The sequence below is a fragment of the Roseomonas sp. CECT 9278 genome (genome assembly GCF_918698155.1).
In the GTDB taxonomy this organism is placed as follows: domain Bacteria; phylum Pseudomonadota; class Alphaproteobacteria; order Acetobacterales; family Acetobacteraceae; genus Neoroseomonas.
In genome coordinates, this window is the sequence record NZ_CAKKLX010000015.1 from 1 (window position 1) to 54438 (window position 54438).

A 54438-nucleotide genomic window follows, 5' to 3' on the forward strand; every position below is an offset into this window, starting at 1 on the left:
CCCGATGCCGGCGCGGCCGGCGCCGCATCCCAGCCGCCCGACGCCGGCGCGGCCGGCGCTGCTGCCCAGCCACCGGGTGCCGGCGCGGGGTCCCAGCCGCCGCCGCCGCGCGGCGGTTCGGCCGCAGGCAGGCCGCCACCCCAGCCACCGGGCTGGGCGCCCGCCTGTTCGACCTTCACCTCGATCTCGTAGGTGCCCAGGCGCAGGCGGTCGCCATCCTCGAGCATCTTCACCTGGTCGCGCCCGACCGGCGTGTCGGAATGGTTCACGAAGGTGCCGTTGGTCGACAGGTCGCGCACCTGCCAGCCGCCGCCGCGGAATTCCAGCACGCAATGGTGCTTGGACAGCAGGCGGTCGGGGTCGGGCAGTACCCATCCGGCATCGGCGCCGCGGCCGATGATGTAGTCGCCGCCGGGCACGCGGCGCTGTTCGGGCACCACGCTGTCGGGGCAGCGCAGGACGGTCAGGGTCAGTTCCATCGGCAGGTTCCTGCGCAGGCGGGCCGCGCTTGCGCCGCGGGGTTCGCCGCGATGCGGCGGCAGGGGTCGCGAAGGGGGCTCATCGGGCCGAGTATAGCGACAGCGGGCGGGTTGCGGGACGACGCCTGCATGACGGCGCGCAGCGGCACGTCACCGGGCATGCGCGCCGATCCCTGCCGCCACCGCCGCCCGACGCCGTCCGACATCCAACCCTTCCTCCGCCCGTGGCGCAGCATAGACGTGTCCGCCGCCACCCTGGAACAGGGTGCAACGATCCACAATGGCGCGCGGGGTCCCCGCGGCAAGGCGGCGCCACATGATGCCGCGGCACTGCGGCGCCCGGGGCCTGCCGCGCCAGGGCGGCGCCAGCCGCAAGCGGCGGCATCGCCCGTGCCGCCCGCCACCCGCCCCCCCCGGCGCGGCCGCCGCGACCTTGCGCCAGCGCAAGGCGTGAAATGATTCACAGCGCGAAGCTCGGGCCATGACCGAGATCACCGCCCTGCCCGCCGAGACCCTGCTGCGCCACGCCGCGGCGCCCTTGCCGCGCTACACCAGCTACCCCACGGCACCGCATTTCGCGCCGCTCGACGCCGCCACCTACGACACCTGGCTGCGCCAGGCGGGGCCGGAGGATGCGCTGTCGCTCTATGCCCATGTGCCGTTCTGCCACGCGCTGTGCTGGTATTGCGGCTGCCATACCGCGGTCACGCGGTCGGCCGCGCGGATCGCGCGCTACACCGATGGGCTCGCGCGCGAGGCCGCGATGGTGGCCGAACGGCTGCCCCGCCATGGCGGCGTCGCCGCGCTGCACCTGGGCGGCGGCACGCCCACGGCGCTCGGTGCCGCGGGGCTGGTGCGGCTGGCGGCGGTGCTGCGCGGCGCCTTCGCCTTCCGCCCGGGGGCGGAGGTCGCGGCCGAACTGGATCCGCGCACGCTCGGCGCCGACCTGCTCGATGCGCTCGGCGCCATCGGGCTGACGCGCGCGAGCCTCGGCGTGCAGGACATCACGCCGGCGGTGCAGGCGCGGATCGGGCGCGTGCAGCCCGTGGCGATGGTCCTGGCGGCGGTGCGCGGCCTGCGCGCGCTGGGCGTCGGCGGCATCAACATCGACCTGATCTACGGCCTGCCCGGGCAGCAGGTGGCGGAGATCGAGGCCTCGGCCCGCTTCGCCGCCGATTGCGGGGCCGATCGCGTCGCGGTCTTCGGCTACGCGCATGTGCCCTGGATGAAGCCGCACCAGAAGGCGATCCGTGCCGAGGAACTGCCCGACGCCCCGCTGCGCCTGCGCCAGGCCGAGGCCGCCGCGCGCGTGCTGACCGGCGCGGGGTATGTCGCGGTGGGACTCGATCATTTCGCGCTGCGCGACGATGCGCTGGCGCGCGCGGCGGCATCGGGCAGGCTGCGGCGCAACTTCCAGGGCTACACCACCGACACCGCGCCCTTCCTGGTCGGACTCGGCGCCTCGGCGATCGGCGCCATGCCGGGCGGCTACGCGCAGAACGAAGCGGAGGAGCGCCGCTGGCTCGCCGCCATCGAGGCCGGGCGGCTGCCGGTCGCGCGTGGCCTGGCGCTCAGCGCCGACGATCGCATCCGCGGTTCGCTGATCGAACGCGTGATGTGCGACGGCGCCATCGCCACGGCCGCGATTCCGGCGGAGGTGATGGCGGATGCCGCGCCGCGCATCGGCGCGCTGGTCGCCCAGGGGCTGGTGGCGCAGGAGGGCGGGCGAATCGCCATGACGCAGGCCGGCCGGCCCTTCCTGCGGCACCTGGCGGCCTGCTTCGATGCCTACCTCGCGCCCGTGCCCGCGCGGCACAGCGCGGCGGTGTAGCGTGGCGCGCCCATAGACCGTCTGCGAATCCCGGCCCCGACCCGCCCCGTCGCCCGGCGCGGCTTCAAACGGTCTCTGGGCGTCGCCGCCACGGCGAGGCATCGGATGACCGCGCTTGGCGAGCCATCGCGGCGCACGGCGCGCCAGGGCCATCGCAGCCCTGCGCGCTGCGTCGCCGCTGATGTCGTGCGCTCCGCGGCGTCTTCACGCGGCCCGATGAGGCCACCCGGTCGGGACCGGCGCCGGGACGACCGCGCGCCGGCGCGGATCGTTCGCGTGGGCATGCGGGCTCGCGCAATCGCGGGCTGGCGGCGGCGCTCAGGCGGCGCCGGGGCAGAGGCGGTCCAGCGCCGCCGTCAGGTCGGCCGGATCGTAGGGCTTGGGCAGCACCGGGATGTGCTTGAGGTGCGGCGGGAGGCCAGCCGCCCCATAGCCGGTCGCGACCAGGAACGGGATGCCGCGCGCCGCCAGCGCATCCGCCACCGGGACCGAATTCTCGCCGCCCAGGTTGAGGTCGAGCACCGCGGCGTCGGGCGGGTCGGCCTTGAGCATCTCGAGCGCCTGGGACACCGTGCGCGCCGGGCCGATCACGACGAAGCCGGCATCGACCAGCGCGTCCTCGACCAGCATGGCGACAAGGGCTTCGTCCTCGACGACCAGGATGCGGCGTTCCGTCGCGGCCATTGTCATGCGGTCGTCATTCCCCGGTCCCGATGCGTCGCGAAGTCCGCCGCGTGCGTGTTCGACGATTCTAGCATGTGGGCGCGCCGATGGCAGACAAACCCGCCAGTCGTTACGCCCCTCGTCATCACGCTCGCGTGGCCGCCGCCACGGCGCCGAGTGCCAGGATGCCGCCCGCCGCCATCAGCGCGATGGCGGTACGTGGTCCGAAGCCATCAGCCAGCGCGCCGATCATGAGCACGCCCACCGGCCCCATGCCGATGCAGGTGGTGGTGAGGCCGAGGACGCGGCTGCGCGCCTCGATCGGCGCCTGCATCATGACCAGCCCGGTCTGCAGGCTGGCAAAGGCAGCGGTGCCCAGGCCGCCGACGAACAGCAGCAGCGCGGCCATGGGCAGGCTGGGCGCCAGCGCCGCGCCGGCCAGCACGACCAGGAAGCCGGCCGAGCCCAGCAGCAGCGTGAGCCGCCCCGGCGGCGCCCCGCGCCGGAACGCCAGGCCAAGCCCGGCGAGCAGCGCGCCGAAGGGCTCGGCCGCGGCGAGGATGCCGATCTCGACGGGATTCGCCTGGAAGGCGATGGCGCCGAAGGCCGGCAGGATCGCGGTGTAGGAAAAGCCGAAGACGTTCATCGCGATGGTGACGCCGAGCACCAGGCGCAGGATCGGGTGCGCCAGCGCGATCCGCGTCGCCTCCAGCACATCCGCGACCAGGCGCCGCGGCTGGAGCTGGCGCCGTTCCTGGCGATGCACCACGCCCGACACCAGGCCGAGCGCCACCACATAGAGCGTCGCCGCGATGACATAGGCGGCGGTGACGCCGACGGTCTGGAAGAAGATGCCGCCCGCCAGCGGCCCAACCATGCGCGTGGTGCTGTTCGTCACGGTGTCCAGCGCCACCGCCTGGACGATGCGCGCGGGCCCGGCGGCTTCGGCCACCATGCGCCGGCGCGTCGCGAGTTCGTTGGTCCAGGCGAGCCCGCCCAGCAGCCCGTTCAGGAACAGGTGCCACAGCGCGAGATGCCCGCTCGCGGCCAGCGCCGCGATGGTGATGGCACCGATGGCGGTCGCCGCCTGGCCGGCCATGAGCAGGCGCTTGCGGTCGATGCTCTCGGCCACCGCGCCGGCCAGCGCACCGGCCGTGAGCATCGGCAGCGCGCGCGACATCAGCACCAGCGAGACGGCGAAGGCGGACCCGGTCAGCTGGAAGGCGAACAGCCCGCTGACCAGCATCTCGACCCAGCGCATCGAGTTGGTCAGGCCGCCGGCGGCCCAGAGCCTGACGAAGGTTGCGTCCGCGAGCAGGTCGCGGACCGCGCTTCGCTCCGGGCCGGGCGTGGTCAATACCCGGAATCGTCCAGCCGCAGCAGCGGGAAGGCGCTGTGCACATGCGGCATGTTGGTGGGCGCCGACGGTGCGACGAAGCCCGGGCCGAGCTCCGCCACCGAGGTCGCACCGAGCAGGCCGAGCGCGGAGCGGAATTCGTTCTCCAGGATCTCCAGCAGCCGCACCACGCCGGCCGCGCCATCGGCGGCCAGTGCGTAGCAGTACAGCCGCCCGATGCCGACGCATTCGGCGCCGAGGCACAGCGCCTTCACGATGTCGGTCCCGCGCGAGAAGCCGCCATCGACCCAGACCTTCGCGCGACCACCCACGGCCTGCACGACCTCGGGCAGCACCTCGATCGACCCGCGCCCGGCATCGAGCTGGCGGCCGCCATGGTTGGAGACGTACACCACCTCGACGCCGTGCTGGCAGGCGATCAGCGCGTCCTCGCCGGTGCCGATGCCCTTGAGCACCAGCTTCAGGTCGGGATGGCCGTCCTTGATGCGCTTCACGTCGTCCCAGTTGAGCATCGCCTGGTAGCGCTGCGCGTCGCCGGTGGCGGTGGCGCGCCAGGGCTTGGCGAAGCGGCGCACGATGTCGCGTTCGCGTCGCGAATATATCGCGGTGTCCACGGTGAGGCAGAAGGCATCGTAGCCATTGTCGGTCGCGCGCTTGATGCTGTCCTCGATCGAGGCCGCGTCGCCGCGGACATAGAGCTGGTAGATCTTCATCCCCGTCGCGGCCTTCGCGACCTGCTCCAGCCCCGGCTTCGAGACGGAGGAGAGCATGATCGGGATGCCGAAGGCCGAGGCCCCCTCGCCCGCCGTCACCGCGCCGTTGTGGCCGACCGCCATGAATTCCAGCCCGCCGACCGGCGCCAGCATCACCGGCAGGCGAATGGCCTTGCCGAACAGGGTCGAGGTGCTGTCGATGTTGGACACGTCGCGCAGCACGCGCGGACGCAGCGCCAGCGCGTCGATCCCCATGCGGTTGCGCCGCATGGTGGCCTCGGTCTCGGTGGCGCCGACCAGGTAGTCCCACATGTTGGCGTCGAGGCGGTTCTTCGCCGCCTTCACGAATTCATGCAGCGCCAGGTACTTGGTCTGCGTCTCGGCGAGGGCTTCGGGTTCGATCGGCATGGGGCTGTCTCGTGCGATGTCAGAGGAAGTCGCGGGTCCAGGCGGCGTAGTCGGCTTCGCGCGTGACCTGCTTCATCAGCGCGGGCGGGGCGACGCCCTTGAGCTCGGCCGGCGGCGTGCCGTCGCGCAGCGCCTTCAGCGTGGCGTGGATGGCCGCGACCGCGGCGGCGAAGGGCTGGTGGCCCTGCAGCGCCACGCGCACGCCATGGGCGGCGAGGCGCGCGCGATCGGCCAGGGCGGGCGGCGTGCCGCCCAGGATGATCGGCATGCCGCCGGATGCGCCCTGAAGTGCGGCGAGCTGCTCCCAGTCATTCACGCCGGTGAAGAACAGCGCATCGGTGCCGCAGGTGGCATAGGCCCTCGTGCGGCGCACGGCCTCGTCCAGGTTCACCAGGTTCAGCGCGCTGGTCCGCGCGATCACCGTGAGGCCGGCATCCTCGCGCGCCGCCACCGCCGCGCGCATCTTGCCCAGGCCCGCTTCGAGCGACAGCAGGCCGGGTTCACCCGTGCCGTGGCCGCGCGGCAGGTCGGTGTCCTCGATGGTCAGCGCGGCGATGCCGGCGGTCTCGAGTTCCTGCACCGTGCGCATGACGTTCAGCGCATTGCCGTAGCCGTGGTCGGCATCGACCATCAGCGGAGGCGCACCGCCGCGGCAGATGCGCCGCGCCTGGTCGGCGAATTCGGACAGCGTCAGCACGATCAGGTCGGGCGCGCCCAGCACGGTCAGGGACGCCACGGACCCCGCGAACATCGCCGCCTCGAACCCCAGCTCGGACGCGATGCGCCCGGCGATCGGGTCGTGCACCGAGGCCGGATGGATGCAGGCGCCGCCCGCCAGGATCGCGCGAAAGGACGCGCGGCGGGCTGCCGTGCTCGGTGGACGTTCCATCCCGGGGTTCCTTGGCCTTGTCCGCCGCACTGTGCAACCGGGCGCGACAACGGTCTAGGCTGCGCCCCGACATGCGAGGGATGCACGGATGAGCGACGTGGTGGCCGAGCGCCTGGTGGCGCGCAAGGACGAGATCCTGGATCGGCTGCTGGCGCTGCTGCGGATGCCGTCGGTCAGCACCGACCCGGCCTATGTGGCGGGCATGAAGGCGACGCGCGACCTGCTGATGGCGCGCATGACGGAAGGCGGCGTGCAGGATGTGCGGCTGTTGGATGGCGGCGGCCACCCGGCCATCACCGGCAGCTGGAACGGCGCGCCCGGCAGGCCGACCCTGCTGATCTACGGCCATTACGACGTGCAGCCGCCCGACCCGCTGGAATTGTGGACGACGCCGCCCTTCGAACCCACCATCCGCGACGGGCGGATCTATGCGCGCGGCGCCTCGGACGTGAAGGGTTCGACGCTGATCGCGGTCGAGACGGTGATCGAATTCATCCAGGCCGGTGGCTGCCCGGTGAACATCCGCTTCTTCCTGGAAGGCGAGGAGGAGACCGGCAGCCCATCCATCCGCACGCTGATCGAACGGCATCGTGATGCTCTTGTGGCCGATGCGGTGCTCTCGGCCGATGGCGGGCGGGCGAGCACGGTGTTGCCGACCATCAATGTCGGGTCGCGCGGGCTGACGGCGCTGCGCTTCAGCGTGCGCACGGCGGCGAAGGATCTGCATTCAGGCCGCTTCGGCGCCGCCGTGCGCAACGCCAACCATGAACTGGCCCGCCTGATCGCGGGGTTCCATGACGAGGCCGGGCGCATCGCCGTGCCGGGCCTGATGGACGACCTCGACCCGATCGGCCCACGCGAACGCGCCGACGCCGCGGCGCTGGCGGTCGACGAGGCGGAATTCTACGGCGCCATCGGCGCGCGTGCCTGGGGTGATCCCGACCGGACCGTGCAGGAACGCCTGACGCTGCTGCCGAGCATCGAGGTCAACGGCATGTGGGGTGGCTATACCGGTGCCGGCAACAAGACCGTGCTGCCCTGCGAGGCGCATGCGAAGGTCACGATACGGCTCGGCCCGGGGCAGGATCCGGCACGGGTGCAGAAGGTGCTGCGCGACCACCTGGTGGCGCGTGCGGCGCCCGGCGTGCGGATCGCCTTCGAGGAGAGCGGGCCTGGCTCGCCGGCCTTCACGCTGCGCGACGGCCACCCCCTGCTGGCGGCGGCCGAGGACGTGCTGCGCGGCATGACCAACCAGGCGCCGGTGCGCGCGCGCATCGGCGGCACGCTGCCGATCACCGCGATCTTCCAGGAGATGCTCGGCCTGGACACGCTGATGTTCGGCTTCGCCATGCCCGACGAGGACATCCACGCGCCGAACGAGTTCTTCCGGCTGTCCTCGCTGGAGGAAGGCCTGCGCGCCTGGCCCGCTCTGCTGAGCGAGATCGGCAAGGTCGCGCCCGCCGCGCTGCGCAGTCAGGCGGCCAGCGCCTGCGTGAAGACGTCGCAGTAGCGCGCCGATGTCACTTCGAACACCGCGCGGCGGAGCGCCGCGTGGCGTTCCTGGCGTTCCTCCAGCGGCATGTCCAGCGCGGCGTGCATGGCCTCGGCGATGTCGTCGGGGTCGTAGGGGTTGACCAGCAGCGCGTCGGGCAGTTCCTCCGCCGCGCCGGCGAAGCGCGACAGGATCAGCACGCCCGGATCGGCCGGGTCCTGCGCGGCGATGAATTCCTTCGCCACCAGGTTCATCCCGTCGCGCAGCGGCGTCACCAGGGCGATGCGCGCGATGCGGAACAGCCCCGCCAGCTTCGTGCGCGCCACCGTCTGCGTCATGTAGCGCAGCGGCACCCAGTCGAAGCCGGAGAAGCGGCCATTGATGTCGCCGGCCAGGCGGTCGAGTTCGCGCCGCAGCGCCTGGTATTCCGCCACGTCCTCGCGCGATCGCGCGGCGATCTGCAGCATGGAGACGCGCCGCTGGTGCTGCGGGAAACGCGCGAGCAGCCGCGCGAAGCCCTCGAAGCGATTGGGCAGGCCCTTGGAATAGTCGAGCCGCTCCGCGCTGATGGCGAGCGCACGGCCGACCAGGCTTTCGCGCACGCGCTGGATATACGCGGTGCCGGCGGCGCGCGTGGCGATCCGCGCGAAGCCCGACGCGTCGATGCCGATCGGGTCGGCAATGGCGCGCACGCGGCGGCCATCCTCGGTGACCACTTCGTCGTCCTCCACGGCGAAGCCGCTGAAGCGGCGCGCACAGTCGAGGAAGTCCGCCAGATGCGTGCGCGTCTGGAAGCCGACCACGTCATACGCGCACATCGCATGCAGCAACGCCCGCGCCGGCGGCAGGGCCTCCAGCACCGAGGGCGGCACGAAGGGGATGTGCAGGAAGAAGCCGATGCGCCCCCGGAAGCCCGCGGCGCGCAGCGCGGCGCCGAGCGGGATCAGGTGGTAGTCATGCACCCAGACCGTGTCGTCGGGCTTGAGCAGCGGCAGCAGCGCGGCGGCGAAGGCGTCGTTCACGGCGCGGTAGCCCGCGAAATCCTCGCGCGTGTAGCGCATCAGGCCGAGCCGGAAATGCAGCAGCGGCCACAGCGAGGAATTGGCGAAGCCGACATAGAAGCGGTCGTAGTCCTCGGCGCCGAGGTCGATGGTGGCATAGGTCACCCCATCGCCCTCGGCGACCGCGGGCGTCGTCGAACTCTCCGGCGTGACCTTGCCCGACCAGCCGAACCAGAGCGTGCCAGGGGCGAGGAAGGATTGCAGCGCGACCGCCAGCCCGCCCGCGCTCGCCGCGCCCTTGGCCCGCGGGCCCGGCACGCGGTTCGAGACGATCACGAGGCGCGCCACAGGCCTTCCTCCCAGCTGCGGGACAGGCGCATGGCGGACAGGATCAGACCGACCTGCGAATAGGTCTGCGGAAAGTTCCCCCACAGCGCGCCGGTCGCGGGGTGCACATCCTCGGCCAACAGGCCGACATGGTTGCGCCAGGCCAGCGCGCGGTCGAACAGGAGGCGCGCCTCCGCCCGCCGGCCGATGCGCGCCAGCGTGTCGATGTACCAGAAGGTGCAGACCAGGAAGCCGACCTCGGGCGTGCCGAAATCATCGGCGTGGTCGTAGCGCAGCACGATGCCGTCGCGGACCAGGCGCTGTTCCAGAACCTCGACCGTACGCAGGAACAACGGGTCGGTGGCGCGGATCAGGCCGACCTCCGCCAACAGGAAGGTCGATGCATCCGCGACCGGTTCGCCGCCCAGCACGCCCGAGATCCACCCGCCGCCATGCGCCGTCGCGGCATCGAGGATGCGCGCGCGCAGCGCGGCGGCGCGCGTTTCCCAGTCCTGCGCCTCGGCATCGAGGCCGAAGCGCGCGGCGATGGCGCCGAGGCGGTCGAGCGCCGCCCAGCACATCGCCGCCGAATGCGTATGCGCCGCGGCGCGGCCGCGATATTCCCACAGCCCGGCATCGGGTTCGAAGGCCGCGGCTTCGGCATGGCGCCCGATCTCAGCCAGCTGCCGATACAGCGCGACGTCGCCGGGGCGCGCGAGGCGCTGGTCCCAGAACATCTGCGTCGCCGTCATCACGATGGCGCCGTAACTGTCGTTCTGCCGCTGGCTGACCGCGGCATTGCCGATGCGCACCGGCCCGTCGCCGCGGAAGCCGGGCAGCGCGGTGGCGATGCGCTCCGCCACTTCGGTGCCTGGCGCGATGGGGAACAGCGGCGGGATGGGGCCGTTCGACCCATCCGGCACGGCATCCATGATGAAGCGCAGGAAGTCTTCCATGGTGCGCGTCGCGTTCAGCCGGTTCAGCGCTCCCACGGTGAAGAAGGAGTCGCGCAGCCAGCAGAAGCGGTAGTCCCAGGTGCGCCCGCTGCCAGGCGCCTCGGGGATGGAGGTGGTGAGCGCGGCGACGATGCCGCCCGTATCCTCGAACGAACAGAGCTTCAGCGTGATGGCGGCGCGGATCACCGCCTCCTGCCAGTCGAAGGGCAGGTTCAGGCCGCGCACCCAGTCGAGCCAATAGGCCTCGGTCTCGGCGATGGCGTTGCGCGCGACCGTATCCGCACTCTCCGGCAGGCTCTCATCCGCGCCGAGCACCAGGCTGACCGGGCGGCCGAGAGCGAATTCGGCTTCGTGCGCGATGTAGGTGAGCGGCGCGTCGGTGGTCAGGCGCAGCACGGTGTCGGCGCCGAAATACCGGATGTGGTTGCTGCCGATGCTGTGCCTGCCGGGTTCCGCCCCATGGTCGAAGGACGGGCGGATGCGGATCGCGATACGCGGGCGCCCCGCCACGGGTTCGATACGGCGCACCAGCATCGGTGGGCGATACATCCGCCCGAAGCGGCGGAAGCGCGGCGCGAGGTCGATCACGCGCACCACGCCGCCGGCCGAATCCGTCAGCAGCGTTTCGACCACCGCGGTGTTGCGCAGGTAGCGTTGCCGGCTGTCGACCTGGTCGCGCAGCACGATGTCCATGAAGCCACGCTCGGGTGCCACGCCGCCCAGCAGGGCGTTGAAAACGGGCTCGGCATCCAGGCGCGGGAAGCAGAACCATTCGTGCCGCGCCTGCGGCGAGATCAGCGCCGCGACCGCGCAATTGCCGATGACGGCGAGGTCAAGCGCCTGCATGGGCGGCCTCCAGCCAGGCGCGGACCTCGGTTGGTCCGCCCTGGAAATCGCGCCCGACATGCAGCCCCAGGCCGCCGAGGTCGCGTGCTGCCGCCATGCCGTCCTCATCCGTCACGTCGTCGCCGACGAAGACCGGCCGGCGGCCACGAAACGGTGCGGCCTGCATCAGCGCGTGCACCGCGCGCGCCTTGGTCGCGGCGCGTGGTCGGATCTCGAAGGCCATCTGGGCGGGCAGCAGGGCAAAGGCGTCGTCATGGCCGCGCAGCAACGCCAGCAGCGCATCGCGGGTTGCGTCACGCCATTGCGGCGCGGCGCGGTAGTGCAGCGCGAGGCCGTGCGGCTTGATCTCGAGGATGACGTCGCGCCAGCCGGCGAGCTGCGGCGCCAGGCGCGCCGGCCAATCCGATGGCAGCGCGGGAACTGCATCCGCGCCGGCGACGCGGCCATCGGCGTCGCGCAGCTCGGCGCCATGTCCGAAGCCGCCGGGCAGCGCGAGTGGCGCCAGCAGCGTGTCGGCCACCACGCGCGCGCGCCCCGTGACGACGGCCAGTGCACCATCCAGGCGGTGCGAAAGTCCTTGGAGTGTCGTCACCAGCCCGGGTGGAACAACGACCGCGTCAGGCCTGGGCGCGATATCGAGGAGCGTGCCGTCGAGATCGAGGAACAGCGCCCAATCGCCCTCGATCGCGGGGATACCGGAGGAGGTCATCCACCTGATGTGGGAGCGCGGATGGTTAATTACAGGCTTGTCATTTCCCGGTGACTGACGCAGGCCGATGGCGCGCCCGGGAAGATTTGAACTCCCAACCCTCAGATCCGAAGTCTGATGCTCTGTCCAGTTGAGCTACGGGCGCTTGGGATCCGATGATGGTGGTGGCGCGCCCGAAGAGATTCGAACTCCTGACCCCCAGATTCGTAGTCTGGTGCTCTATCCAGCTGAGCTACGGGCGCCCTGGCCACCATCGCGGCGAGGCCGGGGAGATAGCGGAGGCGGCCGCAGCGCGCAACCCCTCCGTCACAACGAATTCGCGCGTCAGGCCGCGAGCTTGTCCAGTTCGCGCACCACCGCCTCGCCCATCACGGAGGTACCGACGCGCGCCATGCCTGGCTGCATGATGTCGGCCGTGCGCAGGCCACCCGAAAGCACCTTGCCGACCGCGGCCTCGACCAGCGCGGCGTCGTCCTCCATGCCGAAGGACCAGCGCAGCAGCATCGCGAAGGACAGGATCTGCGCGAGCGGATTCGCGATGCCCTTGCCGGCGATGTCGGGTGCGGAACCGTGGATCGGTTCGTACAGCGCGTGGCGCTTGCCGGTGACCGGGTCCACCGCGCCGAGCGTGGCCGAGGGCAGCATGCCGAGCGAGCCCGTCAGCGCCGCCGCCAGGTCCGACAGCACGTCGCCAAACAGGTTGCTGCCCAGGATCACGTCGAACTGCTTGGGCCGCGCACAGAGCTGCATGGCGCAGTTGTCGGCGTACATGTTCTCGAGCTCGACATCGGCGTATTCGGCCTTGTGGACCTCGCTGACCACGGCGCGCCACAGGCGGCCGGACTGCATGACGTTCGCCTTCTCGACGCTGGTCACCTTCTTGCGGCGGCCACGCGCCAGGTCGAAGGCCACGCGCGCGACGCGGGCGATCTCGTCCTCATGGTACACATCGGTGTCGAAGCCGCGGCGCTTGCCGTCGGGCAGGATCTCGATGCCGCGGGGTTCGCCGAAATAGACGCCGCCGGTCGATTCGCGGACGACCATGATGTCCACGCCGCGCACGATGTCGGCCTTGAGCGAGGACGCATCCGCCAGCGGGTCGAGCACCACCGCCGGACGCAGGTTGGCGAACAGGCCGAGGTCCTTGCGCAGCCGCAGCACGCCCAGTTCGGGGCGCTGTTCGAAGGGCAGGCCATCCCACTTCGGGCCGCCCACCGAGCCGAACAGCACGGCATCGACGGCCTTGGCGCGCGCCACCGTCTCGTCGGAGCAGGGCATGCCCTCGGCATCGATGGCGGAGCCACCGACCAGGCGTTCCTCGATGTCGAACGACACGGCGCGGCGACGGTCCATCCAGTCGATGACGCGACGGACTTCGCGCATCACCTCGGGGCCGATCCCGTCGCCGGGCAGGATGAGGAGCTTCTTGTTGGACGGCATGGTGGTGGACGTCTCCTGCAGTGTCGGGAGACGCCCCGGGCGGGCCTGCCTCCCGCGGGAATCAGGTCAGGCGTAGAGCCAGGGCTGGGCGGCCTTCTGCTTCGCCTCGAAGCTGTCGATGGCGGGTGCGTGCTGCATGGTCTGGCCGATATCGTCCAGGCCATTGAGCATCAGGTGGCGGCGCAGCGGGTCGATCTTGAACGGGATTTCCTCCCCGTTCGGGCGCACCACCACTTCGCGTTCCAGGTCCACCGTGATGCGGGCATTGGCACCAAGCTTCGCGTCCTCCATCAACTGCGCGCAGACTTCCTTCGGAAGCCGAACCGGCAGGACGCCGTTCTTGAAGCAGTTGTTGTGGAAGATGTCGGCGAAGTCGGGCGCGATGACGCAGCGGATGCCGAAGTCGAGCAGCGCCCAGGGCGCGTGCTCGCGCGAGGAGCCGCAGCCGAAATTCTCGAATGCGACCAGGACTTCCGCGCGGCGATACGGCTCCTGGTTCAGCACGAAGTCGGGGTTCTCGCTGCCGTCTTCCTTGTAGCGGAAATTGGCGAACAGGTTCTTGCCGAAGCCCGAGCGGCTGATCGACTTGAGGAAGCGCGCGGGGATGATCTGGTCGGTGTCGACATTCGCGCGGGGCAGCGGCGCGGCGATGCCGGTGAGCGTCGTGAAGGCCTGCATCACAGGGTTTCCTTCGGCTGGTAGTCGCGCACGTCGGCTAGATGCCCGGCCACCGCGGCGGCCGCGGCCATGGCGGGGCTCAGCAGGTGCGTGCGCCCGCCAGGTCCCTGTCGGCCTTCGAAGTTCCGGTTCGACGTGCTGGCCGAACGCTGGCCCGGCGTCAGCTTGTCCGGGTTCATCCCGAGGCACATGGAGCACCCCGCCTCGCGCCATTCGAAGCCGGCTTCCTTCAGGATGCGGTCCAGCCCTTCGGCCTCCGCGGCCTTCTTCACGAGACCCGAGCCGGGGACGACCATGGCGCGCACGCCATCAGCCACGCGGCGGCCCTTGGCAATGGCGGCGGCGGCGCGGATGTCCTCGATGCGGGAGTTGGTGCAGGAGCCGATGAAGACGACATCGACCTTGAGGTCGGTCAGCTTCTGGCCGGGCGTCAGGCCCATGTAGTCGACCATGCGCTGGGTCTGCGCGCGCTTCGCCTCATCCGCGACGTCGGCCGGGTTCGGCACGATGCCGGTGATGGGCAGCACGGCCTCGGGGTTGGTGCCCCAGGTGACCTGCGGGGCGATCTCGTGCGCGGTCAGCTTGAGCTCGGTGTCGAAATGCGCGCCCGCATCGGTCGGCAGCGTCTTCCACCATTCCATCGCGCGGGCGAGCGCCGCGCCCTTCGGCCCGTTCGGCGTACGCGCGATGTAGTCGTAGGTGGTCTGATCCGGCGCCACCATGCCGGCGCGGGCCCCGCCCTCGATGGTCATGTTGCAGACCGTCATGCGCCCGGCCATGTCGAGCGCGCGGATCGCGTCGCCGGCATATTCGATGACATGCCCGGTGCCGCCCGCGGTGCCGATGCGCCCGATGATGGCCAGCACGATGTCCTTGCCGGAACACCCGAAGGCCAGGTTGCCATCGACGCTGATGCGCATGTTCTTCGCCGGCTTCTGCAGCAGCGTCTGCGTGGCGAGCACGTGCTCGACCTCGCTGGTGCCGATGCCGAAGGCGAGCGCGCCCATCGCGCCATGCGTGCTGGTATGGCTGTCGCCGCAGACGATGGTCATGCCCGGCAGGGAGCGCCCCAGCTCCGGCCCGATCACATGCACGATGCCCTGGCGTTCATCCAGCAGCGGGATCAGCGGCATGCCGAATTCGGCGGCGTTCTTCTCGAGCGTCGCGACCTGCAGCGCGCTCTCGGGATCGACGATGCCGGTGTAGCGCGATGAGTCCGTCGCGATGTTGTGGTCGATCACGCCCAGCGTCGCATCCGGGCGGCGGATGCCGCGCCCGGCCGCGCGCAGCCCGTCGAAGGCCTGCGGCGTGGTGACCTCATGCGTCAGGTGAAGGTCGATGTAGAGCAGCGCCGTGCCGTCCGGGAGCGTATCCACCACATGGGCGTCCCAGATCTTGTCGAACAAGGTGCGCGGCTTCTGCGCTGACATCGCTTTCTCCCGGTACGTCGAGGGGTGCTGCGACCGGCAGCACCCCGGCAGTGACTTCAGGCCTCGGTCGCGGCGGCCGGCGCGGCGGCGGCCGCGGCGGTCGGCTTCATGCCGAGCTTCTCGGCGATGCGCGCCGACTTGCCGGTGCGGCCGCGCAGGTAATAGAGCTTCGCGCGACGCACCTTGCCGCGGCGGACGACGATGATCTCGACCACGTTCGGGGAATGCAGCGGGAACACGCGCTCCACGCCCTCGCCGTAGGAGAGCTTGCGGACGGTGAAGTTGCTCTGCAGGCCCTTGTTGGAGCGCGCGATCACCACGCCCTCATAGGCCTGGACGCGGATGCGCTCGCCTTCCTGCACGCGCACCATGACGCGCACGGTGTCGCCCGGCGCGAAATCCGGCGTGGCGCGGGCGGCGGTGAGGCGGGAGAGCTGCTCGGCCTCGAACTGCTGGAGCAGGTTCATGACGGTATCCTTTCGTGGGCTTCGTTTAGGCGGCGGCGGGGTGGCCGTCCATGCCCCCCGCGCCGCGCTGTTTCGCTTGATGCCGGGCCCAGAGGTCGGGTCGGCGTTCCTCAGTGATGCGTTCGCTCTCGGCGCGCCGCCAGCGCGCGATCTCGGCGTGGTGGCCCGACAGCAACACGGGCGGGATGCCACGCCCGTTCCATTCGGCAGGGCGCGTGTAGTGCGGGTATTCCAGCAACCCGTCGGTGCCGTGGCTTTCCTCGGCCGCGCTGTCGGCCGCGCCCATCACGCCGGGCAGCAGCCGCACGCAGGCATCGAGCAGCACCAGCGCCGCCGTCTCCCCGCCGCTCAGCACGTAGTCGCCGATCGAGACCTCGACCATGCCGCGCGCGTCGATCACGCGCTGGTCGATCCCTTCGAAGCGGCCGCAGAGCAGCACGCAGCCGGGGCCTTCCGCCAGCGCGCGCACGGTGGCCTGGTCGAGCAGTCGCCCGCGCGGCGTCAGGCAGATCAGCGGGCGCGCGTCGCCCTCGGCCATGACGCCCGCGACCGCCGCATCCAGCACATCCGCGCGCAGCACCATGCCAGCACCGCCGCCGGCCGGCGTGTCGTCCACGCTGCGATGACGGTCGGTGGCGAAGGCGCGGATGTCAGTGGCCTCGAGCGACCACCGCCCATCCTGCAGCGCGCGCCCCGCCAGCGACAAGCCGAGCGGGCCGGGGAACATCTCCGGATACAGCGTGAGGACCGAGGCCCGCCACGCATCGCCCGGCCCCGCGGCCGAGTGCCGATCGGGCGGCGTCATGCCGCGTCCTCCTGCCCCGCCTGCGGCCGCACCAGGATTTCGTCCGGCGGGACCACCGTGACCTGCCCGCACGCGATATCCACCACCGGCACCACCGCGCGCGTGAAGGGCAGCAGGTGTTCGCGCGCGGCACCGTCGATGATCAGGAACGCCCCGGCGCCGTGGTCCTCGACCGCGCGGATGCGGCCGAGCGGTTCGCCATCTTGCGTCACGGCCGCAAGGCCGATCAGGTCGACCAGGTAGAACTCGTCATCCTCCGGCGGCGGCAGGCGGTCGCGATCGACATACAACTTCGTGCCGGTCAGGCGCTGGGCCGCGTCGCGGTCCGCAACGCCTTCCACCGCGGCGATGTCGCCGCCCTTCAGCGTGATGGCGTAGCGCTTCGCGCCCTGCGCATCGGTCAGCGGCGAATAGGCGGCGATGGCGGCGGGGTCCTCGGTGAAGGCGCGCAGGCGCACGAGGCCGCGCACGCCATGCGGCCTGCCGATCTCGCCCACCATCACGCGCTTCACCGCCATCGGACGATCAGCCCGCCGCGGCGGCCGCGGCGCGTTCCTGCGCCTTCTTCTTCGGCGCGGACTGCTTCGGCTGCTCGCGGAACACCGGCATCGGCGCCAGGCCGGCCTTGCCCAGGAACTTCGCCACGCGGTCGGTCGCCACCGCGCCCTGGCTCAGCCAATGCGTGATGCGTTCGTCCTTCAGGCGGATGCGCTCGGCGTGCTCGGCGGGCAGCATCGGGTTGTAGGAACCCACCGCCTCGATGAAGCGGCCATCGCGCGGCGAACGGCTGTCGGCCACCACGATGTGGTAGTAGGGGCGCTTCTTCGCACCGGCGCGGGCAAGGCGGATCTTGAGGCCCATGAGGCTTCCTTTCGTCGTCGTTCTCTAGAAGGGTCGTTTGTTTCCGGCGCCGGGGAGAAGCGCGGCGAGCCCGCCACGCATCAGCCCCTTCTGGCCGATCTTGTTCATCCGCTTCATCATCGCGGACATGTCGTCGAACTGCTTGAGCAGCTTGTTCACTTCCTGCACGGAGGTGCCGGAACCGGCGGCGATGCGCTTCTTGCGCGACGCCTTCAGGATCTCGGGCGTGCGACGTTCGCGCGGCGTCATGGAGCTGATGATTGCCGCCTGGCGCCCCAGGATGGAGGTGTCCAGGTTCGCGTCGTTGAGCTGCTGCTTGATCTTGCCGACACCCGGCAGCATCCCGAGGATGCCCTGCAGGCTGCCCATCTTGCCGATCTGCTTCAGCTGGCTGGCGTAGTCCTCCAGCGTGAACTGGCCCTTCTGCATGCGGGCCGCGAGCTTCTCGGCCTCCGCCTGGTCGATATTCGCCGCGGCCTTTTCGACCAGCGACACGATGTCGCCCATGCCGAGGATGCGCGAGGCGATGCGGTCGGGGTGGAAGTCTTCCAGCGCATCGAGCTTTTCGCCCGCGCCCAGCAGCTTGATCGGCGCGCCGGTCACCGCGCGCATGGACAGCGCCGCACCGCCGCGCGCATCGCCGTCGATGCGCGTCATGACGATGCCGGTGACGCCCACCTTGTCCTGGAAGGCCTTGGCGGTGTTGACCGCGTCCTGGCCGGTCATGGCATCGACCACCAGCAGCGTCTCGTGCGGGTTGGTGGCGAGCTTGACCTGCGCCACCTCCTCCATCAGCGCCTCGTCGATGGCGAGGCGGCCGGCGGTGTCGAGCACCACCACGTCGTAGAGTTCGCGCCGTGCCACATCCATCGCGCGCATGGCGATCTGCATGGGCGACTGGCCGGCGATGATCGGCAACGAGGTGACTTCGGCCTGCGTCGCGAGCGTGGCGAGTTGCAGCTGCGCCGCCGGGCGGTGCACGTCGAGCGAGGCCAGCAGAACCTTTTTGCGGTCCTTGGTGCGCAGCCGCAGCGCGATCTTGCCCGAGGTGGTGGTCTTGCCCGAGCCCTGCAGCCCGACCATCAGGATCGGCACGGGTGCCGCGGCGTTCAGGTCGATGCCGCGCCTGCCGTCATCGCCCTCGCCGCCGCCGAGCGCCTCGACCAGCGCGTCGTTGACGATCTTGATGACCTGCTGGGCGGGGGAGACGGAGCGGATGACCTCCTGCCCCACCGCGCGCTCGCGGACCTTGTTGACCAGGTCGCGGACGACCGGGAGCGCGACATCGGCCTCCAGCAGCGCGACGCGGACTTCGCGCAGCGCTTCCGTCACGTCGGCTTCCGACAGCGCGCCACGGCGGCGCAGCCGGTCGAAGACCCCGTTCAGCTTGCTGGAGAGTGCCTCGAACATCGGGCGGTCCGTTCAGTCCTTCATCACGCGGTATGGCCCACCCCAAACGCATTTGCGCCGCTGCGCGAGCCTTCGCGGAGCGGCGGAGCCTTCCCGGTTCGGGCAGGCCGAGCGTTTGGGCGTAGCCCAGACCGCGGCTGTCTAGGGCTTGATCGGGCCGAGGGTCAAGCGAGCCTGGATCGATCGCTCGAAATCAGTTGACTCTTTCGAGTACTAGGAATACTGTCTCTCAATCGTGGATTGATGGAAATGCCCAATGGCCACGCCAGATGCCGATCTGCGCGCGATGCTGAGAAACCCACTGTATCGCGAGAGTTGGCGACCAGGCAGCGCGGCACACAGGGCTGCCACCGACCGCGCTTGGGAAGATCGGTATCCGGGCGCGGCGCAAATGGACGCCACAGGCAAGCAGGTGCGCGTCAATAGCTATCAGCGCGCGGTGGAGATTGACGGCGCAACCATCACACAGAATGTCCGCGATTACGTGCAGACGCGCTCCGGTCGCGGGAGATCGCCGACCGGCAATCCTGCGCATGTCGATGCCTATTTCGATCGGGCATACGAACCGATGCGTGCGCTGGCCGACCGGCTTGGCACTCGGGTGGAATTCGTGCTCGGCCTGTCATCCTACGAGAGCGGCTGGCTGGACACCCACAACACCGGCCTCAACAATCCGTTCGGGCTGACACGAGCCGGCGGCAAAAATCTCCGCTTCGACTCGATTGACGCGGCCGTTCGGTACTGGGAACGTCTGTACGGAGATCAAGTCAGGGGAGCCGCCACCGCCGAGGAATTTGCCGACCGTCTTCTTGGGCGTCGCAATGGCCAACAGGTCGCAGGCTGGCGGGTCTACAACACCGTCAATCCGGACTGGCGTGCAAGAATGCTCGCCAATATCCGTTCGGTGGAACGGAGGCTCCCCCCCTGGACGCAAAGCCGATGAAGAAGCGCGTTCTCGCGCTTCTCGGTCTTGCGCTCTCAACGCCATCCTGGGGACTGGACACGCGATACTTCAATGAACAGTTCCGGTTCGCCGCGAACATCCCCGACGGCTTGCGCACCTGCCCTCACGTACCGCCCGCGCCCAACCCTGGATTCATCGCGCCCTTGTCATCCCAAGGCTGCGCCTCGCCTTTCGAAGGCAGCTTCTTGACCGTGGTCGGAGAGTACAACACTTCGTCGTTTCGTCGGACACAAGACGCCGCCATTGACAGTTGTGCGGGCAGTCCCGCGCGCCCGTCAAACACTCACCCAACGATCCGCTTCTACATTTGCGAACAACGCATTGCGGCGGACAAAATCCTCATCCGCTACATCGCCCTGCGACTTACTCCCGAACCTGACTGGCCGCTACACGGCTACATCTACACGATTTCGCTGCAATGCCGTCCGGCGGATTGCGATCGATACGGCCCGCTGCTTCGGCAGACCGTCGCCTCCATGCGCTTTCGCTGAGCGAAGCGGGCGTCGCTTACTTCGGCGCCAACACCATAATCATCTGCCGGTTCTCCAGCCGCGGAAACTGCTCCACCTTCGTGGTCTCCGCCAGTTCCCCCCGGATCCGATCCAGAACCTTCACGCCCAGATCCTGGTGCGCCATTTCGCGCCCGCGGAACCGCAGCGTCACCTTCACCTTGTCGCCTTCCTCGATGAAGCCCTTCATCTGGCGCATCTTCACGTCGTAGTCATGGTCGTCGATATTCGGACGGACCTTGATTTCCTTGATCTCGACGACCTTCTGCTTCTTGCGCGCCTCGTTGGCCTTTTTCTGCTGCTCGTACTTGTACTTGCCATAGTCGAGGATCTTGCAGACAGGCGGCACGGCGTTGGGCGAGATCTCGACCAGGTCGAGGCCGACATCATAGGCGCGGATCAGCGCCTCGCGGGCGGTCATCACGCCCTGCATCTCGCCGTCCTGGTCGATCAGGCGCACCTGCGGCACGCGGATGTCGTCGTTGATGCGCGGGCCGTCCTTGGAAGGCGGCGTCGCGGGCATTGGGCCACGAGCTATGGTCGTCTCCTGTCGTCGTTGAACCGGTAGAAGCGGGCTTTATGGAACGGCGATCACGGCGCCGCAACCGGCATCGCCATCGCCATGCCGCATTTGTTGCCCGCGTGCCTTGATTGCAAGCAGGCTCAGCGCGCCAGGTCGGGCGGGGTGGCCTCCGCCGCCAGCCCAGCCACCGCCTCGGCCAGCGGCAGCGTCACCTGCTCGCGCCCCGGCAGGCGGCGCAGCACCAGGGCGCGTTCCTCCGCCTCCCGCCGGCCGATCACGACCAGGACCGGCACGCGCTGCTCGATATGGTCGACCACCTTGCGGTTGATCTTCTCGTTGCGCAGGTCGGTCTCGACCCGCAGCCCGGCCGCGCGCAACGCGGCCGCGGCTTCCTCGGCGAAGGGTGCCGCCTCGTCCACGATGGTCGCGACCACCACCTGCACGGGGGCAAGCCACAGCGGGAAGCGTCCCGCGTACTGCTCGATCAGGATGCCGAGGAAGCGTTCGAACGAACCCAGGATCGCGCGATGCAGCATGACCGGCTGCTTCCGGCTGCCGTCTTCCGCGACGTATTGCGCGTCGAGCCGGTCCGGCAGCACGAAATCCACCTGGAAGGTGCCGCATTGCCAGTCGCGGCCGATCGCGTCCCGCAGCACGAATTCCAGCTTCGGGCCGTAGAAGGCGCCCTCCCCCGGGTTCATCTCGTAGTCCACGCCGGCGATCCTGCAGGCCTCGTGCAGCGCGCCCTCGGCGCGGTCCCAGATGCCGTCATCGCCGGCGCGCTGTTCCGGGCGGTCGGAGAACTTCACGCGGAAATTCTCGAACCCCAGGTCGCGATAGACCGACGACAGCAATTCCGTGAAGCGCACCGCCTCGGCGGCGATCTGGTGCTCCTCGCAGAAGATATGCGCGTCGTCCTGCGTGAAGGCGCGCACGCGCATGATGCCGTGCAGCGCGCCCGAGGGTTCGTAGCGATGGCACGCCCCGAACTCCGCCATGCGCAGCGGCAATTCGCGATACGACCGCAGGCCCTGGTTGAAGATCAGCACATGGCAGGGGCAGTTCATCGGCTTCAGCGCGAGCGCGCGATGCGCCTCGTCCTGGTCCTCGACCGTCGCCATGAACATGTTCTTGCGGTAGTTCTCCCAGTGGCCCGAGGCCTCCCACAGGCGGCGATCCAGCACCTGGGGCGTCTTCACCTCCTGGTACGCGCCGGCATCGAGGCGCCGGCGCATGTAGTCCTCGACCGTGCGGTACAGCTTCCAGCCCTTGGGGTGCCAGAAGACCGATCCCACCGCGGCTTCCTCGAGATGGAACAGCCCCATCTCCTTGCCGATCTTGCGGTGGTCGCGCTTCTCCGCTTCCTCGATCTGCAACAGGTAGGCGTCCAGTTCCTTCTGGTCGCGCCAGGCCGTGCCGTAGATGCGGCTCAGCATCGCGTTGCGATGGTCGCCGCGCCAATACGCACCGGCCACCTTCATCAGCTTGAAGGCGGTGCCGACATCGCCGGTGCCGCGCATGTGCGGGCCGCGGCACAGGTCGATCCAGTCGCCCTGCCTGTACAGCGTGATGGTCTCGCCGGCGGGCAGGTCCTGGATCAGCTCGACCTTGTATTTCTCGCCCTTCTCGGCGAACAGCGCCATGGCCTCGTGGCGCGACGTCACGATGCGTTCGAAGGCTGCGTTGCGCGCGATGATCTCGCGCATCTTCGCCTCGATCGCGGCGAAATCCTCGGGCGTGAAGGGCTCGTTGCGCGCGAAGTCGTAGTAGAAGCCGTTCTCGATCGACGGGCCGATCGTCACCTGCGTGCCGGGAAACAGCGCCTGCACCGCCTCGGCCAGCACATGCGCGGTGTCGTGGCGGATCAGGTCCAGCGCCTCGGGGTCGCGGCGCGTGACGAAGCGCACGGCGGCATCGGCCGTGATCTCGCGCGACAGGTCCATCAGCGCGCCATCGACCTGCATGGCCAGCGCCGCCTTGGCCAGGCCAGGCCCGATCGCCGCGGCGATGGTCGTGCCCGTCACCGGCCCATCGAAGGACCGAACGGAGCCATCGGGCAGGGTGATCGCGGGCATGGGGCGGTGATCCTCGCTGGGTCCAGGTCAGGGGGCGCGGACCTTGCGTTCGCCGCCGGTCGCCCGTCAAGCGTGCGCGATCCGATGCCCCTGCGGCGGTCAGCCAGGCCAGTGCGCGCCGGCAAGGCCACGGCCACCCGATGAATCGCCGCGACCATGCCGGCGGTCACACAAGGCGCGCCAGCGCAGCCCTCACCGCCTCAGGGTCCAGCTCCGCCAGCGGGATATGCCGCACCCAGGCCGCGCGCGGGCCCCGCGGCGCACACAGCGCCGGGTCGCTGTCCGCGCCGAACAGCGCCAGGGTCGCGCAGCCGCAGGCCGCCACCAGGTGCGTGGGGCCGGTGTCGTTGCCGATGCAGCAGGCCGCGCGGCGCGCCAGGGCGCCGATCTCGGCGAAGGAGGTCCGGCCGGTCAGGTCGATGGCGCCGGGCGCGGCGGCCAGGATGGCGTCGGCCAGCGGCGCCTCGGCCGGCCCACCCAGCACCACGGCCGGCATGTGGAGCCGCGCCGCCAGGGCGCCGAAGCGTTCGAGCGGCCAGCGCTTCGCCGGGCGGCCGGGCGAGGCGCCGGGCACCAGCAGGCAGAAGCGCTCCGGCAGCCCGAAGCGCGCGAGATCGGCATCCAGCCATCCCAGCTCCGGCGCCGGGACATCGCGGATCCCGGCCATCGCCAGCTGTTCGCGCTGGCGATCCACCGTATGCATGGCGTCGCGCGCGGGGTTGGCGTGCGGGTGGGACGCACCGGGTGCGATGCCCGACCACGCCGCCCGCCGCCCGACGAACCAGCGGTAGCGGGACGAGCGCGACGAGGTCTGCAGATCGTACACGCGGTCGAAGCGCGCCGCGCGCAGCCGCCGCGCCAGGCGCAGCACGGCCGGGACATCCGTCCAGTCCGGCCGGCCATCCTCCCACACCTCGTCGAACCAGGGCGACAGACGCGCCAGCGCCGCATAGGGCCTGGTCGTCAGCAGCGTGATCCGCGCGCCCGGATGGTGCGCCCGGATCGCCGCGAAGGGCCCGAAGGCCTGGGCGAAATCGCCCAGCGCGGCGAGCTTGATGACCAGCACGCGCATCACGGCAGCTCGCGATAGACCGCGAGCGTCGCCGCCTGCATCCGCGCCGTGGTGAAGCCGGCCAGCACGGACGCGCGTGCCCGCGCGCCCATGGCTGCCCGCTCGGCGGCGGGCAGCGCCAGCACGCGCCCGATCGCGCCGGCCAGCGCCGCCGCGTCGCCGGGCGGCACGCGCCAGCCGGTGACGCCCTCCTCCACCGTTTCGCGCGGGCCGCCCAGGTCGCTCGCGATCACACAGCGTTCCATGGCCTGCGCCTCGATCACCGTGCGGCCGAAGGCCTCCGCATCGGTCGAGGCATGCACGACCACATCGGCCAGCAGCAGCGCAGCGGGCATGTCCTCGGCATGGCCGACCAGGCGGACGCGATCGGCCAGGCCCAGCGCGGCAATCCGCCCGCGCAGCTCGTCCACAAAGCCCGCACGGCCCTGCGCATCGCCGACCAGCAGCGCCAGCGCATCGCCGGGCAGCCGCGCCATCGCCTCGACCAGCACGCCCTGGCCCTTCCAGCGCGTGAGGCGGGCGGGCAGCATCACCACCGGGCGGGCCTGCGGCACCGCCCAGGCCGCGCGCAGCCGCGCGATCCGGTCGGGCTCGACGCGGGCGGGGTCGAACAGCGAGTCGTCCACGCCACGCGGAATGATGCGGATGCGGGCGGGGTCGGTGCCGTGGCGCGCCCGCAAATGGTCCGCGATGAAGTGGCTGATCGCGATGACGCGCTCGCCCCGCGCCATCACGGAATTGTAGAGCCGCTTGCCCGGCACGCCTTCATTGTAGGTGCCGTGATAGGTGGTGACGAAATGCGCGCCGCTGCGTCGCGCCGCGAGCCAGGCCGACCAGGCCGGCGCGCGGGAGCGCGCGTGCAGGATGCCGATGCCCTCCCGCCGCACGAGCCCGTCCAGCGCGGCGGCATTGCGCCAGATGCCGACGGGCGACTTGGTCGCGAGCGGCAGCGTCACATGCCGCGCGCCGAGGGCTTCCAGCCGGGCCACCAGCGGCCCGCCGGCCGAGGCCACGAAGGCGCGCCACCCGGCCCGCACCAGCGCATCCGCGATCTCGAGCGTGCCACGCTCGACACCCCCGGCGCCGAGTGCGGGCAGCACCTGCAGCACGGCGGGGGATGGGGTTGTGGGCACGACCTCACTTCACAAGGGTTTGCCCGCGCAACGGCAGGTGCGGCGGTCTTGCGCCGAAGGCAGGGCTGACGCAAGTGTGCGGCCGATGTCGACCTACTTCATGGCCATGATGCTGCTCTCGGGCGGCAGCTTCATCCGCACCAAATCCAACGCGCCCGAGATGCGCCCGGCCTCGGCCGCCTCCGACATGGTCTGGGGGCTGTTGGCCAAGGCGGCCCTGTGGTCGTGGCTCGGCCTGATCGTCTATGGCTTCTACCGCTTCCACTGGTCGCAACCGGTGGCGGCGGTGCTGGCCTCCTTGGCGGTCAACGCGCTGATCGCGATCCGTGGGCCGCGGCGGACCTGGCCCATGCTGTCCTACCTGTTCTGCGCGGTCGGCCTCGCGGCCGCCGCGGTCGTCGTCCTGAACTGAACGGATCAGGCCCGTGGCGCCAGGTGCAGCGCCACCACCTCGCCATCCTGCCCGGCCACCGGGGGAAACCGGTCGCGCACCGCCGGGTCGTGCCCGGGAATGACGCGGCTGTCGTCGCCGCCGGCCAGCTTCTTGGCGGTGCGCCAGCCCGCCGCCATGGCACCGAGGTCGAAGATGATCGGGAAGGGATTGCCCGCCAGCGCGTTGGCGTAGAAGTGCATGGCGTCCGAGGCCAGGACCACCGGCCCGCGCGCGGTCTCCACGCGCACCACCTGCAGCCCGTCGCTGTGGCCACCGACGCGGTGCACGGTGACGCCGGGCGCGATCTCGGCATCGCCGTCGTGGAATTCCACGCGGTCGGCATAGAGCGCGCGGACCATGGCGACCACGTGCTCGGCCTCGAAGGGCATGCGGATGGCGTGGACGCACATGTGGCGGCCGACGGCGAAGTGCATCTCGCGTTCCTGCAGGTGGAAGCGCGCGGCGGGGAAGATATCCAGGCTGCCGGCATGGTCGTAGTGCAGGTGGGTGATGATGACGTCCTGCACCTTCGCGGGATCCGTGCCCATCGCGGTCAGGCAGGCGCCGACCGACCGCGACAGCTTGCGCCCGCGCTTCACCGCGAGCTCGGCGTCGAAGCCGGTATCGACCACGATCTCCCGCCCATCGGGCCCGCGCAGCAGCCAGACGAAGTAGTCGAGCGGCATGGCCTCATGCGGGTCGGGCACCGGCAGCAGGTGGTTGGACTGCGCGGTGCGATCATGCCGGCCGTAGCGCAGCGCATAGGCTTCCCAGGTCATGGCGCCTTGTTCCCCCCGAGTTCCGTGCCGGTCATCGCCTCCGACAGCTTGGCCATGGCGGTGTGGTCGGCACCCGGCCCGAGCATGGCCGCCGAGGCCGCCCACATCTCCCGGCACAGCGCCGAGAACGGCGTGGGCGTGGCGGTCTCGCGCCCCACTTCCAGCGCGATCGACAGGTCCTTGACCATCAGGTCGAGGCCGAAGCCGGCGTCGAAGCGGCGCGACAGCACGTATTCCTTGAACTTCCTCTGGCTGGAATTGGTCATGCCGGAACTGGCGTTCAGCACATCGACCATCTTCGCCGGGTCAAGGCCGAAGCGCTGGCCGATCAGCAGGGCCTCGATGCCCATCAGGAAGCCGCCGGCGCTGACCAGGTTGTTCAGCGCCTTCATCGCCTGCCCCGCGCCGATCGGCCCGCAGCGATGGATGGAGGTGCCCATGGCCTTCAGCACGGGCTCGGCGCGATCGACATCCGCGTCCTCGCCGCCGGTCATGATGGCGAGCTGGCCGGTCCTGGCACGCGGCACGCCGCCCGACACCGGCGCGTCGATCATCGCGACACCATGGCCCGCCAGCATCGCTGCGATCTCGCGCGTGCGGCCGGGCTGGCCGGAGGTCATGTCGACGACCAGCATACCCTTCGCCAGCGCGGGCAGCATGGCCTCCACCGCCTCGCCGACCTGCTTGCTGGTGGGGACGATGATGACGACGCAGTCCGCGCCGGCGGCGGCCTCGGCCGGGCTGGCGGCCGCCTTGGCCCCCGTCTCGGTGGCGAAGGATGCCGCGCGGCCGGGGGCAGCGTCGCAGACCGTGACGTCGAAGCCGGCCTTCACAAGGTTGGCCGCCATCGGCCAGCCCATGTTGCCGATGCCGGCGAAGGCAATGCGCTTGATGGCGGCCATGGCGGTCACTTCTTCCCCGGCAGCGCGCCTTCGGCGAGCAACACCTCATGCGCCGCCTTGAAGGCATCGAGGCCCGCCGGGATGCCGCAATAGGCGGTGGCGTGCAGCAGCGTCGCCTTGATCTCGTCCACCGTGATGCCGTTGTTGAGCGCGCCCTTCACATGCAGCTTCACCTCCGGGATCTTGCCCAGCGCGGTCAGCATCGCGAGGTTCAGCAGCGAGCGCGTCTTGCGGTCCAGCGTCGGGTCGCCCCAGGCCCAGCCCCAGGCCCAGGTGGTGGTGGCGCGCTGGAAGGACATCATGAACTCGTCGGCCTTGGCCATGGACGAATCCACATAGTCGGCGCCGAGCACCTCGCGGCGGATCGGAAGGCCCTTGTCGAACAGCGCCTGGTCGTCGGACATGCGTTTCATCCCCTGGTGGCTTGCGTGACGCGCAGGCTGACCCGCCCCGGGGGGGCGGTCAACGGGCCGGCGTCAGATGACGGGCAACGAACCGCCGTCGATGCGAAGCTCCGCGCCGGTGATGCTGGCGGCGCGCGTGGAGGCGAGAAAGGCGATCGCCTCCGCCACCTCGCCCGGCGTGTTCGGGCGGCCGAGCGGAATGCCACCGATCGCCTCCATCAGGCCGGCGCGCGCGGTCGCGTGGTCCGACCCTGCTTCGGAAGCGAGGCGCGCGACCAGCGCGACGGAGGCCTCGGTCTCGGTCCAGCCAGGGGAGACGCGCAGGACGCGCACACCCTTCGGGCTCACCTCCTTCGAAAGGCCCTTGCTGTAGTTGGTCAGCGCCGCCTTCGCCGCGGCGTAGCCGAGCGTCGCCTCGAACACTGGCGACTGCGCCTGGATCGACGTGACATGCACGATCACGCCCGACCCCTGCGCCAGCATCAGCGGCAGCAGCGCACGATCCAGCCGCACCGCCGGGAACAGGTTGAGGTCGAGCTCGCGCGTCCAGGTGGCATCGTCCAGCGCCGCGAAGCCGCCGGCCGGCGCGCCCGAGCCACCCAGCGCATGCACCAGCACGTCGATGCCGCCGAGGCGCGCGCGCACGGCCTGCGCCACGCTGGCGCAGCCTTCAGCGGTGGTGAGGTCCGCGGCCACCACGACCAGCCCATCGGCGCCGCCCGCCGGCGCACTGCGCGATGCGGCGAGCACCGTGGCACCCCCTGCGCGCAGGCGCTGCGCGGTCGCGAGGCCGATGCCGCGGCTGGCACCGGTGACCAGCACGCGGGCGCCGTCGAAGTCGCGGTCCATCAGCCGATCTCCAGCGACTGGATCGCGCCATCGGCAAGCCGGAAGGCGTGGTCGATCATGATGGGCGAGCCCGGGAAATTGCCGGTGACCTGCGCCGCGACGACGTGCAGCGCGCCATCTAGGCGCAGGGAGACGGGTTCCGACCGCTGCGCGTATGTCGCCTTCGCAGCCGCCATCCAGGCGGCGATGGCGGCGTGGCCGGTGCGGGTCTCGCGTTCGTCGCGCACGCTGGCGCCGGGGGCGAAGCAGCGGGCGAGCGCATCGGCGTCACCGGCCTGTTCGGCGGCGAAGTAGGCGGCGATGGGGTCTGGCAGGGTGGGCATGGCGGGTCTCCGACTTGTGTCGGGCTGGATGTGCTGGGATGCTCTCTGAATGACAAGAACAGACGAAAAAGTGGGTTACGCACCGAAAAGTAAGCACGACCGGAAGGGCGCGCCCTATACGCCCGAGACGGCGGCGGCGGATGTCGATGCGGCGCTGCGGGTGCTGGAAGGGCGCTGGAAGCTGATGATCCTGTTCCAGCTGTTCGGCGGGCGGCTGCAGCGCTTCTCGGAGCTGGAACGCGCCATGCCCGCGGTGTCGCAGAAGATGCTGGTGCAGCAGCTGCGCCAGCTGGAGAAGGACGGCGTGGTGCGTCGCATCGTCCACCACCAGGTGCCACCCAAGGTGGAATACGGGCTGACGGCATGGGGCGAGGCGCTGTGCCCAGCGCTCGACGCGATCCTGGTCTGGGCGGCGGAGCGCGAGCGGCTCGCGCCCGCCAGTCGCGGCGACACGCCACCGGCCGCATGCGATAGCTGAGGCGGGAGGACCAACCGCATGTTCTTCGAAGGCTTCACGCTGGAATTCCGCGAGGCGAATGACCGGCGCTTCCGACTGCGCCGTGGCGGGGAAGGCCCGCCGCTGCTGCTGCTGCACGGCAATCCGCAGACCCATGCGATGTGGCACCGTGTCGCGCCCACGCTGGCGCAGCGCTTCAGCGTGGTCTGCCCCGACCTCACGGGCTATGGGCTGTCGGACAAGCCGCCGGTCAGCGATGACCACGCGGCGTATTCGAAGCGTGCCATGGCGGCGGACATGGTCGCGCTGATGGGCGCGCTGGGGCACGAGCGATTCCAGGTCGTGGCGCATGACCGCGGCGCGCGCGTCGCGCATCGCATGGCGCTCGACCACCCAGACGTGGTGCAGCGCCTGTGCACCATGGACATCATCCCGACGCTCGAACATTTCGAACGCGCGGACATGGCCTTCGGCCTGGGCTACTGGCACTGGTTCTTCCTCGCGCAGCGCCATCCCGGGCCCGAGCGCATGATCCGCGCCGATATCGAACCCTGGTTCGACTTCCACACCTCGCGCGAGCCCAAGCCGGCGGATTTCTTCCACCCCGAGGCCCGCGCCGACTACCTGGCCGCCCTGCACGCCCCCGGCACCATCGAGGCGATGTGCGAGGACTACCGCGCGGCAACCGCGATCGACCTTGACCACGACCGCGCCTCGCGCGACGCGGGGCTGAAGGTGGGCTGCCCGCTGCTTGCGCTGTGGGGTGCGAAGGGCAGCCTGCCGAAATGGTACGACCCGGCCGCCATCTGGCGTGGCACCGCGGCCGGGCCGATCGACACCGCCGCGATTGCCTCCGGCCACTACCTGGCCGAGGAGGCGCCGGAGGCGGTGCTGGCCAGGCTCGACGGTTTCCTCAGGGCCTGAGGACCCCTTCAGCGACCACGAGGCGCAACAGGTTGCGCCCGTCGGGCGTGCGGGCGTAGCGCGCCTCCTGTGCGAGTGCACGGATCAGCGGCACGCCGAAGCCGCCCTCGCGCGCCGGATCGCCGCGCGCGGGCAGCGCCGCCCGAGTCGGGTCGAAGGCGACGCCTCGATCGGCGAATTCCAGCACGCAGCGCCCGCCCTGCAGCGAGACGGTGACCTCCGCGGCCGCATCCCGCGTGGCCGCGAAGCCATGGCGCAGGATGTTCAGCGCGACCTCCTCGATCAGCAACTCGGCCCGCGCGACGACCGCGGCGGCGCAGCCCTGCGCCTGCAGCCAGTCCGCCGCCGCAGCCTGCGCGCGCCCCACCTCGGCGGCCGCGGTTCCAGCGAGGCACAGGCGCAGCGCGCCCTGCGCATTCACGCCGCGAGAAGTGCGAGCGCCGCCGCCTCATCCGCGACGACGGGGATCAGGTCGTCGAGCGCCACCACCGAGAAGACCTCGGCGACCGGTGGCTGCGGCGCCACGAGGATCATCCTGCGCCCGCGCCGGGTCGCGACCCGTCCCGCCGAGATCAGCATGCGGATGCCGAGCGACCCCGCGAAGGGCACGCCCGCGATATCCACCAGCACATCGCCCGGCGCGCCGGCAACCTGCGCGGTGAAGGCAGCTTCCACAGCCTCGGCCCCGGCGGCGTCCAGGCGGCCCTTGAGGCCCAGGCGCAGCGCATCGGCGCCGGTGCCGATCACCATCACTTCCATATCCTCATCTCCCCCAGGGCTGCGCCCCCCGGCGCGCCATGCATGACCCCAACGCATTGCGCGGCGATCAATGAAAGTCGAGTGTCAGAATGGAGACATCGTCGTCGAGCGGGCCGGGCCGGGCGAGCCCGCGCACGGTCCGCAGCAACCGTTCAGGCTCTGCCAGGCCCGGCACCGGTGGCTCGCCGAGATGCGGCAGGATATCGTGGATGGTCAGTTGCCGGCCGTCCGCCGTCTCGACCTCGAAGGCGCCGTCGCTGAACAGATGCAGGCGCGCCGCGGCCGGGATCGCCACCTCGGCGCGGCGATAGGACCAGTCGGGCGTCAGCCCGATCGCCGGGTTCTTCAGCCAGAGCGGCGCCGGCGTGCCGCCGCCGCCAGCCACCAGGAAAGCCGGGTGCTGCCCCGCGCAACCGAAGGCAAGCAGCCGCGTCGCGGGATCGAACACGCCGTACCAGATCGAGAAATAGAGTCCGCCCTGCGCGTCCATCTGGAAGCGCTCATTGGCTGCCGCCAGTACGGCGGCCGGGTCGGCGAAATCGACGCCGGGCAGGCTTCGCGCGCGCAGCACGTTCATCACCGAGGCCGCCAGCAGCGCCGACCCCGCGCCATGGCCCGAGACATCCAGCAGCCACACCGCGAAGCGACGGTCATCCAGCCAGCCATAGCCGAAGCCGTCGCCGCCGATCTTCGCCGAGGGCACGAAGCGCCAGTCGGCGCGCACCGGCCCGTCCGGGATCGGCGGCGGCAGGAGCGCGGCCAGGTAGCGCCCGGCGCGATCGAGGTCGCGCTCGACGCCCTCCGCCCGGGCCAGGTCGCCGGCACGCCCGCTGCGATAGACCAGCGTGAAGGGGCCAAGGCGCAGCCGCGCGCCGGGGGCGAGCCGCGTCGGCCCCGCCGCCGGCCGCCCATCGACGATGGTGCCGTTGGTCGAACCGAGATCGGTCACCACAACGGCGTCACCCTCGATCGCGAGGACGCAATGGGCACGCGAGACATCCTGCGACGGCAATGCAAGCCCGCTGCCGGGCGCCCGGCCGATGGTCAGCGGCGCCGGGCCGATCGTGACGCGCCGCGCCGCGACGCCCTCCGCGGCCTCGAGGTCGAGCAGGTGCACAAGCGGTTCCGCGACGCCCGCCGGTGCGGCGCGGCGCAGCATGGTGCGCTCGGACTCCGCATCGTGGCGCTGCGTCGCGTCCCCGGTCACGGAAGGATGCCCAGGGCAGCGAGGTCCACCACCCAGGGCAGGTCGGTATCGCCGGGCCGCGCACCGGCGCGCGTGATCAGCGCATGCGCCTGGCCGCGGTGATGCGTCTGGTGGTTGAAGACATGCCCGACCAGCACCCAGAGCGGCATGGTCACCTCGCGGCCCGAGATACCGGAGAACCAGGTCAGCGATGCGGCGAGGCGCTGGTCGGTCAGCCCCTCCGCCCAGGCGGCGATGCGGGCATCCGCCGCGACCCGCGCCGCGCGCAGCGCAGGCCAGTCCGCCACCATGCGCGGGCTGTCCTGCATGGCGACCGGCGGCGGGTCCCAGCCGTCGAAGCGGCTCATCCAGATCGTATCGCCCCACAGCAGATGCGACAGCGTGCCGTGGATCGACCCCCAGAAGGCGCCGCCATCGGCGCGCCGCAGGGCGTCGTCCAGCGTATCCGCGGCGGCGTAGAGCCGGCGGTTCATCTCGGCGTTGTAGGCCGCCATCATGCGGCACCAGGCGGGGCTGACCATGGGCGTGGCCTCCGGCGTCAGAGCGGTTTCCAGAAGAACACGGTGTCGCAGGCGCGGCGCGCCGCATCCACTTCGAAGCCCGGGATGCGGCCGAGTTCCTGCCAGGATTCGGCGCGGTACAGCGCCTCCGCGGCGCTGCCCGCGCGGGTGTCGAGGTTGAGGATCGAGCGCCCATGCCCGCGCGCCGCCTGCTCCGCGCGGCGCATCAGCGCGCGGCCGATCCCGGCGCGGCGCGTCGCCGGATCGACCAGCAGCTTCTGGATGGCGGCGACATGCGGCTGGTTCGGCGCGGTCGCGAGGTCGAGCGTCACGCTGCCGGCCATGATCCCATCGCGCCAGGCCACCAGCAGCACGCGCGAACCGGTCGCCACCGCCACCGAGGTCTGCTTCCAGAAGGCCAGGGCGCGATCGCGCGGCAGCGGCGGCAGGAATTCCAGCGAGGCATCCTCCGCCACGCAGGCGACCAGCAGGCCGGCCAGGCGGCGTTCGGCGCTGGCGGCGGCGGCGGCGTCCAGCGCTTCCACCACCAGCCCGCGCGCCGGCTTGGCGTAGCGGAATTCCAGTGAATTCGAGATGTCGTCCAGGATGCGGATCGACCCCTGCCGCACATAGCCCTGCTTTTCGTAGAAGCCATGCGCGCGGGTGAAGCGCGTGTCGGTCCACAGCACCAGGCGCTGCGCGCCGGCGGCGCGCGCATGGTCCTCGGCGGTGCGCAGCAGGCCCGCGGCCAGGCCGATGCCGCGCGCCGCCCCGTCCACGTACATGCGGCAGATCTCCCAGGCCGCGTCGTCGTCGTTGAGCGGGCGCGTGCCGACCATGCCGATGATCCGCCCGTCGCTTTCCGCGGCCCAGAGCATGCCGCCCTGGTCGTGGAAGTAGCTGGCGAGGGCGCGCAGTTCCGGCACCTCGCCGTCCAGGTCCAGGATGCAGCCGGGATATTCCGCCCAGCAGGCGCGGATCAGGGCGATGAAGCCGTCGGCGTCGGTGTCGCGGCCGGGGCGAAGGTCAGGCGCAGCCATCGACTGCCGACCTCCGGTGACCGGTGCCACGGCGCCTGCGCCCTGCGGCCATCGGATGGTCAGGCCAGCTCGCGGCAGAACTCCTGGATGCGGCCGCAGGCCTCGCGCAGGCTCTCGGTGTCGGTCGCGTAGGAGATGCGCAGATAGGGCGACATGCCATAGGCCGCGCCCTGCACGGCGGCGACGTACTTTTCCTCGAGCAGCGCGAGGGCGAAGTCGGTGTCGGTGTCGATCTTGCGCCCGCCCTTCGTGGTCTTGCCAAGGCAGCCGGCGATATTGGGGAAGACGTAGAAGGCGCCCTCGGGCTTGTGGCAGGCGATGCCGGGGGCGGCGTTCAGCATGTCCACCACCAGGTCGCGGCGCTGCTTGTAGATCGCGGCGCGCTCGGCCACGAGGTCCTGCGGCCCGTCCAGCGCGGCGGCGGCGGCGGCCTGCGACACGGTGGAAATGCCCGACGTCGCCTGGCCCTGCATGTTGATCATCGCCTTGATCAGCGCCTTCGGCCCGCCGCAGAAGCCCACGCGCCAGCCGGTCATGGCGTAGGTCTTGGACGCGCCGTTGACCGTCAGGGTGCGGTCCTTCAGCTCCGGCGCGACCTCGGCGATGGTGCAGAATTCGAAGCCGTCATAGACAAGGTGCTCGTACATGTCGTCGGTCATGACCCAGACATGCGGGTGCTTCTTCAGCACCGCGGCGATGGCCAGCATCTCCTCGCGCGAGCACGCCGCACCCGTCGGGTTGTTCGGGAAGTTCAGCATCACCCACTTGGTCTTGGGCGTGATGGCGGCGTCCAGGTCCTCGGGCCGCAGCTTGAAGCCGTTGTTCTGCGGGCAGGACACCAGCACGGGCGTGCCGCCGGCGACCTTCGCCATGTCGGCGTAGGAGATCCAGTACGGCGCGGGCACCACGACCTCGTCGCCCGGATCGAGGGTCGCCATGAAGGCGTTGTAGATGCACTGCTTGCCGCCATTGGCGATCATGATCTCGTCGAGCGCGTAATCCAGGTTGTTGTCGCGCTTGAACTTGCGCTGCACCGCCTGCTTGAGTTCCTTCGTGCCATCCTGCGGCGGGTACTTGGTGTCGCCGGCCAGCGCGGCCTTGTACGCCGCCTCGATGGCGTGGCGCGGGGTGTCGAAGTCGGGCTCGCCGGTGCCCAGGCTGATCACCTTGATCCCCTGCGCCGCGAGCTCGCGCGCCTTCATGGTCATCACGACCGATGCGGAGATGGAGACCTCGTTCATGCGGGCGGCAAGAGCTGGCATTTTCGTTCCGAATCCGTTGTGGTGCTGGCCTTGGGGAAACTAGGCCCTGCGCGGCACGCCGCCAAGGCGCGCAGGGCGCTCATAGAGCCAATCGACGCCCTCCTCGCCCACCCGGGCGAAGCCGAGGCGCTCCCAGAAGCGATGCGCGGGGCTTTCGCGCAGCACCTCGATCCGCAGGGGCAGGCCCGGCGCGCCGTCGAGCACCGCCGCCACCGCCGCGGCGCCGATGCCACGCCCCTGGAAGGTCGGCTCGACATAGACCGAATGCAGCGCGATGTGGTCCGCCGCCGGCGCCATGCCGATACAGCCCAGGCGAGCGCCGTCCTGCATGATCACGCGCAGCTCGCCCGCATCGAACACCGCGCGCATCCGGGCGCGCCGGCGTTCCGGCAGAAAGCGGCCGAGCCGCTCCAGATCCGCCCGCAGCACCCGCACCGAGAGGTCGAGCAGCGGCTCGAAATCCGCTTCCTCGGCCGGGCGCAGCGCGAGGCTCACGTCATCGACGCGCAGAACTTCTGGATGCGCGTGCAGGCTTCGCGCAGCGCCTCGTCCGAGGTCGCGTAGGAGATGCGGAAATGCCCGGGGCTGAGGAAGGCCTCGCCATGCACCGTCGCGACGCCGGCTTCCTCGAGCAGCGCGATGGTGAAGTCCTCGTCGGTCTTGATGGTCTTGCCGCCGGCGGTGGTCTTGCCGATGCAGCCGCGCATCTCCGGGAAGACGTAGAAGGCGCCCTCGGGCTTGTGGCAGCGCAGGCCGGGGGAGGCGTTCAGCATGTCCACCACCATGTTGCGGCGGCGCTCATAGACCACGCGCATCGCCTCGATGCTCTCCTGCGGGCCGACCAGCGCCTCGACCGCCGCGGCCTGCGAGATCGAGCTGGTGCCGGAGGTCGACTGCCCCTGCAGCTTGTCCATCGCCTTGATGAGGTGCACCGGCGCCCCCGCGAAGCCGATGCGCCAGCCGGTCATCGCATAGGCCTTGGAGCACCCGTTCATCGTCACGGTGCGGTCGCGCAGCCCCGGCTCGACCTCGAGGATCGTCGCCGGCTTGAAGCCGTCATAGACCAGCTTCTCGTAGATATCGTCGGTGAACACCCAGACATCGGGGTGCTTCATCAGCACGTCGGTCAGCTTCTTGAGCTCCGCGGCGGAATAGGCGGCACCCGTCGGGTTGCAGGGGTTGTTCAGGATCAGCCACTTGGTGCGCGGCGTGATCGCGGCCTCAAGTTGCTCCGCGCTCATCTTGAAGCCGGCGTTCTGGCCGCACTGCACGATCACCGGCGTGCCTTCCGCCAGCTGCACGATGTCCGGATAGGACACCCAGCAGGGCGCCGGGATGATCGCCTCGTCGCCCGGGTTGATGGTGGCGATCAGCGCGTCGAAGATGACCTGCTTGCCGCCGGTCGAGACGATGATCTCCTCCGGCGTGTAGTCGAGGCCGCTGTCGCGCTTGAACTTCTCGCAGACCGCGCGGCGCAGCTCCATGGTGCCGGCGACGTCGGTGTACTTCGTCTCGCCGCGCTCGATCGCCGCGATCGCCGCGTCCTTCACGTTGCGCGGGGTGTCGAAGTCGGGCTCGCCCGAGGACAGGCCGATGACGTCCTTGCCCGCCGCCTTCAGCGCGCGCGCCTTGGCCGTCATGGTGATGGTGAGCGAAGGCGAGATGCGGTTCAGGCGATCGGCGATCAGGTTCATGGCAGGCCCGGTGCGGTTCTGGGGGAGTGCGGGGACCGTAGTCCCGCACCCCCCGGCCATCAACCCGCTCCGTCAATCGAGGCGCAGCGGCCGCAACCCCCCATAGGACCAGCCGTTCTCGACCAGGCAGGCATTGCGGGCCTCGCGCCGCGGCCGGGTGTTCACATCCACCCAGTCAAAGCGCGGCGGTTCGTAGCGCGGCGGGCGATAGGTGCAGTCCTGCGAGCCATCGCTGCGGTTGCGGCAGCGCCGTTCGGCCGGCACGTGGTAGCCGGCCGCGACCTGCGTCCAGACCATCGCAGGCGGCACCTGCCGGGTCGCGAGCGCCCCGCATTGCGCCTGGGCGGCGTCGGATTCGGCCTCGGTGGCCCCGGGCCTCTCCCATCGTTCGGCACAGCCGGCGACGAGCAGGATGGCGACTATCCACATACGCATCGCCTGCAGCCTGCCAGCATCGCGCGCGGAATGCACGGGCTGATCGGGGCGAGCGTCGCGGCCAGCCAGCGCCGGCGCGGCAGGCCCGGCGTGCGGTGTCGCCATCCGGTTCCGCAGACGCCTTGGCGTCCCGGCATCATCGCGGGCGCAGCAGCAGCGCCACCACCGCCAACACCGCCCCCACGCCCAGCACCACCACCGCGCCCAGCGCATTCACCTCCGGCGTCAGCCCCCGCCGCAGCATCGAGAACAATTCCATCGGCAGCGTCGTGCCCGCCGGCCCCGAGACGAAGGAGGCGATCACCACATCGTCCAGCGACAGCGTAAAGGCCAGAAGCCAGCCCGCCGCCAGCGCGGGCGCGACCAATGGCAGCGTGATGGTCCGGAACGCGGCCAATGGCGTGGCGCCCAGGTCCATCGCCGCTTCCTCGAGGCTGCGGTCGGTCTCGGCCAGGCGCGCCTGCACCACCACGGCGACGAAGGCGGCGCCGAGCGTGGCGTGGGCCAGCAGCACCGTGGTCGCGCCGCGCCCTGCCGGCCAGCCGGTCAGCCCCTCCAGCGCGACGAACAGCAGCAGCAGCGACAGGCCGGTCACCACCTCCGGCAGCACCAGCGGCGCGCCGATCAGCGCGCCGAAGGCGGCACGGCCGCGGAACGGCCCGAAGCGGGCCAGCGCCCATCCGGCCACGCCCCCCAGCGCCACCGCCAGCGTGGCGGCGCCGGCGGCGATGCGCAGCGAACGCAGTGCCGCCTCCACCAGCCGTTCATTCGCCGCGAGCGCCGCGAACCAGCGCAGCGAGAAGCCGCCCCATTGGAACGGTATGCGATCGGCGCTGAAGGCATAGGCCACCAGCAGCCCGATCGGCAGCCACAGGAAGGCGAAGCCGGCCAGCATGGCGATGCGCACGAAGCGGCCGCGCGTTGTCGTCGCGCCGTGGCGCGCGTGCGTCCTGGTCGCGCCGTGGCGCGCGTGCGTCATGGTCGCGCCTGGGCGGGCGTGCGTCATGGTCGCGCCTCGATGCGCTGGAACAGCCGGATGGGGACCAGCAGCAGCGCCAGCAGCGCCACCGCCAGCGCGGCCGCCACGGGCCAGTCGCGGTTCTGGAAGAATTCCTGCCACAGCACGCGCCCGACCAGCTGCGCCTCGGGCGGTCCCATCAGTTCCGGGATGACGAATTCGCCGGCCGCCGGGATGAACACCAGCAGGAATCCGGCCGTCGCGGCCGGCAAGGTCGCCGGCAGCGTCACGGTCAGGAACACGACGGGCGGCCGCGCGCCAAGATCCGCCGCCGCCTCGGCCAGGGTCGGGTCAAGCCGCAGCAGCGCGGCGAACAGCGGCAGCACCGCGAAAGGCAGGTAGGCATGGACCATCCCAGCGAGCATCGCGCCGTCGGTGTACAGCAGCGGCAGCGGCGCCTCGATGATGCCGGCCGCACGCAGCATGCCGTTGATCCAGCCCTCATCGCGCAGCAGCCCGATCCAGGCGCCGACGCGCAGCAGGAAGCCGGTCCAGAAGGGCAGCATCAGCGCCGCCAGCAGCAGCACGCGCCGGCGCGGCGCGGCGCGCGCGATGCCGATCGCCATCGGGTAGCCCAGGGCCAGGCACAGCAGCGCGGTCATCGCGGCCACACCCAGCGCGCTCAACAGCGCGTCGAGGTAGTAGGCATCGGCGACCAACATCGAAAAGCCCGCGGCGGCCAGCGCAAGGCGGAACGGCGGCACGCCGGGATCGGCCTCGGCCAGCGCGATGGCGAGCAGGATGGCGGCGGGCGCCGCCACGAACACCAGCAGCCAGGCGGCCACCGGGGCCAGCAGCAGGCGGCGGGTCACGCGGGCAGCGCCACGATGGCATCGGCCTCCCAGGCCAGGCTGACGGGCGCACCGCGGGCGGGGGGCGCGCCATCCTCCTCGGCATGCGCCACGCGCAGTGTCGCGCCGCCTGCCAGGCGGACCAGCAGCAGCGAATCATCGCCGCGGAAGGCGACTTCCTCGACCACGCCGGCGGCGGTGTTCATGCCGGTCGCGCCGGGCGCGACGCGGATGCGTTCGGGCCGCAGCGCCACGGCGGCCGTGCCGTCCGGGATATCGCCGGCGAAGCACGCGCCGGCCTCCGGGCTGTCGAAGCGGCCGGGCGCGGCGCGGCCCTCCAGCACATTCGCCGCGCCCAGGAAGCGCGCGACGAAGCGCGAGGCCGGTCGCTCGTAGATCGCGCGCGGCGTGCCCACCTGCGCGACACGCCCGGCGTCCAGCACCGCCACGCGGTCGGCCAGCGCCAGCGCTTCCTCCTGGTCATGCGTGACCATCACGAAGGCCGCGCCGGTCGCGCGCTGCAGGGCGCGCAGCTCGAAGCCCGTGCGTTCGCGCAACCCCGCATCCAGCGCGCCGAGCGGTTCGTCGAGCAACAGCAGGCGCGGGCGCATCACCAGGGACCGTGCCAGCGCCACGCGCTGCTTCTGCCCGCCGGAGAGCTGGTGCGGCCGGCGCGCGCCGAAGCCCTCCAGACCCACCATGGTCAATGCCGCCGCGACGCGCGACGCGGCCTCGGCGCGTGACACCCGGGCGCGCCGCAGGCCATAGGCGATGTTGTCCGCGACGCTCATGTGCGGGAACAGCGCATAGGACTGGAACATCATGTTGACCGGCCGCGCCCAGGGCGGCATCGCGACGATGTCGTGCCCGTCCAGCAGCAGCCGCCCGGCATCCGGCGCCTCGAAGCCGGCGATGATCCGCAGCAGGGTGGACTTGCCGGACCCCGACCCGCCGAGCAGCGCGAAGAACTCGCCCGCCGCGATCTCGAGGTCGAGCGCATCCAGCGCCAGCGTGGTCCCGAAACGCTTGGTCAGCGCCTGCGCGCGCAGCAGCGATGCCGGCGCGGCGGCTTGAAGCGGCGCGCCCAAGCTAGCGCCCGCGCTTGAAGCGCGCCCACAGCCGCGTGCGCTCGCGCTCGGCCTCGCGCGGCGGCGTGCCGGCGACGAAGCTGCGCGCCAGCGCCTCGGGCGGCGGAAACACGTTCGGGTCGTTGCGGACCGCCTCATCCACCAGGGGTCGGCTGGCCGGCACGGCATTCGGGTAGCGCACATGGTTGGTGATGCCGGCCATCACGTCGGGCTGCAGCAGGAAGTTGATGAAGGCGTGGGCCGCATCGGGGTTCGGCGCATCGGCCGGGATCGCCAGCATGTCGAACCACAGTTGCGCGCCCTCGCGCGGCATGACGTAGCCGACCTCGACGCCGCGGTTGGCTTCGCGCGCGCGGGCCTGGGCCTGGATCACGTCGCCCGAATAGGTCAGCGCCACGCAGGCCTCCCCGGTCGCCAGCGCATCGAGGATGGAGGAGGAGGCGATGATGGTGCGCACATGCCGGCGGATGCCCATCAGCGCCTGCTCGGCCGCGCGCAGGTCCTCCGCCGCGTGGCCGTTGGGATCGCGCCCGAGCCAGCGCAGCACCGAGGGCAGCACGTCGGTCGGGCTGTCCATCACCATGATGCCGCAGCGCGCCAGGCGCTGCGCGTTCTCCGGCCGCAGCAGGATGTCCAGGCTGTCGAGCGCCACCTCGGGCCCCAGCGCCGCGCGCACCCGATCCACACGGATGCCGAGCCCCACCGTGCCCCACAGATAGACCGCGCCATGCCGGTTGCCCGGGTCGATCCCCGCCACGCGCTCCATCAGCGTGGCATCGAGGTTGCGCCAGTTGGGGATCGCCGCGCGGTCGATCGGCCGCAGCGCGCCGGCACGCAGCAGGCGCGCGAAGGTGGGTTCGCTGGTCGGCACCACGATGTCGTAGCCCGACCGGCCGGCCGACAGCTTGCCCTCCAGCGTCTCGAGGCTGTCATACACGTCGTAGCGCACGCGGATGCCGGTCTCGCGCGTGAAGCGCGCCACCGCGTAGGGGTCGATGTAGTCCGACCAGTTGTACACGTTCAGCACGCGCTCCTGCGCCGCGGCCGGCAGGGTGGCGGCGATCAGCACAAGCAGCGGCAGCAGGCGTCGGAACATCGGCGCGGGTCCTCGGGCGGCGGGCGGCGGGTATGCGAGCGTAACACGCACCGTCGCGGCGCCATCCCCCCGGGCCATCGTATCGGATGTAGGATTTTTTCCCTTGACTAATGGGCCGTTCTTCCTGTAATCGAGCCTCACCAAGGGGCGAACTGCGTCCGCGGCGCCCCCTGCCCCCCCCCAGTCCCGACAGTCCGACCCAGAACCCCCGCCCGGGCGGGCGCGCCCGCGCGCGCCGGCCCGGCGGGACGAGGAGCCATGCATGCCATTCTCCGCCCTCGGCCTCTCGGCCCTCACCTCAGCGAACGGCTTCACGCTGTGGCACTACCGCACGGATGACCTGCGCGCCGCGGTCCTGGCGCCGGGCTATTTCGCGCCGGCCGGCGCGCAGCTGCTGCCAGGCGACATCGTCATCGTGCAGGCGTCGGACGCCACTGCGCTGATCCCGATCCGCGGCGGCACGCTGGTCGGCGGCGGTGTCACGGTCGATGGCTCGGGCGGCGCGCCGTCCCTGCTGCGATCCGCCACGCTGGTCGCGGATCTCGACCTCGCCGCCACCGCCACGGCCCGCGCCATCCAGCTCGACACCGTGGGCGAGCTGCTGTTCGAGGGCGAGATGCTCGAGGCCGGCGCCACCATCACCGGCCCGGTCGCGCAGGTCACCTTCGCGCTGCTGACCAGCGCCGGCACCGATGTGGTGGCGCCGCAGACCGTCGCGGTGGTGGCCGGCCGCGCCGGCGTGACCTTCGCGGTGCCGCCGCCCGGCGGTGGCTACCGCCTGCGCGCGCAGGAGACCGCCGACCCGACTCTGTTCGTCCGCTCGCCACCCTTTGCCGTGACCTTCCCGCCGAAGCTGCTCGCCGAGGCCGGCGGGCGGCTGCTGACCGAGGCCGACGGCCTGCTGCTGCTCTAGCGCCACCGCTTCCCCCGCCCGCCCCCCGCGCCCCGCAAGAGAGAAACCCCCCGATGTCCGACACCAAGATCAGCGCCCTTCCCGCCATCGCCAACGCCGCGGATGCCGACCTGCTGCCGGTCGTGCAGGGCAGCGGCGGCAGCGCCGTGACGCGGCGCGCGAGCCTGGCGCAGCTGCGCTCCGGCCTGCTCGCGGACCGCCCCGTGCATGTGCGCGACTTCGGCGCGGTGGGCGACGGCACGACCAACGACGCGCCGGCGATCCAGGCGGCGATCGACGCGCTCTCGGCCGGCGCCGGCGGCGTGCTGGAATTCGGCGCGCGCGCCTATCGCATCGGCAGCCCCATCGTGGTGAACAACGCCGCCATCATCTTCCAGGGCGCCGGCTTCACCGAAGGCCCGAGCGTCGCGAGCGGCACCTGGCTGACCATCAACCAGACCGGCTTCACCCCCTTCACCTTCACCGGCACCGCCGCGCGCGGCTCGGTGGTGCGCGACCTGGCGGTGCGCCAGACGCACACCGCGCCGATCGGCCCGTCCTGGGCGCCGACCGATTATGACTTCGTGTTCCGGGTGCAGGACTGCCTGGGCGCGGTGGACTTCGACAATGTCTTCCTGTGCGCCATCAATCGCGGCATCTGGATCGACAATTCGGGCCGCTTCAACATCCAGCGCCTGCGCGGCCAGGTCTACACCACGGGCATCGAGATCGACCGCGGCTTCGACGCCGGGCGCATCCAGCACGTCCATTTCTGGCCCTTCGCCTCGGCCGCCGACGACGTGGTGCGCTGGCAGCAGGCGAACCAGGATGCGATCGTGCTGCGGCGCGTGGACGGCATCTTCATGGACGACCTGTTCGTGTTCGGCGCGCGGTCGGGCCTGCGCTTCACCTCCTCGGCGTCGGGCACCGCGCGCAAATTCTACATCGGCAGCTACTATTCCGACTTCACGCAGTACGGCGCCTGGATCGACGGCACCAATGTCGTGGGGCAGATCGCCAATGCCACCACGCAGTCGGAGCTGTTCAACTCGGGCGGCGCCGTCTATCCGGGCGGCAGCGGCATCCGCATCGACGGCAGCAACGTGCGCCTGCAGATCGGCAATTTCCGCGCCGACGATTCCGAAAGCAACGCCATCCGCATCAACGGCACGGGCAACCGCCTCGATGTCTTCTCCTTCCGCGCCGAGTTCTACAACCGCCTGAATGACGGCTCCGCGGCGATCCATGTCGCGAACGTCGCGGCCGGCACGCCCAACGCGGTCTTCCTGGGCAGCCCCGCGCTGCTGGGCAACGGCAATGGCGGCCCGCTGATCAACACCGGCACCAACGGCCACATCGCCCTGGCCGGCCCGGCCGGGCGCGTCGACCGCCCGGGCGTCATGGTGGGCAGCGAAGGCAGCGGCCTGTTCGCCCCGACCAGCACCGAGATCGCCGCCGTCGCCTCGGGCATCGAGGTGCTGCGCGCCACCTCGACCGGCACGGTCACGCTGGGTGGCGTGAACGGCACGCATGGCTTCGGCATCACCACGCCCACCAGCGCGGCCAACCGCATGGTCGCGATTGCCACCACCGCCGCCGGCGCCCCCAGCCTGGCGGCCCAGGGCAGCGATGCGAACATCGCGGTCGCCTTCGCGGCGAAGGGGTCGGGCACGGTGCGCCTGCAGACGCGCGGCGCGACGGCGCTGGAGGTCAATGCGACCGGCACGCCCGGCAATTTCATGCGGATCAATGCCACCGCCTCGGGCGGCACGCCGCAGGTGCAGGCCCAGGGCAGCGACAGCAATGTCGGGCTGCAGCTGGCGGCCAAGGGCGCGGCGGCGGTCAGCACGACCAGCCCGTTCCAGCTGCCGACCTACACGGTGGCGACACTGCCCGCCGCCGCGACCTACGTCCGCTGCGTGATCTACGTCTCGGACGGCACCGCGAACAAGCGCCTGGCGATCAGCGACGGCACGTCCTGGCGCTGGCCGGACGGCGCGGTGGTGAGCTGAAGCACCCCGGACAGCGAAGGACAGCACGCGCCATGGCCTCCCTCACCGACTACGCCAAGAACCTGCTCGCCCGCGCCCTGGTGGGCCGGCAGCCGTCCCTGCCGGTCGCCGCCTGGGCGGCGCTCGGCACCGGCGGCACCGATGCCGCGGGGCTCGCCGGGGAACCGGCGGCGGCCTCGGGCTATGCCCGCCAGCCGGTGGCCTTCACCGGCTCCGGCGCGCAGCGCAACATCGCGCCGCTGCGTTTCGCCTTCACCGGCAGCGTCGGCACGCTGACGCATGTCGGCCTGTACGATGCCGTGGCGGGCGGCAATGCGCTGGCCTGGGGCACGCTCGGCACGCCGGCGACGCTGAATGCCGCCGGCACCATCACCGTGCCGGCCGAGAGCCTGACCGTGCTGGCGGACTGACGCCGCATCATTCCTGCGGCGTGCGGCCGCGGATGCCCCCGCCGGCCGAACGCCCGGCGTCGATCAGTGCCTGGGTGCGATCGCGCGCCCAGGTCGCGCCCATGTTCGGGCGCAGGTCCATGTCGCGTTCATCCACCACGGCATAGGTCACCAGGAACCCCTGCCCCGCCCGGCCGGCGATGATCGCGAGCTCCACCACCATGAAGCTCACATGCAGTTCGGGCGTGCACGACCCGCCGCGGTCGATCTGCATGCGGACTTCCCGCTGAAGACCGGCCGTGAAGGCCAGCGCATCGTCGCGTGCCTCGTTGTGGCGCACGACATGGATGCACGACGCGGCCGCGCCGCCCGCCCACGCCATCCCCAACAGCATCGCCAGCGCCGCGCGCACCGTGGCCTCCCGTCGTCCCATCGGGGCGCAGGATGCACGGAACGCGCGCGCGCCGCATCCCCCACGAAGGAGGCCCCGCCATGGATCCGCGCCAGACCCGCGGCTATCGCAACCGCAATCCCGGCAACATCGACCATCTGCCGTCGAACCGCTGGCAAGGCCTGGCGGACCCGCCCATCGAGGCGCCGCCGGCCGGTGGCGGTCGCCCACGCTTCGCGCGCTTCGTGTCGCATGAGTACGGCATCCGCGCCCTGGCGGCGCTGCTGACGACCTACCAGGACCGGCACGGGCTGCGCACCATCCGCGGCATCGTCGCGCGCTGGGCACCGGGCAGCGAGAACGACACCGAGGCCTATATCGCCGCGGTGGCGCGGCGCATGGACCGCCACCCGCGCGCCATGCTCGACCTGCATACGCATGCCGACCTGCGCCCGCTGGTCGAGGCGATCATCCACCACGAGATCGGCGGCAATCCGTATGACCGTGGCACGATCGACGCCGGGCTGCGCCTGATGGGCGTGACGGCGCAGGGCCGCGCGGCGGTGGTGCGCAGCGACACGGTGCGCGCGGCGGCCGGCACGGCGGCTGCGGGCGTGGCCGCGACGGCCGTCGTGCAGCCGATGGCCGAGGCCGCCGCGCAGGCCGCCCCGGCACTGGCGGCCCTGCACGGCCTGGCGCCCTGGCTGGCGGCGCTGATCGTGATCGGCGTCGCGGGCTGGTTCATCTGGCAGCGCCTGCGGCGGCCGGCGTGACCGCGCTGATCGCCGCCGCCTGGTCGCGCGCGGCGGGATGGATCGCCGCGATCGGCGCCGCGCTGGCGGTGCTCGGGGCGGCCTACCTGGCCGGCCGGCGCGACGGGCACGCGCTGTCCGATGCACGCACACAGCAGCGCGCCGCGCGCGCGCGGGAGATTCGCGATGAAGTGGACCGCGACGTGGATCGCGCTGGCGATCCTGCTGGCGAGCTGCGCCGGGACTGGCGGCGCGACTGACTGCGCCACCTGGCGCCCGATCCTGGTGCATGACGACGACACGCTGACGGCCGACACCGCGCGCGCCATCCTGGCGCACAACCGGACCGGACGCCGGCTGTGCGGCTGGTAGTCAGCCGGCCTGGATCGCCGCGATCATCGCCATCGCCTCGGGCGGCAACGGGCCGCGGTTGATGGCGGCGACGCCGTGGTCCAGTTCCGCGATGCTCGACGTGCCGATGATGGCGGTCGCGACCTGCGGGGGCATCGCGGCATAGCGCAGCGCGAGTTCCACCAGGTCGGCGGCGTATCCCGCCTCGATCACCGGCAGCAGGCGGCGCGCCGCCGCGACGTCCTCGGCGTAGCTCGCACCCGAGGCGATGGGCGCCACCTGCGGCACGCCATAGGCGCTGCGCGCCTCGGTGCCGCTCAGCGCGCCGCCGGCGATGATGCGGATCGCCATCACCCCCACATCGGCCGCGGCCGCCTGCGCGATGACACCGCCAAGGTCCGGCATGGCCGAGCCCGCCGGCAGCGGCGCGATCCCGCTCGGGTTGAGGATGTTGTAGGGCATCTGCGTGGTCGCGAAGCCGCCCTCGGCCAGCAGGCGACCGATCTCCTGCGCATCGCCCAGGCCGGTGAAGCCGTAGAAGCGGAACTTGCCCTGGTCGCGCAGCCGCTGCAGCACCGGCACCGCTTCGGCCAGCACCTGGTCCGCGGTGAAGTCCGGCGCAGCGCCCGCCCGCGTGGTGGGTTCGTGCAGGTGCAGGATATCGACGCTGTCGCGTCGCAGGCGCTTCAGGCTGTCCTCGACCGACGCCACGATGGTGCCGGCGATGTCGGCGCGCTGCGCGCCACGGATGCGCACCTTGGTCGCCACCGTCACCGATGCGCGCAGCGCGGCCAGCGCGCGGCCCAGATTGGTCTCCGACACGCCATCGCCATAGGCCGAGGCGGTGTCGAAATAGGTGATGCCGTGGTCGATGGCGCGGCCGATGGCGTGGTCCTGCTCGGCCGCCGTGCCCTTCACCATCAAGCCGCCAATGGCGCCGCACCCGTAGCCCAGGACCGACACCGCGATCCCCGTCCTGCCCAACCGCCGCTGCTGCATCGCGCATCCCCCGTTGCTCGCGGCGGATGCTGCGGCAGGCACCGCGGCGCGGCAAGCGCGTGGATTGCCGGGCGCGCACCGCGATGCCACGCTCGCCGGCAGGCCGGAACGGCCATCGGGAGGAAACAACATGACAAGCCGCCGCGCGATCCTGGTCGCCGCCGCATCCGCGCCCTTCGCGCGCCCCGCCCTCGCCGCCTACCCGGACCGTCCGATCCGCGTCATCGTGCCCTTCGCCGCCGGCGGCAATACCGACATCCTGGCGCGCATCGTCGCCACCCGCATGGCCGAGCGCCTGGGCCGCCCCATGGTGATCGAGAACCGCACCGGCGCCGGCGGGTCGGTCGGCGCCGAGGCGGTCGCGAAGGCCACGCCCGATGGCTACACGCTGCTGTTCGGCGCCGGCGGGCCGCTGACCGCCAACCCGGTGCTGCAGGCGAACATCCCCTATGACGTGGCGCGCGACTTCCGCCCGATCGGCCTGGTCGGCATCCTGCCGATGATCTGCCAGGTCGGCCCGCGCATCGAGGCGCGCACGCTGACCGACTTCATCGCCATCCTGCGCCAGCGCCCCAACCAGGTGACGATCGCGACGCCCGGCGCGGGAAGTGCCGCGCATCTCGCGCTCGAACTGCTGATGGCGGGGGCGGACGTGCGCGCCGTGCATGTGCCCTATCGCGGCGGCAGCGCCATGGTGCCGGACCTGATCAGCGGCACCGTCGATGCCGGCATGGTCGAACTGCCCTCCGCCCTGCCGCTGCACCTGGATGGCAAGGCGCCGATCATCGCCATCGCCACGGCGCAGCGTTCCCCCGTGCTGCCGAATGTGCAGACCTTCATCGAGGCCGGCCTGCCGGGCTTCACCGCCGGCTCCTATGGCGGGCTGCTGGCCCCTGCCGGCACACCGGCCGACGTGGTCGCCACGCTGCATGCCGCGCTGGCCGCGACGCTGGGCGAAGCCGCGATCGTCTCGCGCATCGCCGAGGTCGGCGCGATCCCCGCCGCGCAGGCGCAGCGCGACCCCGACGGCTTCGCGGCATTCCTCGCAACCGAGCTGGCGAATGCGCGCCGCGCGGCGGCTCTCGCGGGGTTGCGGCCGTCCTGAACGGCCAGCCCGGCGCCTGATCCGCGCAGGCGGGTTCGCCGGCGCGTTGAAGCCGCCGCGCTGGACGAAGGCGGCCGCGGGGGCGTGACGCGGCCACGCGGGTCGGCGATGGCGGGCATCCTGACCGCGTTGCTGGAGATGGACGCCGCGCAGGCATCCGCGCCGATTCCCGCCGGCGCCAATTTGCCTTAACCTCGACGTACCATGATCGCCCCGATGCCTTCGCTGCTCCATCCCGCATGAAGCCCCGCCCAGCGGCCGCGGCCCCGCCGGCACCCCCCTCCGCCACCGAGGAAGCGGCCCTGCGCCAGCGCCTGGCGGAGCGCCCCGACAGCGCCGCCGACTGGCAGCGCCTGGGCCTGCTGCTCGCGGCCGCGCGCCGCCCGGCCGAGGCCGCGCAGGCGCTGGAACGCGCGGTCGCCGCGGGGGCCTCGGCGGCGGCGCTCGCCATTCCGCGCGCGCTGGCGCTCAGCGATGCCGGCCGCGCGGAGGACGCGGTGCAGGTCGCCACGGAGGCGCAGCGCCGCCGGCCCAAGGATTTCGGCCTGGCCAACCTGCTCGGCGTGCTGCTCAAGCGCGCCGGCCGGCTCGAGGACGCGATCCCGCTGCTGGAGGCCGCGAGGCGGCTCGATCCCCGCAGCGTCTCGCCCTGCCAGAACCTCGGCAATGTGCTCGACCTGCTGGGCCGCCACCGGGAGGCCGCCGCGGCCTATGCCGGCGGCGTCCGCATCGCGCCGCGCGATGCGGAGCTGCACCGCCTGCACGCGCGCGCGCTGCGCGCCATGGGCGCCCACCAGGATGCCGCCGCCAGCCTGGAGCGCGCCTTCGCCATCGACCCGCGCGCGCGCGCCATCGTGTCCGACCTGGTCGGCGTGCTGGTCGACCTCGGCCAGCCCGACCGTGCGACGGAGACCATTGCCCGCGCGCGCCGCGCCAGCCCCGAGGGCGCCGCGCTGCACGACATGCTGGCCGCACGCGTCGCGCTGCGCGGCGGCGACCTGCCCGCGGCGCTCAGCGGCCTGGAGGCGGCGATCGCCGCCGACCCCACCGACGCCCACGCGCACCTGCTGCTGGCGCGCGCCCATGGCGACGGCGACCGCCGCGCCGCCAATGCCGCCCTGCGCCGCGGCCTGGCGCTGAACCCGGGATCCAGCATCCTGACCGGCGAGCTGATCGAGAGCCTGTCGCGCAGCCGCTACGACGACGAGGCCGCGCATCTCGAGGAAGCCTACGCCCTGGCCTGCGGCGCGCTGGACGGTCCGCCCGCCGGCTGGCGCGACCATGTGAAGGCGCTGCGCACCAGCTTCCAGCGGTGCCTCGACCATGACCGGCTCGATGCCACCGGGACGCTCGCCGAATTGGCGCCGCGCTGGCTCGCGGAGGGCAGCGTCTCGCCGCTGCACTACGAACTGGGCAATGTGCGCACGCTGGAGGAGCGCCTCGCCATCGTCGAATGGCATCGCGACTGGGGGCGGCGGCAATCCGCACGCATCCAGCCCGCCACGCCGATGGCGATGCCGGCGCTGTCCACCGGCCGGCCGATCCGCATCGGCTTCATGTCGAGCGACCTGCGCGACCACCCGGTGTCCTATTTCGCGCTGCCGCTGCTCGAAGGCCATGACCCTGATCGCTTCGCGGTGCATTGCTATTCCTTCTATGAACGCGACCGCGACAAGGTGCAGGCGCATATCGAAGGCAAGGTCGCCGCCTTCCGCTGGTGGCCGCGCCGCCCGACCGCCGAGATCGCCGCCGGCATCGCCGCCGACGGGCTCGACATCCTGTTCGAACTGGGCGGCAGCACGGCGATGAACCGGATCGAGGTCATGGCCCACCGCCCGGCGCGGATCGGCGCGAGCTGGCTCGGCTACCCGCATTCGGCCGGCTTCGAGCAGATCGACTGCATCCTGACCGACCCCTATATCCGCCCCGAGGATCCGCGCCTGCTGATCGAGCGCCCCTTCGAACTGCCCGAGACCTGGGTCACGCTCGGCCGGCTCGGCTTCCGCGACGAGCCGATCGATGTCGACCTGCCGGAACGCCGCCAGGGGCACCTGACCTTCGGCACGATGAACAACCCCTACAAATACACGCGCGCCTGCATCGACGCCTGGGCGGCGGTGCTGCGCGCGGTGCCCGGATCGCATTTCCTGTTCGTCCGGCCCGAGGCGCGCACGCCCGCCTTCGTGGCCAATGCGCGCGCCGCCTTCGCCGCGCGCGACGTCGATCCCGACCGGCTGGACTTCATCGGCATCCGCGGCGACCACCTGAAGCACTACAACAGCATCGACATCGCGCTGGACTCGCTGCCCCATACCGGCGGCACGACCACCTGCGAGACGCTGTGGATGGGCGTGCCGGTGGTCTCGATGGTCGGTCCCGGCTTCGCCGAACGCCTCAGCTATTCCAACCTGTCCAATGCGGGGCTCGGCGACCTCGCGGTCCGCACCGTCGAGGATTTCGTGGCGACCGCGGCGGCGCTGGCGGAGGACCGGTCGCGGCGCTGGACGCTGCGCCACGGGTTGCGGGCCATGATGCGCGAACGGCCGCTCGGTCAGGTCGATCGGTTCGTGCGCGACTTCTACGACAAGGTGGACCATGTCGTTCGCCAGTAGGCAGCCGATGGACGGCGCCCATGCGGTGACCGCCTGCCGCGCCTGCGGCGGCACGCTCGGCGCGGTGTTCTGCGACCTGGGCGTGATGCCGGTCGCGAACGCCTATGTGCGCCCGGAGCACGCGGCGCGGCGCGAACCCGCCTATCCGCTGCGCGCGGTGGTCTGCGACGCCTGCCGCCTGGTGCAGCTCGACACCGTGGTGGATGAGACCGGCATCTTCACCGACTACGCCTATTTCTCCTCCGCCTCCTCCACCTGGATCGAGCATGCGGCGCGCTACTGCGCGGCAATCACGCGCCGCCTGGGCCTGCATGCCGGCAGCTTCGTGGTCGAGGTGGCGAGCAATGACGGCTACCTGTTGCGCAACTTCGTCGCCGCCGGCATCCCGTGCCTGGGCATCGAGCCCGCCGCCAATGTCGCCGCCGCGGCGCAGGCCGCCGGAATCCCGACCCAGGCGCGCTTCTTCGGGCGTGCCGCCGCCGCCGACATCCTGGCCGAGCGTGGCGGCCGGCCGGCCGACCTCGTGATCGGCAACAACGTGCTGGCGCATGTGCCCGACCTCGACGATTTCATCGGCGGGCTGGCGCTGCTGGCGGGCGCGACCGGCGTGGTCAACATCGAATCGCCGCACCTGCTCGCGTTGGTCGATGGCGTGCAGTTCGACACCATCTATCACGAGCACTACGCGTATTGGTCGCTGCTGTCGGTGGAACGCGCGCTGGGCCGGCATGGGTTGCTGCTGCACGACATCGAACACCTGCCGACCCATGGCGGGTCGCTGCGCATCCATGCCGCGGCGCGCGCGCGCGAACCAGGCGCGGCGCTGGTCGCGCTGCGCGCGGAGGAAGCGCGGCGCGGCCTGGACCACGACGCCTTCTACCGCGGCTTCGACGCCCGCGCGGCCGAGGTCGTGGCCGGGCTGCGCGCCTGGCTCGCCGAGGGCCGCCAGGCGGGGCGTCGGATCGCCGCCTATGGCGCCGCAGCCAAGGGCAATACGCTGCTGAACGCGGCCGGCGTCACGGCGGCCGACCTGCTGGCGGTGGCCGACCTCAGCCCCGCCAAGCAAGGGCGGCTGCTGCCGGGCAGCCACGTGCCGGTGGTGACGCCGCAGGCGCTGCTGGCGTTGCAGCCCGACGACATCCTGATCCTGCCATGGAACATCGCCGGCGAGGTGTCGCGGCAATTGCGCGGCGCGGGCTTCGCCGGCCGCCTCGCGACGGCGGTGCCGCGGATCGCCTACCACGACGGCGCGGCGGCGTGAGGTTCGCCGCCACCGCCCTGCCGGGCGTGGTCGAGGTCCTGGCCGAGCCCGCATTCGACCCGCGCGGCGCCTTCCTGCGGTCGTGGTCGCGCGCGGAATTCGCCGCGGCCGGGATCGACTTCGCGCCGATCGAGATCAGCCTGTCCGAGAATACCCGCCGCCACACCCTGCGCGGCATGCATTTCCAGGCGGCGCCGGCCGGCGAGGCCAAGCTGGTGCGCTGCCTGCGCGGGGCGGTGCATGACGTGGCGCTGGACCTGCGGGCGGAGTCGCCGGCGTATCGGCGGTCGGTCGCGATCCTGCTCTCGGCCGAACAGCGCAACGCGGTCTTCATCCCGCGCGGCTGCGCGCACGGCTTCCTGACGCTGACCGACGACGCAGTGCTGGAATACATGATCGACGCGCCGCATGCGCCGGGGCTGGCGCGCGGCGTGCGCTGGGACGACCCGGCCTTCGGGATCGCCTGGCCGGCGGCGCCGGTGGTGATTTCGGACCGCGACCAGGGCTGGCCGGATCATGGCTGAGCGCGTGCTGCTGACCGGCGCGACCGGCTTTGTCGGGCGCGCGGTGGTGGCGCCGTTGGCGGCGCTGGGGTTCGAGGTTCACGCGGTGGCGCATCGCGCGTCGCCCGCCGCCGGCGCCGCGGTATGGCACCGCGCCGACCTGCTCGACGAGGCGACGGCGCGCCGCCTGGTCGCGGATGTGCGGCCCGCGCTGCTGGTCCATGCGGCCTGGTTCGTCGAGCATGGCCGCTTCTGGACCGCACCGGAGAATGAAGCGTGGCTGGAGGCGTCCACGGCGCTGGCGGCCGCCTTCGCCGAGGGCGGCGGCCGGCGCATCCTGGGCATCGGGAGTTGCGCGGAATACGCCGATGTGGCGCAGGACGACCACGCGCCCTGGCCGGAGACGCGGCCGGTCGCCCCCGCCACGCCGTATGGGCGCGCCAAGGCTGCCTTGGCGGCGCGGCTGGCGGCGCTGCAGTCGCGCCATGGCAGGCTGGGCTGCGCCTGGGCGCGGCTGTTCCACCTGTTCGGCCCTGGCGAGGCGCCGGGGCGGCTGGTGCCCTCGGTCATGCGCGCGCTGGCGCAGGGGGGCGCGGCGGAATGTGCCTCCGGCCGGCCGGTGCGGGATTTCGCGGACATCGGGCATGTCGGGCGCGCCCTGGCGGCGGTGGCGGGCAGCGCGGTGACCGGGCCGGTCAATGTGGCGTCCGGCGAGGCCGTCGCCGTGCGGGATTTCGTGCAGACGATCGGTCGGCTGGCCGGGCGGGCGAGGTTGCTGCGGTTCGGCGCCCGGGCGGACCCGCCGGGCGAGGTGCCGGTGATGGCGGCCTGCGTGGCGCGCCTGCGGACTGAGGTGGGTTTCACCGGGCTGGCGCGGAACGAGGTGGCGCTGGCGACGCTCTGGCGGAGCGTGGTCGAGGAAAATGGTGCTGTTGGAGAGGATTGAACTCTCGACCTCTCCCTTACCAAGGGAGTGCTCTACCACTGAGCTACAACAGCGCCGGGCCTCGGGTGCGCCCCTGGCGGCGGCGCGTTGTCTAGGCGGATGGGCCGGCCAGCGCAAGCCCGGACTGCGGCCGCGACGCCGTCCGCGCGCCACCGCTTGCGGCGCGGCCCGTGGCGCGGGACCATGCGCCATGCCCAAGGCCCCCGACACCCCGCCGAAGCCGACCCGGCCCGACGACCGTGCCGCGCGCCTCGCCGCGGCCCTGCGGGAGAATCTGAAGCGCCGCAAGGCCCAGGCCCGGGCGCGGGACGCCGCCGCCGCGACCGACCCCGCGCCCGAGGTTGCCCGCGAAAAGCCCATGGGTTAATCCGGCCGCCCCAGGGCGCCCGGGGCCGCCGCGTCCGTCCGGCCCCGCCCGCCCGTCCTCGACCACTGAGGCCGCCCAAACGCCATGCCCATCATGCCCGACACCTGGATCCGCCGCATGGCGACGGAACACGGCATGATCGAACCCTTCGTCGAGGCGCAGCGGCGCGAAGGCGTGATCTCCTACGGCCTGTCCTCCTACGGCTACGACGCTCGCGCGGCCGAGGAATTCAAGATCTTCACCAATGTCGACAACGCCGTGGTGGACCCCAAGCAGTTCAGCGAGGACGGCTTCGTCACCCGCCGCGGGCCGGTCTGCATCATCCCGCCCAATTCCTTCGTGCTGACCCATACGGTCGAATACTTCCGAATCCCGCGCGACGTGCTGGTGATCTGCCTGGGCAAGTCCACCTATGCGCGCTGCGGGCTGATCGTGAACGTCACGCCGCTCGAACCCGAATGGGAAGGCCAGGTCACGATCGAGATCAGCAACACCACGCCCCTGCCCGCCAAGGTCTATGCGAACGAGGGCGTGTGCCAGTTCCTGTTCCTGCAGGGCGCCTCCCCGCCCGAGGTCAGCTACGCCGACCGGCGCGGCAAATACATGGGACAGCGCGGCGTCGCGCTGCCGAGGCTCTAGACACATGGACCGCATCCGTATCCGCGGCGGCCGCGCGCTGTCCGGCACCATCCCGATCTCCGGCGCCAAGAACGCCGCGCTGCCGCTGATGGCGACGGCGCTGCTGACCGACGGGCCGCTCACGCTGACCAATGCGCCCGACCTCGCGGATGTCACCACCATGGCCGGGCTGCTGGCGCAGCACGGGCTGGAGGTCACGCGGGACAAGACCGCGCGCACC

At 71.5% G+C, this 54438-nt stretch carries 60 protein-coding genes and 3 tRNA genes (1 of these 63 only partly in view); 20 read left to right on the forward strand and 43 right to left on the reverse strand.

Features of this window, described 5'->3' with window-relative positions; all coding sequences use genetic code 11:
* Window positions 1-479, reverse strand: a 479-nt coding sequence (locus LQ222_RS11870) for a type VI secretion system-associated FHA domain protein (RefSeq protein WP_230166633.1), incomplete at its 3' end; no start/stop codon positions are given.
* Between the two features lie 481 nt (window positions 480-960).
* Between LQ222_RS11870 and hemN the strand changes: the two genes are divergently transcribed.
* Complete coding sequence (hemN, locus tag LQ222_RS11875; RefSeq protein WP_230166634.1) at window positions 961-2310, forward strand: oxygen-independent coproporphyrinogen III oxidase; 1350 nt, start codon at window positions 961-963, stop codon at window positions 2308-2310.
* 318 nt (window positions 2311-2628) lie between these two features.
* Here the strand turns inward: hemN and LQ222_RS11880 are convergent, their stop codons facing one another.
* The 4 genes from LQ222_RS11880 to LQ222_RS11895 all read right to left on the reverse strand — a co-directional run bounded on the left by LQ222_RS11880 (window position 2629) and on the right by LQ222_RS11895 (window position 6340).
* Entirely contained in the window at window positions 2629-3000 is a 372-nt protein-coding gene (locus tag LQ222_RS11880) for a response regulator (RefSeq protein WP_230166635.1), read from the reverse strand.
* Between the two features lie 118 nt (window positions 3001-3118).
* Window positions 3119-4330 carry an MFS transporter gene (locus tag LQ222_RS11885; RefSeq protein ID WP_230166636.1) on the reverse strand — a complete coding sequence of 404 codons (1212 nt, stop codon included), beginning with the start codon at window positions 4328-4330 and terminating at the stop codon, window positions 3119-3121.
* Window positions 4327-5451: an alpha-hydroxy acid oxidase gene (locus LQ222_RS11890; protein ID WP_230166637.1), complete on the reverse strand. Its 1125-nt coding sequence runs from the start codon at window positions 5449-5451 to the stop codon at window positions 4327-4329. Before LQ222_RS11890 ends, LQ222_RS11885 begins: the two co-directional genes overlap by 4 nt.
* A 19-nt stretch (window positions 5452-5470) precedes the next feature.
* Window positions 5471-6340 (reverse strand): oxaloacetate decarboxylase, encoded by an 870-nt coding sequence (locus tag LQ222_RS11895; RefSeq protein WP_230166638.1) that lies wholly within the window; start codon window positions 6338-6340, stop codon window positions 5471-5473.
* A gap of 88 nt (window positions 6341-6428) precedes the next feature.
* On the opposite strand from LQ222_RS11895, the gene LQ222_RS11900 reads away from it, so the two are divergent.
* Window positions 6429-7850: a M20/M25/M40 family metallo-hydrolase gene (locus tag LQ222_RS11900; RefSeq protein WP_230166639.1), complete on the forward strand. Its 1422-nt coding sequence runs from the start codon at window positions 6429-6431 to the stop codon at window positions 7848-7850.
* Here LQ222_RS11900 and LQ222_RS11905 read toward each other — a convergent pair.
* From LQ222_RS11905 to ffh, 13 genes are all read right to left on the reverse strand, one after another.
* Window positions 7814-9181, reverse strand: coding sequence for a trehalose-6-phosphate synthase (locus LQ222_RS11905; protein ID WP_230166640.1), 1368 nt, complete (start codon window positions 9179-9181; stop codon window positions 7814-7816). The genes LQ222_RS11900 and LQ222_RS11905 overlap by 37 nt on opposite strands.
* Complete coding sequence (locus tag LQ222_RS11910) at window positions 9166-10962, reverse strand: glycoside hydrolase family 15 protein (protein WP_230166641.1); 1797 nt, start codon at window positions 10960-10962, stop codon at window positions 9166-9168. The genes LQ222_RS11905 and LQ222_RS11910 overlap by 16 nt, the downstream gene beginning before the upstream one ends.
* Window positions 10949-11671 carry a trehalose-phosphatase gene (gene otsB, locus LQ222_RS11915; protein ID WP_230166642.1) on the reverse strand — a complete coding sequence of 241 codons (723 nt, stop codon included), beginning with the start codon at window positions 11669-11671 and terminating at the stop codon, window positions 10949-10951. Before otsB ends, LQ222_RS11910 begins: the two co-directional genes overlap by 14 nt.
* 68 nt (window positions 11672-11739) lie before the next feature.
* Window positions 11740-11816 (reverse strand) — tRNA-Arg (locus LQ222_RS11920).
* Window positions 11817-11836: 20 nt separating this feature from the next.
* Window positions 11837-11913 (reverse strand) — tRNA-Arg (locus LQ222_RS11925).
* 82 nt (window positions 11914-11995) lie between these two features.
* Window positions 11996-13111, reverse strand: a complete 1116-nt coding sequence (gene leuB, locus LQ222_RS11930) for a 3-isopropylmalate dehydrogenase (protein WP_230166643.1) — start codon at window positions 13109-13111, stop codon at window positions 11996-11998.
* 66 nt (window positions 13112-13177) lie between these two features.
* Window positions 13178-13789: a 3-isopropylmalate dehydratase small subunit gene (leuD, locus tag LQ222_RS11935; protein WP_230166644.1), complete on the reverse strand. Its 612-nt coding sequence runs from the start codon at window positions 13787-13789 to the stop codon at window positions 13178-13180.
* The gene (gene leuC, locus LQ222_RS11940) at window positions 13789-15219 is read right to left on the reverse strand and encodes a 3-isopropylmalate dehydratase large subunit (protein WP_230166645.1); all 1431 of its coding nucleotides are present in this window, start codon (window positions 15217-15219) and stop codon (window positions 13789-13791) included. Before leuC ends, leuD begins: the two co-directional genes overlap by 1 nt.
* Before the next feature lie 56 nt (window positions 15220-15275).
* The gene (rplS, locus tag LQ222_RS11945; RefSeq protein ID WP_230166646.1) at window positions 15276-15686 is read right to left on the reverse strand and encodes a 50S ribosomal protein L19; all 411 of its coding nucleotides are present in this window, start codon (window positions 15684-15686) and stop codon (window positions 15276-15278) included.
* A 25-nt stretch (window positions 15687-15711) separates the two neighbouring features.
* Window positions 15712-16491 carry a tRNA (guanosine(37)-N1)-methyltransferase TrmD gene (trmD, locus tag LQ222_RS11950; RefSeq protein ID WP_230166647.1) on the reverse strand — a complete coding sequence of 260 codons (780 nt, stop codon included), beginning with the start codon at window positions 16489-16491 and terminating at the stop codon, window positions 15712-15714.
* On the reverse strand, window positions 16488-17009 hold the full coding sequence (gene rimM, locus LQ222_RS11955; protein WP_230166648.1) for a ribosome maturation factor RimM: 522 nt from the start codon (window positions 17007-17009) through the stop codon (window positions 16488-16490). The genes trmD and rimM overlap by 4 nt, the downstream gene beginning before the upstream one ends.
* Window positions 17010-17016: 7 nt before the next feature.
* Window positions 17017-17352 carry a 30S ribosomal protein S16 gene (rpsP, locus tag LQ222_RS11960; protein ID WP_230166649.1) on the reverse strand — a complete coding sequence of 112 codons (336 nt, stop codon included), beginning with the start codon at window positions 17350-17352 and terminating at the stop codon, window positions 17017-17019.
* 24 nt (window positions 17353-17376) lie between these two features.
* On the reverse strand, window positions 17377-18762 hold the full coding sequence (gene ffh / locus LQ222_RS11965; RefSeq protein WP_230166651.1) for a signal recognition particle protein: 1386 nt from the start codon (window positions 18760-18762) through the stop codon (window positions 17377-17379).
* Window positions 18763-19018: 256 nt separating this feature from the next.
* Here ffh and LQ222_RS11970 point away from each other — a divergent pair, with 256 nt between their 5' ends.
* Together LQ222_RS11970 and LQ222_RS11975 are read left to right on the forward strand one after the other, a co-directional pair.
* Window positions 19019-19705, forward strand: coding sequence for a hypothetical protein (locus LQ222_RS11970; protein ID WP_230166652.1), 687 nt, complete (start codon window positions 19019-19021; stop codon window positions 19703-19705).
* Window positions 19702-20217 (forward strand): hypothetical protein, encoded by a 516-nt coding sequence (locus tag LQ222_RS11975; protein ID WP_230166653.1) that lies wholly within the window; start codon window positions 19702-19704, stop codon window positions 20215-20217. The genes LQ222_RS11970 and LQ222_RS11975 overlap by 4 nt, the downstream gene beginning before the upstream one ends.
* A gap of 16 nt (window positions 20218-20233) precedes the next feature.
* On the opposite strand, the gene infC is transcribed toward LQ222_RS11975, so the two are convergent.
* The 4 genes from infC to LQ222_RS11995 all read right to left on the reverse strand — a co-directional run bounded on the left by infC (window position 20234) and on the right by LQ222_RS11995 (window position 25038).
* Window positions 20234-20758: a translation initiation factor IF-3 gene (gene infC, locus LQ222_RS11980; protein WP_230166654.1), complete on the reverse strand. Its 525-nt coding sequence runs from the start codon at window positions 20756-20758 to the stop codon at window positions 20234-20236.
* Window positions 20759-20898: 140 nt separating this feature from the next.
* Complete coding sequence (gene thrS, locus LQ222_RS11985) at window positions 20899-22833, reverse strand: threonine--tRNA ligase (protein WP_230166655.1); 1935 nt, start codon at window positions 22831-22833, stop codon at window positions 20899-20901.
* A gap of 166 nt (window positions 22834-22999) precedes the next feature.
* The gene (locus tag LQ222_RS11990; protein WP_230166656.1) at window positions 23000-23905 is read right to left on the reverse strand and encodes a glycosyltransferase family 9 protein; all 906 of its coding nucleotides are present in this window, start codon (window positions 23903-23905) and stop codon (window positions 23000-23002) included.
* Window positions 23905-25038 carry a glycosyltransferase family 4 protein gene (locus tag LQ222_RS11995; RefSeq protein WP_230166657.1) on the reverse strand — a complete coding sequence of 378 codons (1134 nt, stop codon included), beginning with the start codon at window positions 25036-25038 and terminating at the stop codon, window positions 23905-23907. Before LQ222_RS11995 ends, LQ222_RS11990 begins: the two co-directional genes overlap by 1 nt.
* 85 nt (window positions 25039-25123) lie before the next feature.
* Here LQ222_RS11995 and LQ222_RS12000 point away from each other — a divergent pair, with 85 nt between their 5' ends.
* Complete coding sequence (locus LQ222_RS12000; protein ID WP_230166659.1) at window positions 25124-25450, forward strand: multidrug DMT transporter permease; 327 nt, start codon at window positions 25124-25126, stop codon at window positions 25448-25450.
* A gap of 5 nt (window positions 25451-25455) precedes the next feature.
* On the opposite strand, the gene LQ222_RS12005 is transcribed toward LQ222_RS12000, so the two are convergent.
* The 5 genes from LQ222_RS12005 to LQ222_RS12025 form a co-directional block, all read right to left on the reverse strand.
* Window positions 25456-26250: an N-acyl homoserine lactonase family protein gene (locus tag LQ222_RS12005; RefSeq protein ID WP_230166660.1), complete on the reverse strand. Its 795-nt coding sequence runs from the start codon at window positions 26248-26250 to the stop codon at window positions 25456-25458.
* The gene (locus LQ222_RS12010) at window positions 26247-27152 is read right to left on the reverse strand and encodes an NAD(P)-dependent oxidoreductase (RefSeq protein ID WP_230166662.1); all 906 of its coding nucleotides are present in this window, start codon (window positions 27150-27152) and stop codon (window positions 26247-26249) included. Before LQ222_RS12010 ends, LQ222_RS12005 begins: the two co-directional genes overlap by 4 nt.
* A gap of 5 nt (window positions 27153-27157) precedes the next feature.
* Window positions 27158-27556, reverse strand: a complete 399-nt coding sequence (locus LQ222_RS12015) for a carboxymuconolactone decarboxylase family protein (protein WP_230166664.1) — start codon at window positions 27554-27556, stop codon at window positions 27158-27160.
* 72 nt (window positions 27557-27628) lie between these two features.
* Window positions 27629-28405, reverse strand: a complete 777-nt coding sequence (locus tag LQ222_RS12020; RefSeq protein WP_230166666.1) for an SDR family oxidoreductase — start codon at window positions 28403-28405, stop codon at window positions 27629-27631.
* Window positions 28405-28728 carry a nuclear transport factor 2 family protein gene (locus LQ222_RS12025; RefSeq protein ID WP_230166668.1) on the reverse strand — a complete coding sequence of 108 codons (324 nt, stop codon included), beginning with the start codon at window positions 28726-28728 and terminating at the stop codon, window positions 28405-28407. Before LQ222_RS12025 ends, LQ222_RS12020 begins: the two co-directional genes overlap by 1 nt.
* Before the next feature lie 49 nt (window positions 28729-28777).
* Between LQ222_RS12025 and LQ222_RS12030 the strand changes: the two genes are divergently transcribed.
* Window positions 28778-29206, forward strand: a complete 429-nt coding sequence (locus tag LQ222_RS12030) for a helix-turn-helix domain-containing protein (RefSeq protein ID WP_230166669.1) — start codon at window positions 28778-28780, stop codon at window positions 29204-29206.
* An 18-nt stretch (window positions 29207-29224) separates the two neighbouring features.
* The gene (locus LQ222_RS12035) at window positions 29225-30109 is read left to right on the forward strand and encodes an alpha/beta fold hydrolase (RefSeq protein WP_230166670.1); all 885 of its coding nucleotides are present in this window, start codon (window positions 29225-29227) and stop codon (window positions 30107-30109) included.
* On the opposite strand, the gene LQ222_RS12040 is transcribed toward LQ222_RS12035, so the two are convergent.
* The 13 genes from LQ222_RS12040 to LQ222_RS12100 all read right to left on the reverse strand — a co-directional run bounded on the left by LQ222_RS12040 (window position 30099) and on the right by LQ222_RS12100 (window position 40999).
* Window positions 30099-30530 carry an ATP-binding protein gene (locus LQ222_RS12040; protein WP_230166671.1) on the reverse strand — a complete coding sequence of 144 codons (432 nt, stop codon included), beginning with the start codon at window positions 30528-30530 and terminating at the stop codon, window positions 30099-30101. The two genes, LQ222_RS12035 and LQ222_RS12040, sit on opposite strands and share 11 nt — an antisense overlap.
* Window positions 30527-30859, reverse strand: a complete 333-nt coding sequence (locus LQ222_RS12045; protein ID WP_230166672.1) for an STAS domain-containing protein — start codon at window positions 30857-30859, stop codon at window positions 30527-30529. The genes LQ222_RS12040 and LQ222_RS12045 overlap by 4 nt, the downstream gene beginning before the upstream one ends.
* A 76-nt stretch (window positions 30860-30935) precedes the next feature.
* Window positions 30936-32075, reverse strand: a complete 1140-nt coding sequence (locus tag LQ222_RS12050; RefSeq protein ID WP_230166673.1) for a PP2C family protein-serine/threonine phosphatase — start codon at window positions 32073-32075, stop codon at window positions 30936-30938.
* Complete coding sequence (locus LQ222_RS12055) at window positions 32072-32596, reverse strand: DinB family protein (protein ID WP_230166674.1); 525 nt, start codon at window positions 32594-32596, stop codon at window positions 32072-32074. Before LQ222_RS12055 ends, LQ222_RS12050 begins: the two co-directional genes overlap by 4 nt.
* A gap of 17 nt (window positions 32597-32613) precedes the next feature.
* Window positions 32614-33615 (reverse strand): GNAT family N-acetyltransferase, encoded by a 1002-nt coding sequence (locus tag LQ222_RS12060; protein WP_230166675.1) that lies wholly within the window; start codon window positions 33613-33615, stop codon window positions 32614-32616.
* Between the two features lie 59 nt (window positions 33616-33674).
* Entirely contained in the window at window positions 33675-34877 is a 1203-nt protein-coding gene (locus LQ222_RS12065) for a pyridoxal phosphate-dependent aminotransferase (protein WP_230166676.1), read from the reverse strand.
* A 39-nt stretch (window positions 34878-34916) separates the two neighbouring features.
* Entirely contained in the window at window positions 34917-35372 is a 456-nt protein-coding gene (locus LQ222_RS12070) for a GNAT family N-acetyltransferase (protein WP_230166678.1), read from the reverse strand.
* Complete coding sequence (locus tag LQ222_RS12075; RefSeq protein ID WP_230166679.1) at window positions 35369-36571, reverse strand: pyridoxal phosphate-dependent aminotransferase; 1203 nt, start codon at window positions 36569-36571, stop codon at window positions 35369-35371. Before LQ222_RS12075 ends, LQ222_RS12070 begins: the two co-directional genes overlap by 4 nt.
* A gap of 72 nt (window positions 36572-36643) precedes the next feature.
* Window positions 36644-37006 (reverse strand): hypothetical protein, encoded by a 363-nt coding sequence (locus LQ222_RS12080; protein ID WP_230166681.1) that lies wholly within the window; start codon window positions 37004-37006, stop codon window positions 36644-36646.
* A 136-nt stretch (window positions 37007-37142) separates the two neighbouring features.
* The gene (locus LQ222_RS12085) at window positions 37143-37901 is read right to left on the reverse strand and encodes an ABC transporter permease subunit (protein ID WP_230166766.1); all 759 of its coding nucleotides are present in this window, start codon (window positions 37899-37901) and stop codon (window positions 37143-37145) included.
* Window positions 37902-38008: 107 nt separating this feature from the next.
* A complete protein-coding gene (locus tag LQ222_RS12090; protein WP_230166682.1) occupies window positions 38009-38836 on the reverse strand; it encodes an ABC transporter permease in 828 nt (275 codons plus the stop codon).
* Window positions 38833-39903 (reverse strand): ABC transporter ATP-binding protein, encoded by a 1071-nt coding sequence (locus LQ222_RS12095; protein WP_230166683.1) that lies wholly within the window; start codon window positions 39901-39903, stop codon window positions 38833-38835. Before LQ222_RS12095 ends, LQ222_RS12090 begins: the two co-directional genes overlap by 4 nt.
* 1 nt (window position 39904) lies before the next feature.
* On the reverse strand, window positions 39905-40999 hold the full coding sequence (locus LQ222_RS12100; protein ID WP_230166684.1) for a polyamine ABC transporter substrate-binding protein: 1095 nt from the start codon (window positions 40997-40999) through the stop codon (window positions 39905-39907).
* 262 nt (window positions 41000-41261) lie between these two features.
* Here LQ222_RS12100 and LQ222_RS12105 point away from each other — a divergent pair, with 262 nt between their 5' ends.
* From LQ222_RS12105 to LQ222_RS12115, 3 genes are read left to right on the forward strand one after another with little or no spacing between them, the layout of a single operon-like run.
* Entirely contained in the window at window positions 41262-41912 is a 651-nt protein-coding gene (locus LQ222_RS12105) for a hypothetical protein (RefSeq protein WP_230166685.1), read from the forward strand.
* A gap of 53 nt (window positions 41913-41965) precedes the next feature.
* Complete coding sequence (locus LQ222_RS12110; protein ID WP_230166686.1) at window positions 41966-43903, forward strand: glycoside hydrolase family 55 protein; 1938 nt, start codon at window positions 41966-41968, stop codon at window positions 43901-43903.
* A 32-nt stretch (window positions 43904-43935) separates the two neighbouring features.
* On the forward strand, window positions 43936-44313 hold the full coding sequence (locus LQ222_RS12115; RefSeq protein ID WP_230166687.1) for a hypothetical protein: 378 nt from the start codon (window positions 43936-43938) through the stop codon (window positions 44311-44313).
* Between the two features lie 7 nt (window positions 44314-44320).
* On the opposite strand, the gene LQ222_RS12120 is transcribed toward LQ222_RS12115, so the two are convergent.
* A complete protein-coding gene (locus LQ222_RS12120; RefSeq protein WP_230166688.1) occupies window positions 44321-44704 on the reverse strand; it encodes a hypothetical protein in 384 nt (127 codons plus the stop codon).
* 80 nt (window positions 44705-44784) lie between these two features.
* Here LQ222_RS12120 and LQ222_RS12125 point away from each other — a divergent pair, with 80 nt between their 5' ends.
* Window positions 44785-45456 carry a structural protein gene (locus LQ222_RS12125; protein ID WP_230166690.1) on the forward strand — a complete coding sequence of 224 codons (672 nt, stop codon included), beginning with the start codon at window positions 44785-44787 and terminating at the stop codon, window positions 45454-45456.
* Window positions 45453-45695: a hypothetical protein gene (locus tag LQ222_RS12130; protein ID WP_230166691.1), complete on the forward strand. Its 243-nt coding sequence runs from the start codon at window positions 45453-45455 to the stop codon at window positions 45693-45695. Before LQ222_RS12125 ends, LQ222_RS12130 begins: the two co-directional genes overlap by 4 nt.
* A gap of 112 nt (window positions 45696-45807) precedes the next feature.
* Here the strand turns inward: LQ222_RS12130 and LQ222_RS12135 are convergent, their stop codons facing one another.
* The gene (locus LQ222_RS12135; protein ID WP_230166692.1) at window positions 45808-46749 is read right to left on the reverse strand and encodes an aldo/keto reductase; all 942 of its coding nucleotides are present in this window, start codon (window positions 46747-46749) and stop codon (window positions 45808-45810) included.
* Window positions 46750-46915: 166 nt separating this feature from the next.
* On the opposite strand from LQ222_RS12135, the gene LQ222_RS12140 reads away from it, so the two are divergent.
* The 5 genes from LQ222_RS12140 to LQ222_RS12160 all read left to right on the forward strand — a co-directional run bounded on the left by LQ222_RS12140 (window position 46916) and on the right by LQ222_RS12160 (window position 53212).
* Window positions 46916-47890, forward strand: a complete 975-nt coding sequence (locus LQ222_RS12140; RefSeq protein WP_230166693.1) for a tripartite tricarboxylate transporter substrate binding protein — start codon at window positions 46916-46918, stop codon at window positions 47888-47890.
* Window positions 47891-48129: 239 nt separating this feature from the next.
* A complete protein-coding gene (locus tag LQ222_RS12145; protein WP_230166694.1) occupies window positions 48130-50502 on the forward strand; it encodes a tetratricopeptide repeat protein in 2373 nt (790 codons plus the stop codon).
* Window positions 50503-50509: 7 nt separating this feature from the next.
* Complete coding sequence (locus LQ222_RS12150; protein ID WP_230166695.1) at window positions 50510-51763, forward strand: class I SAM-dependent methyltransferase; 1254 nt, start codon at window positions 50510-50512, stop codon at window positions 51761-51763.
* The gene (locus LQ222_RS12155) at window positions 51760-52287 is read left to right on the forward strand and encodes a dTDP-4-dehydrorhamnose 3,5-epimerase family protein (protein ID WP_230166696.1); all 528 of its coding nucleotides are present in this window, start codon (window positions 51760-51762) and stop codon (window positions 52285-52287) included. The genes LQ222_RS12150 and LQ222_RS12155 overlap by 4 nt, the downstream gene beginning before the upstream one ends.
* Complete coding sequence (locus tag LQ222_RS12160; RefSeq protein WP_230166697.1) at window positions 52280-53212, forward strand: NAD(P)-dependent oxidoreductase; 933 nt, start codon at window positions 52280-52282, stop codon at window positions 53210-53212. Before LQ222_RS12155 ends, LQ222_RS12160 begins: the two co-directional genes overlap by 8 nt.
* On the opposite strand, the gene LQ222_RS12165 is transcribed toward LQ222_RS12160, so the two are convergent.
* Window positions 53191-53265, reverse strand: a tRNA-Thr gene (locus LQ222_RS12165). The genes LQ222_RS12160 and LQ222_RS12165 overlap by 22 nt on opposite strands.
* Window positions 53266-53402: 137 nt before the next feature.
* On the opposite strand from LQ222_RS12165, the gene LQ222_RS12170 reads away from it, so the two are divergent.
* The 3 genes from LQ222_RS12170 to murA form a co-directional block, all read left to right on the forward strand.
* Window positions 53403-53579, forward strand: coding sequence for a hypothetical protein (locus LQ222_RS12170; RefSeq protein ID WP_230166698.1), 177 nt, complete (start codon window positions 53403-53405; stop codon window positions 53577-53579).
* A gap of 84 nt (window positions 53580-53663) precedes the next feature.
* The gene (dcd, locus tag LQ222_RS12175) at window positions 53664-54218 is read left to right on the forward strand and encodes a dCTP deaminase (protein ID WP_230166699.1); all 555 of its coding nucleotides are present in this window, start codon (window positions 53664-53666) and stop codon (window positions 54216-54218) included.
* Window positions 54219-54222: 4 nt separating this feature from the next.
* Window positions 54223-54438, forward strand: partial view of a UDP-N-acetylglucosamine 1-carboxyvinyltransferase gene (gene murA, locus LQ222_RS12180; RefSeq protein ID WP_230166700.1) — the 5' portion only. Its footprint extends 1044 nt past the window's final position; only the first 216 of its 1260 coding nucleotides appear in the window; the start codon lies at window positions 54223-54225; the stop codon falls past the right edge of the window.

Coding starts and splice junctions, on each gene's coding strand:
- ffh (WP_230166651.1), bottom strand. CDS start 18,762: ATGTTCGAGGCACTCTCCAGCAAGCTGAACGGGGTCTTCGACCGGCTG.
- LQ222_RS12145 (WP_230166694.1), top strand. CDS start 48,130: ATGAAGCCCCGCCCAGCGGCCGCGGCCCCGCCGGCACCCCCCTCCGCC.
- LQ222_RS12005 (WP_230166660.1), bottom strand. CDS start 26,250: ATGACCTGGGAAGCCTATGCGCTGCGCTACGGCCGGCATGATCGCACC.
- LQ222_RS12045 (WP_230166672.1), bottom strand. CDS start 30,859: ATGGTGATCGGCACCGGCGCCGATGCGCTGCGCCTGGGCCTCAAGGGC.
- LQ222_RS12075 (WP_230166679.1), bottom strand. CDS start 36,571: ATGAACCTGATCGCCGATCGCCTGAACCGCATCTCGCCTTCGCTCACC.
- leuD (WP_230166644.1), bottom strand. CDS start 13,789: ATGCAGGCCTTCACGACGCTCACCGGCATCGCCGCGCCGCTGCCCCGC.
- leuC (WP_230166645.1), bottom strand. CDS start 15,219: ATGTCAGCGCAGAAGCCGCGCACCTTGTTCGACAAGATCTGGGACGCC.
- LQ222_RS11895 (WP_230166638.1), bottom strand. CDS start 6,340: ATGGAACGTCCACCGAGCACGGCAGCCCGCCGCGCGTCCTTTCGCGCG.
- LQ222_RS12125 (WP_230166690.1), top strand. CDS start 44,785: ATGGATCCGCGCCAGACCCGCGGCTATCGCAACCGCAATCCCGGCAAC.
- LQ222_RS12170 (WP_230166698.1), top strand. CDS start 53,403: ATGCCCAAGGCCCCCGACACCCCGCCGAAGCCGACCCGGCCCGACGAC.
- LQ222_RS12025 (WP_230166668.1), bottom strand. CDS start 28,728: ATGCCCACCCTGCCAGACCCCATCGCCGCCTACTTCGCCGCCGAACAG.
- LQ222_RS12115 (WP_230166687.1), top strand. CDS start 43,936: ATGGCCTCCCTCACCGACTACGCCAAGAACCTGCTCGCCCGCGCCCTG.
- LQ222_RS12030 (WP_230166669.1), top strand. CDS start 28,778: ATGACAAGAACAGACGAAAAAGTGGGTTACGCACCGAAAAGTAAGCAC.
- LQ222_RS11975 (WP_230166653.1), top strand. CDS start 19,702: ATGAAGAAGCGCGTTCTCGCGCTTCTCGGTCTTGCGCTCTCAACGCCA.
- LQ222_RS12000 (WP_230166659.1), top strand. CDS start 25,124: ATGTCGACCTACTTCATGGCCATGATGCTGCTCTCGGGCGGCAGCTTC.
- LQ222_RS12140 (WP_230166693.1), top strand. CDS start 46,916: ATGACAAGCCGCCGCGCGATCCTGGTCGCCGCCGCATCCGCGCCCTTC.
- otsB (WP_230166642.1), bottom strand. CDS start 11,671: ATGACCTCCTCCGGTATCCCCGCGATCGAGGGCGATTGGGCGCTGTTC.
- LQ222_RS12035 (WP_230166670.1), top strand. CDS start 29,225: ATGTTCTTCGAAGGCTTCACGCTGGAATTCCGCGAGGCGAATGACCGG.
- hemN (WP_230166634.1), top strand. CDS start 961: ATGACCGAGATCACCGCCCTGCCCGCCGAGACCCTGCTGCGCCACGCC.
- LQ222_RS11880 (WP_230166635.1), bottom strand. CDS start 3,000: ATGACAATGGCCGCGACGGAACGCCGCATCCTGGTCGTCGAGGACGAA.
- LQ222_RS11990 (WP_230166656.1), bottom strand. CDS start 23,905: ATGCGCGTGCTGGTCATCAAGCTCGCCGCGCTGGGCGATTTCGCCCAG.
- LQ222_RS11900 (WP_230166639.1), top strand. CDS start 6,429: ATGAGCGACGTGGTGGCCGAGCGCCTGGTGGCGCGCAAGGACGAGATC.
- rimM (WP_230166648.1), bottom strand. CDS start 17,009: ATGGCGGTGAAGCGCGTGATGGTGGGCGAGATCGGCAGGCCGCATGGC.
- LQ222_RS12060 (WP_230166675.1), bottom strand. CDS start 33,615: ATGGCTGCGCCTGACCTTCGCCCCGGCCGCGACACCGACGCCGACGGC.
- dcd (WP_230166699.1), top strand. CDS start 53,664: ATGCCCATCATGCCCGACACCTGGATCCGCCGCATGGCGACGGAACAC.
- LQ222_RS12150 (WP_230166695.1), top strand. CDS start 50,510: ATGGACGGCGCCCATGCGGTGACCGCCTGCCGCGCCTGCGGCGGCACG.
- thrS (WP_230166655.1), bottom strand. CDS start 22,833: ATGCCCGCGATCACCCTGCCCGATGGCTCCGTTCGGTCCTTCGATGGG.
- LQ222_RS11970 (WP_230166652.1), top strand. CDS start 19,019: ATGGCCACGCCAGATGCCGATCTGCGCGCGATGCTGAGAAACCCACTG.
- LQ222_RS12085 (WP_230166766.1), bottom strand. CDS start 37,901: ATGCTGGCCGGCTTCGCCTTCCTGTGGCTGCCGATCGGGCTGCTGGTG.
- infC (WP_230166654.1), bottom strand. CDS start 20,758: ATGCCCGCGACGCCGCCTTCCAAGGACGGCCCGCGCATCAACGACGAC.
- rplS (WP_230166646.1), bottom strand. CDS start 15,686: ATGAACCTGCTCCAGCAGTTCGAGGCCGAGCAGCTCTCCCGCCTCACC.
- LQ222_RS12080 (WP_230166681.1), bottom strand. CDS start 37,006: ATGCGTATGTGGATAGTCGCCATCCTGCTCGTCGCCGGCTGTGCCGAA.
- leuB (WP_230166643.1), bottom strand. CDS start 13,111: ATGCCGTCCAACAAGAAGCTCCTCATCCTGCCCGGCGACGGGATCGGC.
- LQ222_RS11890 (WP_230166637.1), bottom strand. CDS start 5,451: ATGCCGATCGAACCCGAAGCCCTCGCCGAGACGCAGACCAAGTACCTG.
- trmD (WP_230166647.1), bottom strand. CDS start 16,491: ATGACGCCGCCCGATCGGCACTCGGCCGCGGGGCCGGGCGATGCGTGG.
- LQ222_RS12015 (WP_230166664.1), bottom strand. CDS start 27,556: ATGTCCGACGACCAGGCGCTGTTCGACAAGGGCCTTCCGATCCGCCGC.
- LQ222_RS12010 (WP_230166662.1), bottom strand. CDS start 27,152: ATGGCCGCCATCAAGCGCATTGCCTTCGCCGGCATCGGCAACATGGGC.
- LQ222_RS12160 (WP_230166697.1), top strand. CDS start 52,280: ATGGCTGAGCGCGTGCTGCTGACCGGCGCGACCGGCTTTGTCGGGCGC.
- LQ222_RS12055 (WP_230166674.1), bottom strand. CDS start 32,596: ATGGTCAGCCCCGCCTGGTGCCGCATGATGGCGGCCTACAACGCCGAG.
- LQ222_RS12110 (WP_230166686.1), top strand. CDS start 41,966: ATGTCCGACACCAAGATCAGCGCCCTTCCCGCCATCGCCAACGCCGCG.
- LQ222_RS12105 (WP_230166685.1), top strand. CDS start 41,262: ATGCCATTCTCCGCCCTCGGCCTCTCGGCCCTCACCTCAGCGAACGGC.
- LQ222_RS12065 (WP_230166676.1), bottom strand. CDS start 34,877: ATGCCAGCTCTTGCCGCCCGCATGAACGAGGTCTCCATCTCCGCATCG.
- LQ222_RS12100 (WP_230166684.1), bottom strand. CDS start 40,999: ATGTTCCGACGCCTGCTGCCGCTGCTTGTGCTGATCGCCGCCACCCTG.
- LQ222_RS11910 (WP_230166641.1), bottom strand. CDS start 10,962: ATGCAGGCGCTTGACCTCGCCGTCATCGGCAATTGCGCGGTCGCGGCG.
- LQ222_RS12020 (WP_230166666.1), bottom strand. CDS start 28,405: ATGGACCGCGACTTCGACGGCGCCCGCGTGCTGGTCACCGGTGCCAGC.
- rpsP (WP_230166649.1), bottom strand. CDS start 17,352: ATGGGCCTCAAGATCCGCCTTGCCCGCGCCGGTGCGAAGAAGCGCCCC.